The 56,606-nt window shown below is 54.1% G+C and carries 57 protein-coding genes and 1 tRNA gene (2 of these 58 cut by a window edge); 13 read left to right on the top strand and 45 right to left on the bottom strand.

Annotated features, from left to right (window positions below; genetic code table 11):
• The 18 genes from M3090_RS06640 to metK all read right to left on the bottom strand — a co-directional run.
• On the bottom strand, window positions 1-120 hold the 5' end (the start) of the coding sequence (locus M3090_RS06640; protein ID WP_249054712.1) for a DUF1573 domain-containing protein. 738 nt of this gene lie to the left of the window's left edge; only the first 120 of its 858 coding nucleotides appear in the window; it begins with the start codon at window positions 118-120; its stop codon lies beyond the left edge, outside the window.
• Between the two features lie 10 nt (window positions 121-130).
• The gene (locus tag M3090_RS06635) at window positions 131-1,237 is read right to left on the bottom strand and encodes a 6-bladed beta-propeller (RefSeq protein ID WP_249054711.1); all 1,107 of its coding nucleotides are present in this window, start codon (window positions 1,235-1,237) and stop codon (window positions 131-133) included.
• Between the two features lie 184 nt (window positions 1,238-1,421).
• A complete protein-coding gene (locus tag M3090_RS06630; protein ID WP_249054710.1) occupies window positions 1,422-1,649 on the bottom strand; it encodes an NVEALA domain-containing protein in 228 nt (75 codons plus the stop codon).
• 353 nt (window positions 1,650-2,002) lie between these two features.
• The gene (locus M3090_RS06625; RefSeq protein ID WP_410553183.1) at window positions 2,003-3,061 is read right to left on the bottom strand and encodes a BF3164 family lipoprotein; all 1,059 of its coding nucleotides are present in this window, start codon (window positions 3,059-3,061) and stop codon (window positions 2,003-2,005) included.
• Window positions 3,030-3,269, bottom strand: coding sequence for an NVEALA domain-containing protein (locus tag M3090_RS06620; protein WP_249054706.1), 240 nt, complete (start codon window positions 3,267-3,269; stop codon window positions 3,030-3,032). The genes M3090_RS06625 and M3090_RS06620 overlap by 32 nt, the downstream gene beginning before the upstream one ends.
• 125 nt (window positions 3,270-3,394) lie before the next feature.
• The gene (locus M3090_RS06615) at window positions 3,395-4,471 is read right to left on the bottom strand and encodes a hypothetical protein (RefSeq protein WP_249054705.1); all 1,077 of its coding nucleotides are present in this window, start codon (window positions 4,469-4,471) and stop codon (window positions 3,395-3,397) included.
• Between the two features lie 263 nt (window positions 4,472-4,734).
• Window positions 4,735-5,817, bottom strand: coding sequence for a BF3164 family lipoprotein (locus M3090_RS06610; protein WP_249054704.1), 1,083 nt, complete (start codon window positions 5,815-5,817; stop codon window positions 4,735-4,737).
• A gap of 476 nt (window positions 5,818-6,293) precedes the next feature.
• Window positions 6,294-8,918 carry a DNA mismatch repair protein MutS gene (gene mutS / locus M3090_RS06605; RefSeq protein WP_249054703.1) on the bottom strand — a complete coding sequence of 875 codons (2,625 nt, stop codon included), beginning with the start codon at window positions 8,916-8,918 and terminating at the stop codon, window positions 6,294-6,296.
• Window positions 8,919-9,359: 441 nt separating this feature from the next.
• Window positions 9,360-10,583, bottom strand: coding sequence for a hypothetical protein (locus M3090_RS06600; RefSeq protein WP_249054702.1), 1,224 nt, complete (start codon window positions 10,581-10,583; stop codon window positions 9,360-9,362).
• A 214-nt stretch (window positions 10,584-10,797) separates the two neighbouring features.
• A tRNA-Gln gene (locus M3090_RS06595) sits at window positions 10,798-10,868 on the bottom strand.
• A gap of 91 nt (window positions 10,869-10,959) precedes the next feature.
• The gene (gene tyrS, locus M3090_RS06590; protein WP_249054700.1) at window positions 10,960-12,252 is read right to left on the bottom strand and encodes a tyrosine--tRNA ligase; all 1,293 of its coding nucleotides are present in this window, start codon (window positions 12,250-12,252) and stop codon (window positions 10,960-10,962) included.
• Window positions 12,253-12,343: 91 nt separating this feature from the next.
• Window positions 12,344-12,982, bottom strand: a complete 639-nt coding sequence (locus M3090_RS06585; protein ID WP_249054698.1) for a TatD family hydrolase — start codon at window positions 12,980-12,982, stop codon at window positions 12,344-12,346.
• 29 nt (window positions 12,983-13,011) lie between these two features.
• Window positions 13,012-13,245, bottom strand: coding sequence for a membrane protein insertion efficiency factor YidD (yidD, locus tag M3090_RS06580; protein ID WP_249054696.1), 234 nt, complete (start codon window positions 13,243-13,245; stop codon window positions 13,012-13,014).
• On the bottom strand, window positions 13,239-13,667 hold the full coding sequence (rnpA, locus tag M3090_RS06575; RefSeq protein ID WP_249054695.1) for a ribonuclease P protein component: 429 nt from the start codon (window positions 13,665-13,667) through the stop codon (window positions 13,239-13,241). The genes yidD and rnpA overlap by 7 nt, the downstream gene beginning before the upstream one ends.
• A gap of 34 nt (window positions 13,668-13,701) precedes the next feature.
• The gene (locus tag M3090_RS06570) at window positions 13,702-14,454 is read right to left on the bottom strand and encodes a uroporphyrinogen-III synthase (RefSeq protein ID WP_249054693.1); all 753 of its coding nucleotides are present in this window, start codon (window positions 14,452-14,454) and stop codon (window positions 13,702-13,704) included.
• Between the two features lie 5 nt (window positions 14,455-14,459).
• Complete coding sequence (locus tag M3090_RS06565; protein WP_249054691.1) at window positions 14,460-15,194, bottom strand: DUF4271 domain-containing protein; 735 nt, start codon at window positions 15,192-15,194, stop codon at window positions 14,460-14,462.
• A complete protein-coding gene (locus tag M3090_RS06560) occupies window positions 15,191-15,778 on the bottom strand; it encodes a TIGR00730 family Rossman fold protein (protein WP_249054690.1) in 588 nt (195 codons plus the stop codon). The genes M3090_RS06565 and M3090_RS06560 overlap by 4 nt, the downstream gene beginning before the upstream one ends.
• Entirely contained in the window at window positions 15,775-17,067 is a 1,293-nt protein-coding gene (gene metK, locus M3090_RS06555; RefSeq protein ID WP_249054689.1) for a methionine adenosyltransferase, read from the bottom strand. Before metK ends, M3090_RS06560 begins: the two co-directional genes overlap by 4 nt.
• Before the next feature lie 533 nt (window positions 17,068-17,600).
• Between metK and M3090_RS06550 the strand changes: the two genes are divergently transcribed.
• On the top strand, window positions 17,601-18,524 hold the full coding sequence (locus M3090_RS06550) for a hypothetical protein (RefSeq protein ID WP_249054688.1): 924 nt from the start codon (window positions 17,601-17,603) through the stop codon (window positions 18,522-18,524).
• Between the two features lie 20 nt (window positions 18,525-18,544).
• Here M3090_RS06550 and folK read toward each other — a convergent pair whose 3' ends face one another.
• From folK to miaB, 8 genes are all read right to left on the bottom strand, one after another.
• Window positions 18,545-19,006, bottom strand: a complete 462-nt coding sequence (gene folK, locus M3090_RS06545; protein ID WP_249054687.1) for a 2-amino-4-hydroxy-6-hydroxymethyldihydropteridine diphosphokinase — start codon at window positions 19,004-19,006, stop codon at window positions 18,545-18,547.
• Window positions 19,003-20,061, bottom strand: a complete 1,059-nt coding sequence (gene queA / locus M3090_RS06540) for a tRNA preQ1(34) S-adenosylmethionine ribosyltransferase-isomerase QueA (protein WP_249054686.1) — start codon at window positions 20,059-20,061, stop codon at window positions 19,003-19,005. The genes folK and queA overlap by 4 nt, the downstream gene beginning before the upstream one ends.
• A 31-nt stretch (window positions 20,062-20,092) precedes the next feature.
• On the bottom strand, window positions 20,093-20,788 hold the full coding sequence (gene truB / locus M3090_RS06535) for a tRNA pseudouridine(55) synthase TruB (protein WP_249054684.1): 696 nt from the start codon (window positions 20,786-20,788) through the stop codon (window positions 20,093-20,095).
• Entirely contained in the window at window positions 20,788-21,639 is an 852-nt protein-coding gene (locus tag M3090_RS06530; RefSeq protein ID WP_249054682.1) for an undecaprenyl-diphosphate phosphatase, read from the bottom strand. The genes truB and M3090_RS06530 overlap by 1 nt, the downstream gene beginning before the upstream one ends.
• A 128-nt stretch (window positions 21,640-21,767) precedes the next feature.
• Window positions 21,768-22,004 carry a DUF3098 domain-containing protein gene (locus tag M3090_RS06525; protein ID WP_249054681.1) on the bottom strand — a complete coding sequence of 79 codons (237 nt, stop codon included), beginning with the start codon at window positions 22,002-22,004 and terminating at the stop codon, window positions 21,768-21,770.
• Between the two features lie 38 nt (window positions 22,005-22,042).
• On the bottom strand, window positions 22,043-22,927 hold the full coding sequence (locus M3090_RS06520) for a cell division protein FtsX (protein ID WP_249054680.1): 885 nt from the start codon (window positions 22,925-22,927) through the stop codon (window positions 22,043-22,045).
• A gap of 21 nt (window positions 22,928-22,948) precedes the next feature.
• Window positions 22,949-23,854: a class I SAM-dependent methyltransferase gene (locus M3090_RS06515; RefSeq protein ID WP_249054679.1), complete on the bottom strand. Its 906-nt coding sequence runs from the start codon at window positions 23,852-23,854 to the stop codon at window positions 22,949-22,951.
• A 138-nt stretch (window positions 23,855-23,992) separates the two neighbouring features.
• A complete protein-coding gene (gene miaB / locus M3090_RS06510) occupies window positions 23,993-25,369 on the bottom strand; it encodes a tRNA (N6-isopentenyl adenosine(37)-C2)-methylthiotransferase MiaB (protein WP_249054678.1) in 1,377 nt (458 codons plus the stop codon).
• 498 nt (window positions 25,370-25,867) lie between these two features.
• On the opposite strand from miaB, the gene M3090_RS06505 reads away from it, so the two are divergent.
• Both M3090_RS06505 and M3090_RS06500 read left to right on the top strand, forming a co-directional pair.
• A complete protein-coding gene (locus tag M3090_RS06505) occupies window positions 25,868-26,257 on the top strand; it encodes a hypothetical protein (RefSeq protein ID WP_249054676.1) in 390 nt (129 codons plus the stop codon).
• Window positions 26,258-26,305: 48 nt separating this feature from the next.
• Window positions 26,306-27,802, top strand: coding sequence for an acetyl-CoA hydrolase/transferase family protein (locus tag M3090_RS06500; protein ID WP_249054675.1), 1,497 nt, complete (start codon window positions 26,306-26,308; stop codon window positions 27,800-27,802).
• Between the two features lie 101 nt (window positions 27,803-27,903).
• Here the strand turns inward: M3090_RS06500 and dacB are convergent, their stop codons facing one another.
• The 3 genes from dacB to lpdA are packed head-to-tail and all read right to left on the bottom strand — an operon-like array spanning window position 27,904 to window position 31,155.
• Window positions 27,904-29,349: a D-alanyl-D-alanine carboxypeptidase/D-alanyl-D-alanine-endopeptidase gene (dacB, locus tag M3090_RS06495; protein ID WP_249054674.1), complete on the bottom strand. Its 1,446-nt coding sequence runs from the start codon at window positions 29,347-29,349 to the stop codon at window positions 27,904-27,906.
• Window positions 29,346-29,786 carry a DUF2007 domain-containing protein gene (locus M3090_RS06490; RefSeq protein ID WP_249054673.1) on the bottom strand — a complete coding sequence of 147 codons (441 nt, stop codon included), beginning with the start codon at window positions 29,784-29,786 and terminating at the stop codon, window positions 29,346-29,348. Before M3090_RS06490 ends, dacB begins: the two co-directional genes overlap by 4 nt.
• Window positions 29,787-29,796: 10 nt before the next feature.
• Window positions 29,797-31,155, bottom strand: a complete 1,359-nt coding sequence (gene lpdA / locus M3090_RS06485) for a dihydrolipoyl dehydrogenase (RefSeq protein WP_249054671.1) — start codon at window positions 31,153-31,155, stop codon at window positions 29,797-29,799.
• Window positions 31,156-31,374: 219 nt separating this feature from the next.
• On the opposite strand from lpdA, the gene M3090_RS06480 reads away from it, so the two are divergent.
• From M3090_RS06480 to M3090_RS06470, 3 genes are read left to right on the top strand one after another with little or no spacing between them, the layout of a single operon-like run.
• The gene (locus M3090_RS06480) at window positions 31,375-33,225 is read left to right on the top strand and encodes an ArnT family glycosyltransferase (protein ID WP_249054669.1); all 1,851 of its coding nucleotides are present in this window, start codon (window positions 31,375-31,377) and stop codon (window positions 33,223-33,225) included.
• Window positions 33,194-33,589, top strand: coding sequence for a GtrA family protein (locus M3090_RS06475; protein WP_249054668.1), 396 nt, complete (start codon window positions 33,194-33,196; stop codon window positions 33,587-33,589). Before M3090_RS06480 ends, M3090_RS06475 begins: the two co-directional genes overlap by 32 nt.
• Complete coding sequence (locus M3090_RS06470) at window positions 33,586-34,593, top strand: glycosyltransferase family 2 protein (RefSeq protein ID WP_249054666.1); 1,008 nt, start codon at window positions 33,586-33,588, stop codon at window positions 34,591-34,593. Before M3090_RS06475 ends, M3090_RS06470 begins: the two co-directional genes overlap by 4 nt.
• Here M3090_RS06470 and M3090_RS06465 read toward each other — a convergent pair.
• Window positions 34,494-34,904, bottom strand: a complete 411-nt coding sequence (locus tag M3090_RS06465) for a PH domain-containing protein (protein ID WP_249054665.1) — start codon at window positions 34,902-34,904, stop codon at window positions 34,494-34,496. The genes M3090_RS06470 and M3090_RS06465 overlap by 100 nt on opposite strands.
• A gap of 99 nt (window positions 34,905-35,003) precedes the next feature.
• Here M3090_RS06465 and nadB point away from each other — a divergent pair, with 99 nt between their 5' ends.
• Window positions 35,004-36,575 (top strand): L-aspartate oxidase, encoded by a 1,572-nt coding sequence (nadB, locus tag M3090_RS06460; RefSeq protein WP_249054663.1) that lies wholly within the window; start codon window positions 35,004-35,006, stop codon window positions 36,573-36,575.
• Complete coding sequence (locus M3090_RS06455) at window positions 36,562-37,935, top strand: MATE family efflux transporter (protein WP_249054661.1); 1,374 nt, start codon at window positions 36,562-36,564, stop codon at window positions 37,933-37,935. Before nadB ends, M3090_RS06455 begins: the two co-directional genes overlap by 14 nt.
• A 39-nt stretch (window positions 37,936-37,974) precedes the next feature.
• Here M3090_RS06455 and M3090_RS06450 read toward each other — a convergent pair whose 3' ends face one another.
• The 5 genes from M3090_RS06450 to rbr form a co-directional block, all read right to left on the bottom strand.
• Entirely contained in the window at window positions 37,975-38,742 is a 768-nt protein-coding gene (locus M3090_RS06450; protein ID WP_249054660.1) for a M48 family metallopeptidase, read from the bottom strand.
• Window positions 38,727-39,149: a DUF4870 domain-containing protein gene (locus M3090_RS06445; protein ID WP_249054659.1), complete on the bottom strand. Its 423-nt coding sequence runs from the start codon at window positions 39,147-39,149 to the stop codon at window positions 38,727-38,729. Before M3090_RS06445 ends, M3090_RS06450 begins: the two co-directional genes overlap by 16 nt.
• Complete coding sequence (locus tag M3090_RS06440; RefSeq protein WP_249054658.1) at window positions 39,146-39,544, bottom strand: DUF2752 domain-containing protein; 399 nt, start codon at window positions 39,542-39,544, stop codon at window positions 39,146-39,148. The genes M3090_RS06445 and M3090_RS06440 overlap by 4 nt, the downstream gene beginning before the upstream one ends.
• Window positions 39,545-39,554: 10 nt before the next feature.
• Entirely contained in the window at window positions 39,555-39,890 is a 336-nt protein-coding gene (locus M3090_RS06435) for a TM2 domain-containing protein (protein ID WP_249054657.1), read from the bottom strand.
• Window positions 39,891-40,204: 314 nt separating this feature from the next.
• Window positions 40,205-40,783 carry a rubrerythrin gene (rbr, locus tag M3090_RS06430; RefSeq protein WP_249054656.1) on the bottom strand — a complete coding sequence of 193 codons (579 nt, stop codon included), beginning with the start codon at window positions 40,781-40,783 and terminating at the stop codon, window positions 40,205-40,207.
• 178 nt (window positions 40,784-40,961) lie between these two features.
• On the opposite strand from rbr, the gene M3090_RS06425 reads away from it, so the two are divergent.
• Together M3090_RS06425 and M3090_RS06420 are read left to right on the top strand one after the other, a co-directional pair.
• Window positions 40,962-42,647, top strand: coding sequence for a SulP family inorganic anion transporter (locus M3090_RS06425; protein WP_249054655.1), 1,686 nt, complete (start codon window positions 40,962-40,964; stop codon window positions 42,645-42,647).
• 12 nt (window positions 42,648-42,659) lie between these two features.
• Window positions 42,660-43,565 (top strand): DNA/RNA non-specific endonuclease, encoded by a 906-nt coding sequence (locus tag M3090_RS06420; protein WP_249054654.1) that lies wholly within the window; start codon window positions 42,660-42,662, stop codon window positions 43,563-43,565.
• 85 nt (window positions 43,566-43,650) lie between these two features.
• Here the strand turns inward: M3090_RS06420 and M3090_RS06415 are convergent, their stop codons facing one another.
• Both M3090_RS06415 and M3090_RS06410 read right to left on the bottom strand, forming a co-directional pair.
• Window positions 43,651-44,424, bottom strand: a complete 774-nt coding sequence (locus M3090_RS06415) for a radical SAM protein (RefSeq protein WP_249054653.1) — start codon at window positions 44,422-44,424, stop codon at window positions 43,651-43,653.
• A gap of 59 nt (window positions 44,425-44,483) precedes the next feature.
• Window positions 44,484-46,499, bottom strand: coding sequence for a helix-hairpin-helix domain-containing protein (locus M3090_RS06410; protein WP_249054652.1), 2,016 nt, complete (start codon window positions 46,497-46,499; stop codon window positions 44,484-44,486).
• Window positions 46,500-46,645: 146 nt separating this feature from the next.
• Between M3090_RS06410 and M3090_RS06405 the strand changes: the two genes are divergently transcribed.
• On the top strand, window positions 46,646-46,789 hold the full coding sequence (locus M3090_RS06405) for a hypothetical protein (RefSeq protein WP_249054650.1): 144 nt from the start codon (window positions 46,646-46,648) through the stop codon (window positions 46,787-46,789).
• Between the two features lie 78 nt (window positions 46,790-46,867).
• On the opposite strand, the gene M3090_RS06400 is transcribed toward M3090_RS06405, so the two are convergent.
• Both M3090_RS06400 and fldA read right to left on the bottom strand, forming a co-directional pair.
• Window positions 46,868-47,218, bottom strand: coding sequence for a DUF2023 family protein (locus tag M3090_RS06400; protein ID WP_249054729.1), 351 nt, complete (start codon window positions 47,216-47,218; stop codon window positions 46,868-46,870).
• A gap of 31 nt (window positions 47,219-47,249) precedes the next feature.
• Window positions 47,250-47,756, bottom strand: coding sequence for a flavodoxin FldA (gene fldA, locus M3090_RS06395; protein ID WP_249054648.1), 507 nt, complete (start codon window positions 47,754-47,756; stop codon window positions 47,250-47,252).
• Between the two features lie 164 nt (window positions 47,757-47,920).
• Here fldA and M3090_RS06390 point away from each other — a divergent pair, with 164 nt between their 5' ends.
• On the top strand, window positions 47,921-48,547 hold the full coding sequence (locus M3090_RS06390; RefSeq protein WP_410553181.1) for a DUF4294 domain-containing protein: 627 nt from the start codon (window positions 47,921-47,923) through the stop codon (window positions 48,545-48,547).
• A 10-nt stretch (window positions 48,548-48,557) separates the two neighbouring features.
• Here M3090_RS06390 and M3090_RS06385 read toward each other — a convergent pair whose 3' ends face one another.
• On the bottom strand, window positions 48,558-49,520 hold the full coding sequence (locus M3090_RS06385; protein ID WP_249054647.1) for a YitT family protein: 963 nt from the start codon (window positions 49,518-49,520) through the stop codon (window positions 48,558-48,560).
• Between the two features lie 432 nt (window positions 49,521-49,952).
• Complete coding sequence (locus M3090_RS06380; RefSeq protein WP_249054645.1) at window positions 49,953-50,483, bottom strand: RNA methyltransferase; 531 nt, start codon at window positions 50,481-50,483, stop codon at window positions 49,953-49,955.
• 477 nt (window positions 50,484-50,960) lie between these two features.
• On the opposite strand from M3090_RS06380, the gene nadA reads away from it, so the two are divergent.
• A complete protein-coding gene (gene nadA / locus M3090_RS06375) occupies window positions 50,961-51,899 on the top strand; it encodes a quinolinate synthase NadA (RefSeq protein WP_249054644.1) in 939 nt (312 codons plus the stop codon).
• A 104-nt stretch (window positions 51,900-52,003) separates the two neighbouring features.
• On the opposite strand, the gene M3090_RS06370 is transcribed toward nadA, so the two are convergent.
• From M3090_RS06370 to M3090_RS06355, 4 genes are all read right to left on the bottom strand, one after another.
• On the bottom strand, window positions 52,004-52,585 hold the full coding sequence (locus M3090_RS06370; protein WP_249054643.1) for a non-canonical purine NTP diphosphatase: 582 nt from the start codon (window positions 52,583-52,585) through the stop codon (window positions 52,004-52,006).
• A gap of 146 nt (window positions 52,586-52,731) precedes the next feature.
• Window positions 52,732-53,634, bottom strand: coding sequence for a YitT family protein (locus tag M3090_RS06365; RefSeq protein WP_249054642.1), 903 nt, complete (start codon window positions 53,632-53,634; stop codon window positions 52,732-52,734).
• Window positions 53,635-53,638: 4 nt separating this feature from the next.
• The gene (gene leuS, locus M3090_RS06360; protein ID WP_249054640.1) at window positions 53,639-56,476 is read right to left on the bottom strand and encodes a leucine--tRNA ligase; all 2,838 of its coding nucleotides are present in this window, start codon (window positions 56,474-56,476) and stop codon (window positions 53,639-53,641) included.
• A 114-nt stretch (window positions 56,477-56,590) separates the two neighbouring features.
• Window positions 56,591-56,606, bottom strand: the final stretch of a protein-coding gene (locus M3090_RS06355; protein ID WP_249054639.1) for a glycoside hydrolase 43 family protein. Its footprint extends 2,084 nt past the window's final position; 16 of the gene's 2,100 nt are visible here — the last part of the coding sequence; its start codon lies beyond the right edge, outside the window; it ends in the stop codon at window positions 56,591-56,593.

Below are 56,606 nucleotides of genomic sequence, written 5' to 3'. Positions count from 1 at the left end.
AGGAAACAAAATCTCTTTCCCCAACCATTCTTGCAAAGTTCCTTTTATATCAGCAGGTTTATTATAGCAAGCAAGCAAACAAAACAAACAAAAAATAAGCCCGCACAATACTTTCCTCATAATAAGAAATTTAATCAATAAAATGGATTTGTAGAGCCAAATATTCAGTTTGAACATGGTTATTGACAGAATCCGGATACTCTTCATTTGGTTCATCGATATATGAAACTAACTTTCCCTCTGAATAGCCGCAACCAAAACGATTATCCATCGGCAAAATCTCATCTCCAAGATAACATACATTCGTTTGATAATCTAAAATAAAAAAACGTGTTCGACGATGTTCCCATAAAATACCTATCACATAACATCGAGTTACACCTAATATTTTTTGTATCATCACATAATGGTCATAATCATCTAATTGCCTCTCAATATCCACTTTAGCACTAACTGGCACATTTTCATCACCAAAATCAAATCGTATAATTTTCTTCAAATCCCCTTTATGCGAAAACAACAACACATCATTGTCTACAGTCTGATTATAAGAAATATAGTCTTTGCTTTTTCCAAATAAATAATCTGAAATCCAAAAATTCGGATCAAAATTATTATATTTAACTCCAGATCTCAAGATTCCTTGTTCATTATGAACTAAAGCAATTTTATCTCCACTCCCATCACCTTTGTTCCAAGAAGACAAGCCATATAATATAGAATCTCGATTTATGGCATACAGCACGTCTGCCTCGAAAGACAATTTAAATTCTGAAACCACCTTCAAAGAGTTATCAAATACCAACAATTTATCCAAGGTTCCATCTATAACATAAATATTGCCTTCCGAATCCATATCAAAATCAGCTAAATTAATGTATTCCATTGGTCCCTGTCCCCGACTTCCTATCATGGAAATGAAATGTCCTGTCGAATCATAAGCAGCTAATGCACGCATCCGACTATCCATCAGGATAATCTTATTATTGGCAAAAGACACTTCCGCCTTATTTATGCATCCTATGGATTCTTTATCCATTTCATCCCGCAAAAGGATATACTCCACATGATTCCAACCAGGAAACTCATTCAAGTTCTTTTTCATTACAGAAGAAAAGTCAACCATAAACACTGGTACATTGAGATCATCTTTTTCTACTTCTGACTGACATGCTGATAAAAAAAGCAAACACAATAAAAGATGGTAACCAAAAACAGACTCAATCTTATAGTTCATACCCCCAATTAAATATCTCATGAATGAAACTGTATCAAAACAGTTTTTCATTATCATTTGACCTGCCATTCTGAACGTAGTAAAGAGTCCTCTGTTTGCTTTCGTTACCAGAAGATACTTCCCATACGTTCAGCATGACAGAATGATAATCAAATTTCTGTTTTTTAGGACAGTTCTAATTTTATTAATTACATCCTAATAAATCTCTGCAAGGCATGCCATTCTGACAACGACAAATACCATTCATATCTTTAGGACCAGTACAAGATACACCGCTCTCACCAGCTGCCAAAGCTTCAACATTCGCCAAAGCAAATTCAGACATTGCACTTCCTGTTTGAGTTTCATAAATACCATATCCCGCAACTGCCGCAACCACAGCAACCATTGCAATTCTCATTATTTTCTTCATGTTTCTTACAGTTTAAATTATACAACTAAATTTCCGCCCGTATCTATCCTTTCAACGGACAGGCAACCGCATTGCCCGCTCAAAAAAAATCGCTATCTTTGCCGTTAACCTCCTTTTTTAAGGGTGATGGAGCACCCGGTGATTACTTGCTCCAACAAATAAAACGGCCGGGTGTCTCCTTTTCATCTTGTTTCGCTCTATTTCATTTCATAACCTTAAAACTCTGTTTAACTTTCTTCTTTTTTCTGTCATCCCGCACAGTCGAGGGATCTCACTATGCGCCTGAGAAGTATTAGGGAGATGTTTCGACTACGCTCAACATGACAAAAAACGATTTTTAACAATCTTCAAATTTAAAAACTGTATTTCCATATCGGCTCATCCCTATTCACATCCGTAGCCACGAAATAACCCTTCTCCTCGTCCACGGAAATGCCATAGATGTAATGGTCTAGCTCATACTTCACCAACGGCTCGCCCTTCAGACTGAACACATACAGATACTTTCCACCGTCCGGCAAGGGCTTGCCCTGCTGTACTTCCCGCGCAATGTCCCGAAACGAATGCCCGTGAAACACCGCATAGATGGCACTGTCGCCCACCTGCACGTCGCTGAAGCCCATGATGCCTGTCGGGATGCCATAACCTTCCGCGATGCGGAACTCCGGCTCGCCCATCGGCCCCCGGCGCACCACGTGTGTAGAGTCCCGCAGGTTCCACACCTCCAGCACCTCGCCCAACTGGGTGACGGCAGCCAGCACGCCGTTGCGCGGATTATAGTCCACAAAACTGCGCCATACCTGCGCCAAGGCCGGACGGGCATTTGCCAACGCCTCCTCGTTGTCAGAAGGAATCGTCCCCACCCTGCGCAGCAGCCGCCCCTGCCGGTCTACCCAACAGAAACGCCCCTCGCCCGAATAGTCGGGAATCAAGAAAGTGCTGTCATCCACCTGCACAAAGTCCAAGGCACGGAGTATGCCTTCCTCCAGCTTCACCCGCTTCCGCTGCACCAGCGAATCGCCGCCAGCCGCCTCTTGCCAGAAAGTCAACTCGGACTTATTGGCATCCAGCAACTGCAAGCATCCATCACTCCAACGGACATTATCGCCCGAAAGCGTCTCTCCCGGCCCATTGCCCCGGCGGCCCAAGGAAGCCACGTAATGGAAATCCGGATAGCTGAACACCTGCACAAAATGATCCGGCCCATGCAAATCGAGCACAGCCGCCCGATTGCCCACTATCCGCACCCGAAAGGGGTAACGGAATACGGCGGTATCCAAAGGCAAGGCAGAAGCCTGCAAAGACTGTTCCTGCGGAAAATCCGTATAAAAAGAACGGTCGGGAACAGCAGCCTGCTGCGCGCAAGACGCCAGCAAGAGACTAATCAAACAGGCTATAATACTGACGCACACAAGCAACCTTTTCCTTATTTTTCGGACAATCTATTGACCCTACACCAGCACAAAATATCACATTTGCATCTTCCCCGGCAGCCAAGGCCTCCACATTCTCCAACATCAAGACATTCATCTCAACCGACTGGCGGTTCCCTAATAAACTACAGATTATCACCATGACCGACAACGCGGCCAAAATCAGCATCTTTACTTTTTTCTTCATTTCGTGTTTGACTTTTTGTATTTACCGCGAAATTAGAAAAACGGCCATATCCAGCCAAATAACCGGACGAAAAATCCGGCTAATCAAAGGTTACCATTTTTTCACCCTTTGTACCAAACAGGTATTCAATCAGTTACAGAAATTCTATATCCCTCCTCCTCATGCTTGATTTGTATGCGGGCATCCTTCTCCCGAAGGACGGTGCGCAAGGTAGAAATGGCTCTTTTACGCCGGGAATCCAAGCCGAGAGACGATTCATGCCAACCCAAAGCCTCGTTGATGTCAGCATAAGACAAATACCCGCCGTGCAGCATGAAAGCACAAAACAACTTCAAGGGCTGGGGCTGGATGTCTACCTTATCTCCCTCACACATCAACTCCATGCTTTCTGCATGATATACTAATTTCCCGATACTCCGACAAAGTTCCTCCTTCTTGACAGGAAGAGAGACAGCAGATGATGTCAGCCTATACAAGAATAATCCGACGAAAAGAATGATTCCTATCAGTAGAAAAGCCAAAAAGGCTATCATTATCTGGTGATTACCCCAATCGACATATTCTTTCCAGCCCGCACAAGCATAGGCTGTCAATACCATCGTATAAAAATCGTCTACATAATAATCTCCAATTTTATTGGATAACCGGGCTATCGAGGCATCCCCAACGCTGTCTACCCGGACACTGTCTGTCCCCAAAGGCGTGTATCGAAGTACAAGATACGAAGAAACATCCGACTTAGGGATTTTCCTTTGCCAGTCTTTTTGCAATTCATCCAACGGAAACGTAAAGAGATCCATTAAAATATGAGCATATATCCCTGTAGTTCCTAAAGAATATAAGCCTTGCTTCTCCTTCAAAGAATCCACTTTAACATCAAAAACACCTTTTGCAGTATGTATAATCCGACCTTTATTAAAGCTTTCTCCTCCACTAAAATAAAAAGGAATACGCAAAGAGTCAAAACGCTCTGTTACGACTAACCTGCCGGCATCGCGCAAAGTTTCTTCCGCCTGTAGCCTGAACTTAGCCTTGCCCTCCCGGGCACTTTCATAAACAGCCACGGCAGTCCAAGCCGCCGACAGCACAAGCAGCAGGCATCCGGTACAAACCACGTATTTCTTTTTCACGACTAATTTCCCGGTCCATTTTTTTAGGCTTGCCAACCAAGCATATAACATAATTGGTGTTTGCTTCTCCATTTTAAGGATTCTTTTAGCACCTGTTCGAATTTCATTTCCGCTGTCATGCTGAACGCAGTGAAGAATCCCCAAGGTAACAAAAGTATTCAGGAGATGTTTCGACTACGCTCAACATGACAGAGACAGCGATTTTTAAACAAGTTGTTACTCTTATCGCGTGCAAAAATACAAAAATCCGACATAAATCCACGGGTATAAAAAAGGTAGCCCAAACCTCTCCCAGCCCATATAACGAACCACCCTCTCAGCACGGAAACCTTTCTTCAGGATGAGCCATAATCAAAAACCAGAATGGCATCTTCGTGCAAATCCAAATTAATCCCATAAATCAATTTCCGGGCTTCATCTACCACAATATCAGATACCGGTTCTTCCAAAAGAAAGCGCTTGACGGGCTTTCCATCCCAATGATAAAATTCTATCACAGAAGAATGTCGCTTATCCAACTCTCCCCAAGGAACACCGGCATATAGGGCATATACTCCCTCAGAGGTCGATGTCAGGGCTTCGTAATGCACCATGTTATGCTCCACATCGTATTCATACTTCCCACCAGAACGTGCATTGCCCAACAAATGAAAATCAGGAGCATCTGCAACACCCACGAAACTGTTCAATTTCAAACTGTCATTCTCTACCCTACCAAACTCCAACCGATTGATAAAGAAATAGGCCGTCGCAAAACAGTTCTGTGAAACAGAAAGCCAACAATCATCAAACTCCGTAGAATAAGCATCGCCCAACTCTTCCTTTAAACGAAACGTATTGGGCAACTCATCCAGCAGCAGATAATCATCCAAATCCCACAACTCACGAGCCGACAAACTGCTGCTGCTCCTTTTCAGCAGATACTGCCCGTCCGCCACATAATTGATTTCCCAAAAGAAACGCCCGTCAGTGACCGGATGCCGCACCTCATCCGACAAAACAGCCGCGGAATCTGTCAAAAGGAATGTGGCATACGCATCTGTTGCATGATCCCTAAACGCAAACCGATTGCCCGGCATATTCTCAATGACAACAGGCATCATATATTCATTCCTCCCATTTCCCCTATGCCCGAAAGAATAAAGGAAATCCAGCTCAGGACGAGAATATACATAAAAGAAATCGGTTGCATTGTCATACACATTATGCAACACCATATAATCGGCCGTCGCATAGATATGGCCAACCTTTATAATCTCCTGAAAATTCTTTAAAGAAGGACGAAGGGTCTGCGATACCGCAAAATCTTTCTCAACCGACACTTCTTGCCTGCAAGAGCACATGCACAAGACCAGGAAAAAAGATAACAGCAAATGCCAACCGCAGAAAAATCTGCCCCACTCAATCGTTGCTTTCATGATAAGTTACAATTTTTTTAAGTAGGTAAGTAACTGTTCATAATTAGTTTATACTATAAAGGAGAATGAGGTATCTGTCATTCTGAGCGTTGTTCTCCCCCGACAAACGGGGGAGCAAAGAGGGGGTTGAAGCGTAGTCGAAGAATCTCCCTAAGGTCTCTGCCCGTCTGGCAGCGCAAGAAGGAGATGTTTCGACTACGCTCAACATGACAGAGACAACGATTTTTAACCTCTCAATCTTCCGCAAAAATAAGCTTTAATTCCGGACGAGCCAACTGAAGTAAGCATTTTTTAACAGCATATCTTCCTCACGCCTCACCCGAAACCAACCCGGACCAAAGTCGTACCCGGTTCGTACCAAAGTCGTTCCAAATTCGTTCGAGGTTCGACGCTATAGAAACGAACATGGAACGACTTTGGTACGACCCGGTTGACAATTTTTTTCCTTTCAGATGGAGCGCAAGGGCAAAAGGCGGTTATCTGCCCCGCACGATGCGTTTGATGTCGTTTAGTTTGTTCAGGGCTTCCAGCGGCGTCAGGTTGTTGACGTCGAGGTTCAGGATTTCGTCGCGTATCTGGCAGAGGACGGGGTCTTCCAACTGGAAGAAGCTGAGCTGCATGCCGCCGGCCGAAGAGGCGCCCTCGGTGATGGTCTTCCCGCTGACGGTGCCCGTCTGGCGGTTCTCTTGCTCCAGTTGCTTCAAGATTTCGTCGGCCCGCCGCACGATGCTCTTGGGCATACCGGCCATCTTGGCCACATGTATGCCGAAGCTGTGTTCGCTGCCGCCGCGCTCCAGCTTGCGCAGGAAAATGACTTTGTTGTCCACCTCGCGGACGGCCACGTTGTAGTTCTTGATACGACAGAAGCTCTTCTCCATCTCGTTCAGTTCGTGGTAGTGCGTGGCGAAGAGCGTGCGTGCCCGGGCACGGGGATGCTCGTGGATATACTCCACGATGGCCCAGGCGATGGAGATGCCGTCGTAGGTGGACGTGCCGCGCCCCAGTTCGTCGAAGAGCACCAGGCTGCGGGGCGAGAGGTTGTTGAGGATATTGGCGGCCTCGTTCATCTCGACCATGAAAGTAGATTCGCCCACGGAGATGTTGTCGCTGGCCCCCACACGGGTGAAGATTTTGTCCACCAGGCCGATGTGCGCGCTCTCGGCAGGGACGAAGCTGCCTATCTGCGCCAGCAAGGTGATGAGAGCCGTCTGACGCAAAAGGGCCGACTTACCGGCCATGTTGGGGCCGGTGATGATGATGATTTGCTGCGACTCGGTGTCCAGCCGGACGTCGTTGGCCACGTAAGCCTCGCCGATGGGCAGTTGCTTTTCGATGACGGGATGGCGGCCCTGGTGTATCTCCAGGACATCATCGTCGGCTATGACGGGACGGATGTAGCGGTTTGCCTGCGCCACGGCGGCAAAGGACAAGAGGCAGTCCAGCCGTGCCAGTTGGGTGGCGTCTATCTGCATGGGAGGAATGTATTCGACGAGCGACTGTACCAGGTCGTTGAAGAGCTGCGCCTCGAGCACCAGGATTTTGTCTTCCGCACCCAGGATTTTTTCCTCGTATTCCTTCAGTTCCTGCGTGATGTAGCGTTCGGCATTGGCCAAGGTCTGCTTGCGTATCCACTCGGCCGGGACTTTGTCCTTGTGCGTGTTGCGCACCTCGATGTAGTAGCCGAAGACGTTGTTGTAGCCTATTTTCAGGCTGGGGATGCCGGTCTGTTCACTTTCGCGCTGCTGGATTTGCAGAAGATAGTCTTTGCCGGAGTAGGCGATGCGGCGCAGTTCGTCCAGTTCGGCGTTGAATCCGGAGCGGATGACACCGCCCTTGTTGACCAGCAGAGGCGGGTCGTTGTTCAGCTCGTGGTCGATGCGGTCGCGCACGGACTGGCACAGGTTAAGCTGCTCGCCCATGCGGTTGAGGCTGGCATTGTCTGCCTCGAGGCAGGCAGCCTTGATAGGTTCGATGGCCTGCAGGGCCACTTTCAGCGCCACCACTTCGCGCGGGGAAACGCGGCCGACCGCTACTTTGGAGAGGATGCGTTCGAGGTCGCCCACACGGTGCAACTGCTCTTCGATGAGCTGGCGGAAGTCGGGGTGTCGGAAGAAATACTCCACGGCATCCAGGCGTTCGTTGATGGGCTTGACTTCTTTCAGGGGAAAGACCAGCCAGCGTTTCAGCAGGCGGGCACCCATGGGGCTGATGGTGCGGTCGATGACGCTGAGCAGGCTGCTGCCTCCGTCGTTCATGGAATCCATCAGCTCGAGGCTGCGCACGGTGAACTTATCCAGGCGGACGTATTTGTCGGCCTCGATGCGGGACAGCGAAGTGATGTGGCCTATCTGCGTGTGTTGCGTCAGGATGAGGTATTGCAGGATGGCACCCGAGGCGATGATGCCGTTGGTGAGGTGTTCTACCCCAAATCCTTTGAGGTTTTTCACTTCGAAGTGCTTCAACAGCTTCTCGCGGGCGGTGGCTTCGGTGAAAACCCAGTCATCCAGTTCATAGGTGAAGAACTTGCTGCCGAAGTTCCCTTCGAACATCGGGCGCTTGCCCCGCTCGAACAGCACTTCCTTGGGGGCGAAGTTGTTCAGCAGCTTGTCCACATAGTCGGGCTTACCCTCCGAAGTCAGAAATTCACCGGTCGATATGTCCAGGAAAGCCACTCCGCAAATGTCGCCCTTGCCGAAGTGCACGGCTGCCAGGAAGTTGTTTTCCTTGTAGTTCAGCACATTGTCGTTGATAGAGACACCGGGGGTCACCAATTCAGTAATGCCTCGCTTCACCAGCTTCTTGGCCAGTTTGGGGTCTTCCAGTTGGTCGCAGATGGCTACACGCTTGCCGGCCCTGACCAGCTTGGGCAGGTAGGTGTCCAGGGCATGGTGCGGAAATCCGGCCATCTCGATGGTTTGCCCTCCTTTGCCGTTGTTGCGTTTGGTCAGGGTGATGCCCAGGATGTCGGCGGCCACTACGGCGTCGGTAGAATAGGTTTCGTAGAAATCCCCGCAACGAAAAAGCATGATGGCATCGGGATGCTTGGCCTTCAGGTCGAGAAACTGCTTCATCATGGGGGTGAGGACAATATCTGGATTCATGGACATGTTTCTTGTTTTTGATATTTCAGTTTGGTGCGACAAAGATACGGCTTTTTGCGGGAAAAGGAGACAAATGCAGGCGGGATACTTAGCAAGCTTAGAGCCTGCTTAAAATTCATTTTCCTTTCATCCCGAACACAGTCGAGGGATCTCACTACGCGCTTGAAAAGTATTAGGGAGATGTTTCGACTACGCTTCAACCCCCTCTTTGCTCCCCCGTTTGGCGGGGGAGAACAATGCTCAACATGACAGAGAGAGCGATTTTTAAACAGCTTCTTAACAAGTGGGAGCTTCTTGCTAATATATGTTATAAATCAAGAAGTTTCAGGAAGAAAATTTGCAGGTTCGGCAATTATGCGTACATTTGCAGTGTGTTTTTCATAGTATTAGATTTAAGGTTAACAAAGGTTGGGCTCAGCGGAGCCCTTTTTTTATGTCCGTTCAGAGGGTAGAAATGCGGTCGGCAAAGGTACGGCTGAAGCGCAGGGATTCTTCACGGCTGGTGCTGGAAATGGAAAAAAGCGAAATTTGATGGTCGGTCAGCACTTGCAGTTGGCAGACGTATCCATCTTCCTGCTTGCTACGGCCCAAATCGTACAGACGACATTCACCGTCTTCGAAAATACGTTCTTCCACCAGTATCCCTCCTTCTTCTTCCAGATAGCCCAGTTCACCGTCTTCGTAAGAATAAGCGAGCACAGTCACCTTGTGCCAGTCGTTCCCGGCACGGTCTTCATAACCGTGTGTGCCGTTTTTCTCGAAAAAAATGAACTGCCCCGGCAATCTGAACTCCAGGTTTCCCAACCGATAAATCAGTTCCCCCTTGCGGTAGCCGATAGGATAGTCTGTCTGTAGTTCCGGCAGTCCGGACAGGTCTATCGGCTCGCAGTCTGCACATTCACACAACTTCAGGTATTCTTCTTTCGGGAAAGGGAGGTGGGAATCAAGACGGGCAGCCTGTTCGAGATTGTCCAAGATAAAGGCATTGGTTTCCTTGTCTTCCGCGCTGCGCTCGGAAGGCATGAAGCAACAATCTTCCCACAAGGCGTTCAAGGCGGAATTACGGTAAAACAAGGCGTCGCGCTCTTCGTGGGGCCAGACGAAAAATTCGTCGGCAAAGCCCTCCAGACCACCCGGGTGTTTGAGGCGTGCCAGGAGGCTTGAGATGTTGAAAAAGCCCAGAGGGGTTATCAGCAGACCTTTCCTGTCGGAAGGCAGGTAGACTTCGTCATCCCAGCCCACGGCCAGCGAGAGGTATTCACCGTCTTTCTGCCGCCTGCACAGAGAAAGGATGCCTCGCAGCCAAGGCAGAAAATAGTTGTTGCGCAGGCTGCCAAAGTCATTATTGCCGTAAAAGCCGGTTTCGTCTTCTATGTGGAAATCATATCCGTTCAAGTCGGTAATCTCATCAGCCAGTTCCACGGCTTCTTTGTGGAAGCCGGGTCCGGCAGGGGTAGTACAGCAATGTCCCACAAGGGTTATTTCTCCGCTCTTCTCTTCTGTCCGGTAAGAGAAAGACATGTTGCCCAAACGGCATATTGATAACGAAAAACGATGATGCGTGTGGGTCAGCGTAAGCTGGTGGCGACGTGCTACGACTTTCAACAACTTGCCGAATGTGGCGGCACTGCTGCTTCTCGTCCTGATGGTCAAATTTATGTTCATGATTTTTCTGTTTAAGCCATTGTCAATCTTGTTCTTTGCGGCTTTCTGGTTCAACGGGAGAGACGCAACTTTTTTCTGCCAGTATATTGCCAACATTCTCGTCAAAGGTAATGAAAATAAAGAAGATTTAAAAGCAGAATACCAAAAAAAGAATAAAAATAAAAGAGACCTGCCTCCAAGCAGGTCTCTCCACACGATAACTAGTCTTTGAGAGTTGGACTACCAAGATTCGAACTTGGACAAACAGAACCAAAATCTGTTGTGCTACCATTACACCATAGTCCAAACACGGAGCTTTCTGTTAAAAAGCGGTGCAAAGATACGGGGTTGTTCGGAATCTTGCAAACTTTTTGCCGTTTTTTTGACGATTATCTCTTTATTTCGCAATAATCAGGTAATAGTTCTTCTTGCCGCGCTGTACCAACAGGTATTTATCATCCAGCAAATCGTTGGTGTTTATCATCTGGTCGAAAGCGGTAAGCTTCTCTTTGTTGAGCGATACGCCACCGCCTTGTACCAGCTTGCGCATCTCACCTTTGGAGGCAAATACAGGGGCGTTTTCCACAAAGAGGTCGACGGCTTTTACACCGGCAACCAAGGCATCACGCGATACTTCAAACTGCGGAACGCCTTCGAAAACGGACAACAGAGTGGCTTCGTCCAGCTTCTTCAGGGCTTCGGACGTGCCGCCACCAAACAGGATGTTGGAGGCCTCGACGGCTGCCTGGTAGTCTTCTTCGGAGTGTACCATGACTGTCACTTCTTGTGCCAGGCGTTTCTGGAGGACACGCAGGTGGGGCGCCTCGAGATGCTGGGCTGTCAGAGCCTCTATTTCGTCTTTGGGAAGGGCCGTGAATATCTTGATATACCTTGCTGCGTCTTCGTCGCTTACATTCAGCCAGAACTGGTAGAATTTGTAGGGGGAAGTGTAGCGGGGATCCAACCATACGTTGCCGCTCTCGGTTTTTCCGAATTTACCTCCGTCGGCCTTGGTGATGAGGGGACAGGTCAGGGCAAAAGCCTCTCCGCCATTGGTGCGACGTATGAGTTCGGCACCCGTAGTGATGTTGCCCCATTGGTCGCTACCGCCCATCTGGAGTTTGCAGCCTTTTGTCTCATACAGGTGCAGGAAGTCGTATCCCTGCAAGAGCTGGTAGGTAAATTCCGTAAAAGAAAGGCCGTCGCGTGCCTCGCCGTTGAGGCGCTTCTTCACGCTGTCTTTGGCCATCATGTAGTTGACAGTGATATGTTTGCCTACCTCGCGGGCAAAGTCCAAGAAAGTAAAATCTTTCATCCAGTCGTAATTGTTCACCAGCTCGGCGTGGTTAGGTGCGTCTGAATCAAAGTCCAAGAACTTGGACAGTTGCTTCTTCATGCCGGCAATGTTGCGCTGCAACACTTCTTCGGTCAGCAGGTTGCGTTCCTGTGATTTGCCGGATGGGTCGCCAATCATTCCTGTAGCCCCGCCGATGAGTGCCAAAGGCTTATGGCCGCAGCGCTGAAAATGACGCAGAATCATCACACTGCACAAATGACCGATGTGTAAAGAGTCGGCCGTCGGGTCGAAACCGATGTAAGCAGTAACTTGTTCCTTGGCCAGCAGTTCTTCTGTGCCGGGCATCATATCGTGGAGCATGCCACGCCATCTTAATTCTTCTACAAAATTCATCGAATGAGTAATTGTTTTTTAAATATTTAAATGATTAACGCTGCAAAAGTACGACTCTTTATCAGAAGAAACAACTCTTATGCCGGGTAAATTATGGTAAGAAGACAGATTGGACGTTGGCGCAGACTGCTTCGGACAAATCTTCTAACGGTATCCGGCGTATCCGGGCCACACGGGCATAGATATCAGCAATGGGCAAAGAGCTTTCATCTGTCTCCAGAAACAGGCGGGAAAGGGGTATGGCCATCAAGGCGGCTTCGTGGAAATGTTCGCCCAAAGAAAGATAAAACCCGTGGCGCAACAAGGTTTGAGCCAACTGGGCTTTGCCTCGGAAACCATGGATAACCCAAGGGACATGGGGAGAAAGGGATTTACGCAAGCGCAACAGTTCATCTACCGCTTTCACCAAATGAATGACCAGAGGCTTTCCCATTTCATCTGCCAGGCGGGCTTGCCGTTCGAAGACCGTTTCCTGAAGAGGAAGGGGAACAGCAGCCAATTTGTCCAGCCCTGCTTCGCCCACGGCCAAGACTTGCGGAAGGCATACGAGACGGGAGAGATGCTTCCAATCGGTTTCCGAAGGATATTCCGCAGACAATGCCCACGGATGGAAGCCGACGGAATAATGATGCCTCTCTTGAGGCACAAAGTGCTCCGGCGAACTGCTGACTATGCTGAATCCGGAAAGAGGAGCGGCGTGATGCGTATGTATGTCGGGAAAAGTAAGCATAAAGAACCAACGGGGTCGGGCGTAAGCTTTCAAGGCACCGGGTCATATCCCGAACCTCCCCAGGGATGGCAACGCAGCAAACGCCGTATGGCCAGATAAAGCCCTTTCAGTGGCCCGTGCTTTTTGATGGCTTCTACGGCATATTGCGAACAGGTGGGGGTGAAACGGCACGAGGGCGGTGTAAGAGGTGAAATGCACTTCTGGTAGAAATAGATGGGGAGTAACAGCAGAAAGGATACTGCACGGGACAAGCATTTCAGCATGGCTCGCCTCCTGTCTCTGCCGATGGAACGTCGTCGGACGACGGCTGCAAAGCTTCGGACATACGCTGCAAGGCCAGTTGCATACGGTCGGCAATGAGCGAGAAGTCGAAAAGGCGGTCGGACAAATAAATGAAAGCGACAGCCAGGCGGCAGTTGTTCTGTTGCACAGCCTCCAGCAAGGGTTGTTTGTTCAGGCGATAGGCTTCGCGGATGCGGCGTTTCATTACGTTACGCTTCACAGCCCGCTTGAAACGTCGTTTCGAAACGCTGACCAGAATAGAAACGGGGGCATCAAGTTCCTCGACAGGCATGTAGACTATCCGTAAAGGAAATAGAGAAAATGAGCGGGAACCACCCGCAAACATTTTCTCTATCACTTTCTTTCGGCTTAGCCGTTCAGTCTTGTGCAGGGTATTTGCCATACATCAGGGTTCTCCTCAACGGGAGAAAATATGCTTACTTGCCTTTGTTATTCTCTTTAATGAACATGTCGAGCGCGGCAGTCATCGAAGGCGCCTGTACGCTGGGAGCTTCCAGGTCGAGACGCAAACCTGCATCGCGCACGGCTTGGGCCGTAGTGCTGCCAAAAGTACCAATCTTGATGTCTTTCTGCTCAAAGTTCGGGAAATTTTTCTTCAACGAACTTACTCCTGCCGGGCTGAAGAAGACCAGCATGTCGTAGTCAAACTCTTCGTCGGGAGTGAAGTCGTTGCTCACCGTACGATACATCACTACTTCGGTGTGTTGGATTTTATTCTTGTCCAGCAAGTTCTTGATGTCATCCGAATGTACGTCTGACATAGGCACCAAATACTTCTCAGTCTTATGCTTCAAGATAGCGGGAAGCAGGTCGTCAAACTTACCGGTGCTGCCGAAGAAGATTTTACGCTTGCGGTATTGTACGTATTTCTGGATATAAAGAGCTATCGTTTCTGTCACGCAGAAGTATTTCATCGTCTCCGGTATCGTCACACGCAATTCCGTGCAAAGATGGAAAAAGTGGTCGATGGCATGACGTGAGGTAAAAACGATGGCGGTATAATCTAAAATAGAAACTTTCTGCTGTCTGAATTCTCTTGCCGTCAAGCTTTCTACCTTAATGAAAGGACGAAAATCAATCTTCACTCCATATTTCTCGGCTATGTCATAATAAGGAGATTTCTCGGAGGTCGGTTTGGGCTGCGACACAAGTACTTTCTTAATCTTCATTTATCCTAATATTTTACTATCAAGTGGTTGTTCAATTGTTCCAAGCCCCGATATAACAGCAGGCAGGGGATTATTTCCAGGGCGCAAAAGTACAAAATAACAAAGAAACAGCCATATAAATTGACGCAAAAAAGCTTTATCCACTTATATAATGTCAGTATTTTAAGAAAAAGGAACAATACAGCACCTGCAATTAGGATTATTTTAAAGGAGAGGACAAAGTAAACGGCTGACAGCACGACGAAAAAAAGAGCTAATCCCAAGTAATAAAGCAGCGTAGCATAGGATTCAACCCAGGCTGAAGTTTTCCCTTTGTCAAGAAAAATCCAACCGCAAAAGAGATAAGCCAACCATTTTACAAAAAAGAAGAGTGCAGCCAGCATTACATAGGTTCCTATCCATCTCCAAGTGGAGGAGACTGAGGAAAAGGAATATAAGGCTTGGTAGCAGACGAAGAGGTATAGCCCCGTCAGGATGCACGATTGGCCCAGCAGCAGAAGCTGGTAGGGGATGTCATTCCCGACCGAAGTTGAAAAGAGATCCGGGCGGTCGCGATTCAAGAGGAAATCTTTGCCCCGCTGCCATAAGAAACCTCGGCTGCGTGCCAAGACCCAGGCCGTAAGGAAAAAGCAGGCCAGAATAAGTCCTGTCACCCAAGGGTCACTTTGCAGCGTATAGGGTATCGGCATGGCGGGCAGAGCAGCCGGCAAGGTAGGATTGTTGATTGCCAGGCCGGTCATAAGGCTGCAAATTTATGAACGGAGGAATCCCATTGCGGAAGGGAATGAATCAGTTCGAGGGCTTCGTCGGGCGTAGAGGCTACGTGCCAGATGGAAGCGTGACGCAGGCCCATGAAATGTTCGTCGACAGCACGGCTGAACACCTGGAGCAAGGGGTCGTAGTAGCCGCGGGTGTTGAGCAAGACGATGGGATGAAGGTAGAGGCCCAACTGTTTCCACGTAATGGCTTCCAGCAGTTCTTCCAGCGTGCCGCAGCCGCCGGGCAGGGCGATGACGGCATCGGAGAGGGCGAGCATCGTACGCTTGCGTTCGTGCATGTCGGCCACGACACGCAGTTCGGTGAGGCCGGTGTGCTGCCATCCCCGTTCTACCATGAAACCGGGTATGACTCCGGTGACCTGGCCTCCGGCAGCCAGGGTGGCATCGCTCACGGCGGCCATGAGGCCCATGCGGCCGGCGCCATTGACCACGCGGATGCCGCGGCCGCCCAGCAAAGTGCCCAGGCGGCGCGCGTCGTCCGTGTAAGCGGGGTCTATCTTGGTGCTTGAGGCACAGTAGACGCAGACGGAGTGGATGGGGTTCATAGTCCGAAAGCTTCTTTGATGCGGTCTACGTAGTCCAGTTTCTCCCAAGTGAAGAGTTCCACCTCAACGTCTTTATTGCCTTCGTAGCGGCTGCGGAAGTGCTTCACGACGGTCTGCGGCTGGCGTCCCATGTGGCCGTAGGCAGCGGTTTCCTGGTAGATGGGGTTGCGCAGCTTGAGGCGGTCTTCGATGGCACGCGGGCGCAGGTCGAAGAGCTGGTCTATGCGGCGGGCGATTTCTCCGTCGGTCATGGGCACATGGCTACGGCCGTAGGTGTTGACGTAGATGCTGATGGGGCGTGCCACACCGATGGCATAGCTGAGCTGCACCAGTATTTCGTCGGCCACGCCGGCTGCCACGAGGTTCTTGGCAATGTGGCGGGCGGCATAGGCTGCCGAACGGTCTACTTTCGAGGGGTCTTTGCCGGAGAATGCGCCGCCGCCGTGGGCTCCTTTTCCGCCATAAGTGTCGACAATGATTTTGCGGCCTGTCAGTCCGGTGTCGCCGTGGGGGCCGCCAATGACGAATTTGCCGGTAGGGTTGACGTAGTACTTAATCTGGTCGTTGAACAAGGCCAGGACTTTCGGCGCGTGCAGGGAGTTGATGACGCGGGGCATGAGTGTGTGGATGACGTCGTAGCGGATGATGGCCAGCATCTCTTCGTCAGCGCGGAGTTGTGCCTCGGGCGTGTCGTCGGCCGGTTGGATGAAGTCGTCGTGCTGGGTCGAGACGACGATGGTGTCGATGCGCGCGGGAACGCCGTTGTCGTCGTACTCGATGGTCACCTGACTCTTCGCATCGGGGCGGAGGTATGTCATCTGCTTGCCTTCCCGCCGTATGTCGGCCAGGACTTGCAGAATCCGGTGAGCCAGGTCGAGGGAGAGAGGCATGTAGTTTTCCGTCTCGTTGGTGGCATAGCCGAACATCATGCCTTGGTCGCCTGCGCCCTGTTCCATCGGGTCTTGCCGTTCGACACCACGGTTGATGTCAGGGCTTTGCTCGTGTATGGCGCTCAGGACGCCGCACGAGTTACTCTCGAACATGTATTCGCCTTTGGTGTAGCCAATCTTTTTGATGACTTCGCGGGCGATGAGCGGCATGTCCACGTAGGCTTTGGTTTTCACTTCACCGGCCAGCACCACCTGTCCGGTGGTCACCAGCGTTTCGCAAGCTACTTTCGAATTGGGGTCGTAGGCCAGCAATTTGTCAAGCACAGCGTCCGATATTTGGTCGGCCACTTTGTCGGGGTGTCCTTCAGACACCGATTCGGATGTGAATAAGTATCCCATTTCCTTTAAGTTAAGAATTGAAAATTAAAAATTGAAACGGGGGACAGGCGAGAGTAGGATGCGGAGCGGGCCGCCCGGCGAAGGGGCGGTGCCTTTGCAGGCAGAAAAGGATGTGTTTTAGCATTTTTTTCCGTGGTTGCAAGCTACTCAAATCTTTCCACTGTTTCGTAATCGGGGGCAAAGGTACGAAGAAAATCGACAAGTGATGCAAAGATTACAGAGATTAACACAAGACTCGGAAGAAGCGGACTGAGAATGAACAGGTTGGCTCTTGTCCGGAAGAAGCGTGGCTCTTGCCCGGAAGAAGCGTGGCTCTTGCCCGGAAGAAGCGTGGCTCTTGTCCGGAGGAAGCAAACCTGCGTCGAAGAAGAAAAAAGCCGGCAGCGGATACTGTTATTTTGCGAAGCAATACGTATCTTTGCGAAAACTCGACAAGAAACGTCGAGACATGCCGCAACATCCACGCAAAGTATGGCAACGAAGCCGACGCAGGCCGTGGAGACTGGCATACCGGAACCCTAAAAACGAATGTCATGAAAGAATTGCCTTATAACATGCTGCCCCTGGCCGCCGAAACCGAAATGGCCCGCGACTGGACGCTGCTAAGCGAGAAATACTGGAAATTCAGAAAAAACTCGGCCACCCTGTGCCAGAACGCGAAAGAGTTTCCCACGTCGCGGCAGATGAAATTCATCTCACCGCGCACGGGACTGGAGTGGCACATGGTGAACACTTATCCGGAGCGCGACTCGAACTCGTCCTTCTACCTCTTCTACACACCCTACACCAACCCCCAGGGGAAGAAAGGCTGCTACACCATCAGCGAGGAAGATTGCGAACGGATAACGCCCCACTTCCTCGACCGTGTACGTACTCGCTTCCTGCACCCGCGCGGCATCTTCCCCAAAACACTGGACGAGACGATAGAGGCTTTCTGCCGACACTTGTCGAACGCAGGGAACTTCCTCTTCATCTCCCCCAAGACGCACGAAAAATACATCGTACTGAAGCACGGCATCGCCATCGTCGACGTGGCGGGCAACGGGATGAACACCTACATCACCTTCGTGACCTTCGAAATGCTGCTCCACTACCAGACGCCTTACAAACGGATTGTGGAGCGTTTCCTGGAGCTGTACAAAGAAAACCACAACCGGTGGGACATGGACCGCTTCACGAAAATCATCAACCAAGAAGGCCTTTGGCCCGGTGATGACGAGCTCTCGGAAATCAAGACCAAAGCCCTCCGCAAATTCACCCCTCCCCCCGGAGGCATCAGCCGCCTCCAGGGAATCCAAAACCGCAGATACGACCGAGCCATGCACGAAATAGGCGAAAGCGCCGCCCGCCAATGGACACCCACCCTGCAACGCCCGGGCACCACCGAATGGATAGCCCCGGACGAACTGCAAAAAGGAGTGGAAGAACTGATGAAACAACGAAGAAGAACAGAATAAAACCCGAAGCCGGCAACGCCTCACCGCCCCCCGTCTGCAGCAGGGAAAAGCCTCCGGACCACCTCCGGCGCAATCTCCGCCAGAGGCTTCATCACAAAATCACGCAGATGCATCAGCGGGTGAGGCAACGTCAGCTCCGGCCGCTCCATACGCACCAACCCGCCGGCCTCGTCGAAACACAGCAACAGGTCGACGTCTATCACACGGTCGGCATACACCCCGTCCACCGACTTGTGCCTCCGCCCCATCGCCCGCTCCACCTCTTGCGTCCGCCCCAGCACCTCAAGCGGCAAAAGAGCCGTCCGGACACACACCGCAGCGTTGAGAAACACATGCTCCGACGCAAACCCCCAAGGCTCCGTAGCATAAAAAGCGGACAGGGAAAGCACCTCCCCTACCCGCTCTTCCAACAGACGGACCGCCGTGCGCAGGTTAGCCTCCCTGTCGCCCAGGTTCGTCCCCAAACCGAGATAATAAATCATCTGTCAGTAATCAGCATGGCATCGCCATAGGTACCGAAACGATAGTCCTCTTTCAGAGCCACGTCGTAAGCGTTCATCACTTGCTCGTATCCTCCAAAAGCAGCGACAATCATCAATAGCGTGGAAAGCGGCATCTGGAAGTTAGCTACCATCGCATTGGCCACGGTGAAGTCATACGGCGGAAAGATGAACTTGTTCGTCCAACCCTCGTAAGACTTCAGATGTCCGTCGGTGCTGACCGTGCTCTCAATGGCACGCATCACCGTGGTCCCGACAGCGCACACCTGCTTGTTCAAGTCCTTGGCACGGTTCACAATCTTCACCGCCTCGTCCGTCACGAACATCTGCTCCGAATCCGTCTTATGCTTCGTCAGGTCCTCCACGTCAATCTCGCGGAAGTTTCCCAAGCCGGCATGCAGCGTGATAAAAGCAAACTCAATGCCCTTTATCTCCATACGCTTCATCAGCTCGCGGCTGAAGTGCAGGTTGGCCGTAGGAGCCGTCACAGCCCCCTCGTGGCGGGCAAAGATGGACTGGAAACGCTCGGCATCCTCCGGCTCGACAGGACGGTTGATGATGCTGTGCGGCAGCGGCGTCTCGCCCAACGCGTAAAGCGCCTTCTTAAACTCATCGTGCGGACCGTCATACAAGAAACGCAACGTGCGGCCGCGCGACGTAGTGTTGTCAATCACTTCCGCCACCATCGAATCGTCCTCGCCGAAATACAACTTGTTGCCGATGCGAATCTTGCGGGCAGGGTCCACCAACACGTCCCACAGGCGCAAATCCTCGTTCAACTCACGCAACAGGAAAACCTCGATACGCGCCCCCGTCTTCTCCTTGTTCCCATAAAGACGGGCGGGAAAGACTTTCGTATCGTTGAAGATAAAGACATCCTGGTCGTCAAAGTACTCCAAGATATCCTTGAACATACGGTGCTCTATCTCCCCCGTCTTGCGGTGAAGCACCATCAGACGCGACTCGTCCCTGTACTTCGTGGGATGCAGGGCAATTTTCTCTTCAGGCAGTTTGAACTTAAATTGAGACAGTTTCATATATCGTGTATTAATAATGTAGTTATCAAATTCAGTTTTCCAATCCGTCCACCCATTCACGAAAAGCCAACGGGTCCAGACAATCCTCCACCCGCACGTCGCCCACCCGCGTCCGGCGCAAAGCCGTCAGATGGGCACCACTGTGCAAAGCCTCGCCGATGTCGCGGGCCAACGCCCGAATATACGTACCTTTACTGCACACCACACGGATGGTCACCTCGGGCACATCCAAGCGGCAGTCCAGCAACTCTATCTCGTCAATGACCAACAACTTGGGGCGGAGATTCACCTGCTCGCCTCTCCGGGCCAGGTCATAAGCCCGCTCGCCGTTCACCATGCAGGCAGAAAAGGCAGGCGGCGTCTGCCAAATCTCACCCGTAAACTTCGGCAAAGTCTCCTCTATCAGCCCGCGCGTGATGTGCTCCGTAGGATAACAGGCATCCACCTCATGCTCCAAATCATAACTCGGCGTGGTAGCCCCCAGACGCAACGTAGCCACATACTCCTTCGTGTGGTACTGAAATTCCTCGATTCGCTTCGTAGCCTTGCCCGTACAGACTACCATCACACCCGTGGCCAGTGGGTCGAGCGTGCCGGCGTGTCCGACTTTCAGCTTCTTAATGCCCAAATGACGGCACAAGTGATAGCGCACATGCCCAACCACCTTGAACGACGTCCAGCCCAGCGGCTTGTCGAAATACAATATTTCCCCTTCCTGAAAGTCCATCACATTTCCAAAGTGTGGCCAGTCCACAACAGAGCAAGTATAACCACGCCCACGATGATGCGATACCAGCCGAAAGCTTTAAAACCATACTTCGTGACAAAGCTGATGAAGAACTTGATGGCCAACATCGCCACAACGAAAGCTACTAAATTACCAACAAACAAAGCAGGCAGATTGTTTACGATGATTCCCGTTCCTCCATCTAAAAAAAGCTTGGCCATCTTATAGCCCATAGCAGCAAACATCGTGGGCACAGCCAGGAAGAAGGAAAATTCGGCGGCCGCCTTGCGCGTCAGTTTCTGAGCCATACCGCCTACGATGGTAGCCATGGAACGCGACACGCCGGGTATCATGGAGATGCACTGGAAAAGCCCTATCCAGAAGGCACGCTTCTCGGTCAACTCCGTTTGCTCGCTACCTTTATTAAAGATGCGGTCGCAGAACAGCATGAACACGCCCCCTACAATCAGCATGACAGCCACCACCTCGACACTCTCCAGCATCGCGTCTATGAAGTCACTGCACAACAGTCCCAATACCGCGGCAGGAATAAAAGCCACCAGCAGCTTCCAATAGAAATCGTACTTGTGCAGAAACCTCCGCACTGCCCCCGCTCCGTCAGGAGCCGGCGTTCGGTTGAGGCGGAAGAACCGCTTCCAATAAAGCACTACCACCGAAAGAATGGCGCCAAACTGTATGATGAAAGTGAATGCCTTGACAAACTCTGTACTCTCTACGCCCAAAATGTTCTGCGTAATAATCATGTGTCCCGTCGACGATACGGGTAGGAACTCCGTCAGTCCTTCTACAATAGCAATAATAATCGTCTCCCAAATCGTTAGATCTCCCATTTTCCTTTTTTTATGGTAAATAATTATCTTGCCGGGACAGAACATATCCATCCCGCCTGTTTTTATGAACGAAGTCAACAACCCGGTTCGCAACAAGCGGCCGGGCTATCGGCAAACTCACGCCAGCCTCACTTTTCTCCCGTCCCTTTCGGTTTGCGCAGCACGGCATAGATGATGGACACAAACCCCAACAGGCAAACGAGAGGCGCCACCTTGATACGGCGCGCACTGAATATGTCTGGTTCGAAATGCGTGGGCGAAGAAGACGGTCCCGTCATCAGAACGAAACCAATAATCACCACGACCATGCCGACGGCCAACAAAACGAAGTTGACCTTGTCGAAAGCAAATTTTTCTCTATTCATATCTCATTCTTCTTTTTGATTACAAACGACACACAATGTCACACGGCGTACAGCGTACTGGCTTTCATGCGCAAATACTTATTGATGGAAAGCAGCGCGCACACGGTCGTGATGAGCACGCCCAACACCAACAGTACGCCCGACACCAGCAACAGCACCTCCGGCGTCACCACTTGCACCAATCCCGGCTCGCAGGTCACTACCCAGGCGGCTGCTCCCCAAAGCAATCCGTCAGCCATTACGGCGGCCAGGAAGCCAATCCAGAAATTGCGCCACAAGAAGGGCCGGCGAATGAAGCCCCAGCTCGCTCCGACCAGTTTCATTGTATGTATCAAGAAACGTTTGGAGTAAATAGTCAGTTTAATCGTATTGTTTATTAAAGCAAAGGAAATCAGCAGCAGCAAGGCAGCCAGCCCCAGCAGCCACAGGCTGATGCGTCCGATGTTGCGGTTCACGGCATCAATCAGTTCTTGCTGGTAGACAATGTCCTTGACAATGGCGTTCCGGCCGATGCGTTCCTTTATATATTCCAGACTATCGGTATTGGCATAGTCCGAACGAAGCTTGATTTCGATGGAAGCAGACAAGGGGTTATAGTCCACAAACTCTTGCGGGTCAGTTCCTGTTTCGTCGATGTATTCCCGCAACGCCTGTTCTTTCGATATATATTCCGTCTCCTTCACAAAGGGTTCTTTCGCCAGTGCATGTTGTAGATTCAGCACGTCGTGGTGCTGCAGATTATCGTCCAGCAAGAGAGAGAAGCTGATGTTCTCGCGCACGTAGACCGAGAGGTTGCGGGCTGCCAATACAGAAAAAAGTACTATGCCCAGCAGCAGCAGTACCAACGTAGTGCTGATGGATGCGGTGACAAACTGCATGTCGACCCCGGAGACCATTTTATTTCTATTCTTTCTTCCTGTCATTGCATCCGTTTTGTTCTTCGTTTAACAGGTACTGCGTCCTCTGAAGACGTAAATCATGGAGCTGCTTTGCTCCTTGCGTGCCAAAGCCTTGAACCATGCCGCTGTCCCCGTCATCAGGCCGCGCACGAAGGGCAGGCTGTGGTGCAGGTATTTTTCGGAAAGCATCGACACATAGAAGGCGTCAAAAGGCATGGGATAGTGTCCGGACAAGATAAAACCGTGTTTGGCACCCATGCGTTGCATGGTGTCCGGCGTGAAGTGCCACAGATGGCGCGGGACGTCGTAGGCTGCCCAATGGGCGCCGTACTTGCGTGCGTCGAACGACGAGCTGTTGGGGACGGCGATAATCAGCACGCCGCGCGGAGCCAGCAGCCGGCGCAGATGCGCCCATGTTTCGTTCAGGTGCTCCATGTGTTCCAGCACGTGCCACAGGGTGATGACGTTGTACTGCTGTCCGGGCAAGTCAGGCAAAACGTTTTCCGGCTGGATTCGCAGTCCGAAATGTTCTTCGGCAAAAGCCCTGGCTGCGACATTCTTCTCTACCGCTTCCACCTGCCAGCCGCGCCGTTGCATGGTATGGGCAAAGTATCCGGTTCCTGCCCCGATGTCCAGCAGGCGGCCGCCGTTGCAGTGTGCCTGGTCTTCCACCAGCCGTGCTTTGCGTCGCAACATGTAGGCGCGCACCCAGTGGTAGAGGGTATTCACCAGTCCCTTGCGGGTATCGGAATGTGAGATGTAGGCGGGAGTGTCGTAGTAGCGTCCTATTTCTGTCTCCGCAGGAAAGTCTTGGGTGAAAACGAATCCGCAGTCGTGGCAACGGTATAAACGGAATACCTCGCCCGAAACATAATGATCCACGCACGTCAAGGTGGGCTCGAGTTGCGTGCCTCCACACAGCGGACAGACATTTAAGGAGACTTTGTTCATGCAGCACTACAAAGAGAAAAGAGTGCGGCCTCTGCCTGTGCAAAGGCCGCATGTATCGCAAATTTGGTGCAAAGGAACAAATAAAATGCGACTTACCGGCCATCCGTTAAGGAGATTTAACAGGAAGACCGTTGGTTATCACGCAGTCACTTCTTCGCCTTTCAGCGTGGCCGAACTGGAAGCGGTGATGCGCACCTGTACCCGGTCGCCGATGTGGTGTGTGCCTCGGTCGAACACAACCACCCTGTTCTGCTCGGTGCGGCCAAACAGTTGGTCGCGGCTGCGTTTGGACACGCCCTCGACCAGCACTTCGTAAGTGCGACCCACGCAGCGGGCATTGGCCTCGGCGGAGAGGCGGTTCTGGAGGGCGATGATTTCGTTGAGGCGGCGGATTTTCACCTCTTCGGGCACGTCGTCGGGCAGGTGTTTGGAGGCATAGGTGCCGGGACGTTCGGAGTATTTGAACATGAAGGCCGAGTCGTAGCGGCACTCTTCCATGAGCGAGAGCGAAAGCTGATGGTCTTCCTCCGTCTCGCCGGGAAAGCCGCAGAAGATGTCGGTGCTGAGCCCGCAGTCGGGCACGATGCGGCGGATGGCCGCCACGCGCTCCAGGTACCAGTCGCGGTCGTACTTCCGGTTCATAAGGCGGAGGATGCGGCTGCTCCCGCTCTGCACGGGCAGGTGGATGTGGCGGCAGACGTTGGGTTCGTCGGCAATGACGTGCAGTGTCTCGTCGCTCATGTCTTTAGGGTGCGAAGTGGTGAAGCGCACGCGCATCGAGGGGACGGCGCGTGCCACGGTGCGCAGCAGGTGCGGGAAGGTGAGCACCGTGCCGTCGGCTTGCTCGAAACGGTAGGAGTTCACGTTCTGCCCCAGCAGGGTGACTTCTCGGTAGCCCTTCTCCGCCAGGTCGCGGGCTTCGCGCAGGATGCTTTCCACGTCGCGGCTGCGTTCGCGGCCTCGGGTGTAGGGGACGATGCAGTAGGTGCAAAAGTTGTTGCAGCCGCGCATGATGGACACGAAGCCCGACACGCGGTTGGCGCCCACGCGGCGGGGCACCACGTCGCGGTAGGTTTCGGTGGTAGACAGCTCGACGTTGATGGCTTTCTGTCCGGCCTCGGCTGCCGCCACCAGGTCGGGCAGGCTGAGGTAGGCGTCCGGCCCGGCCACTACGTCCACGCCGTGGTGTTCTATCAGCTCATCCTTCACGCGCTCGGCCATGCAGCCTACGACGCCTACGATGAGGCCCGGATGCCGCTTCTTGAGCGGGCGCAGCGCCTCGAGGCGGTTCAGGATTTTCTGCTCGGCGTTGTCGCGCACGGAGCAAGTGTTCAGAAACACAGCGTCGGCTTCTTCGGCCGAGGGGGCGGTGTCATAGCCCGCCATTTTCATCACGGAGGCAATCACTTCACTGTCGGCCACGTTCATCTGGCAGCCGTAGGTTTCGATGTACAACTTTTTGTCGCCTCCGTCGGTTGCGGATTTAAAGTCCGTTTCCTTCCTTTCTTTCTTCATATACAGTCACAATGTTGGTTTTTCGGTGCAAAGATACAGCTTCACGGGCATAATCGGGCGGTCTTGAATTAATTTGTGTTAACTCTACGCAGTTTTTCTTACGTTAATTTGGTATAACACGAGCAAATTCCGACCTTTGTCTGCTGAAAGAAACATTAGATTTTTTCATAGTTAAGGTTTAGGTTAAAAAGATGAAGGGGAGCTGTGAAGCTACCCTTTTTTCGTATCCGCCCCATCCGTTTTGTAAACCATTCAGACATAACCTCCTCTACCCCGCCCTGCCCACACCGCAGACGGCCATCGGCTCCTCCTCGACACGGGCGCGCCTCGTGTCCGGAAGAGGCGTGTCTCGTGTCCGGAAGGGCCACGCTTCGTGTTCGGGACGGGCGGACGCCTGCCGGCAGACTTCTGCGGCCAATTTTCAATTTTTAATTATCAATCCTTAATTTAACCGGAAATATTCCTTAACTTTGGGCGATTAATCAGTACTTTTGCCGTATGGAAGACTTTCTGAAATTCCTGCTCGTTGCCGCAGTCGTGGTAATCGGCATCGTCAGGCAAAGCCAAAAAGAAGCGAAAAAGAAGGCGGCACAACAACCGCCCCGCCCGCAGGCCGACACCGTGCCCCCCTTCCCCACCCCGGAGGAAGAAGACGGGACGTACGGCGGCTACATCCCCGTCGGCCCCGCCAGCAAGCCGGAGCCTGCCGTGCGGCCCAAGCCCGTGACGCGCCCCGAAGGCCTGCGCACCACCACGCAGCCAAAGGCTCCGGGCACCCCCACTCCCGGCACGCCGAACAACACGGATGCCGACGACTACCAACTGCGCTCGCCCGACGACGTGCGCCGAGCCATCGTCTGGAGCGAAATACTGAAACGGAAATACTGAGAAGCAACCGGAATATTCACATCAAAAGAAATTATACTGAACAAGACCATGACACTCAATTACATCTCAGCAGCCGAAGCTGCCAGCCTCATCAAGCATGGCTATAACATCGGACTCAGTGGATTCACACCCGCCGGAACGGCCAAAGCCGTCACCGCCGAACTGGCCAAGATTGCCGAAGCAGAACACGCCGCCGGACGGCCCTTCCAGATAGGCATCTTCACCGGAGCCTCGACAGGAGACTCATGCGACGGCGTACTGTCACGAGCCAAAGCCATCCGCTACCGCGCACCCTACACCACGAACACCGACTTCCGCAAGGCAGTAAACAACGGAGAAATCTCCTATAACGACATCCACCTCTCGCAAATGGCACAGGAACTGCGCTATGGCTTCATGGGCAAGGTCGACGTGGCCATCATCGAAGCCTGCGAAGTAACGGAAGACGGCAAGATATACCTGACCGCAGCCGGTGGCATCGCACCAACAGTCTGCCGCCTGGCCGACAAAATCATCGTCGAACTGAACGCTGCCCACAGCAAGGCCGCCATGGGGCTGCACGACGTCTACGAACCGCTCGACCCGCCCTGCCGCCGCGAGATTCCCATCTACAAACCCAGCGACCGCATCGGCAGCACCTACATCCAGGTCGACCCGAAGAAGATAGTAGGCGTGGTAGAAACCAACTGGCCCGACGAAGCCCGTTCGTTCGCCGCCTCCGACCCGCTGACAGACCAGATAGGACGAAACGTAGCCGACTTCCTCGTGGCCGACATGAAACGCGGCATCATACCCCCCACGTTCCTACCCCTCCAGTCGGGCGTGGGCAACATTGCCAACGCCGTCCTCAGCGCCCTGGGACATGAAAAGACCATCCCCGCCTTCGAGATGTACACCGAGGTAATCCAGAACTCCGTCATCGGACTCATACGGGAAGGACGCATCAAGTTCGGCAGCGCTTGCTCCCTGACCGTGACCAACGATTGCCTGCAAGGAATATACGACGACATGCACTTCTTCCGCGACAAACTCGTACTCCGGCCGTCCGAAATATCCAACAGCCCCGAAGTCGTGCGCCGGTTGGGCATCATCTCCATCAATACAGCCATCGAAGCAGACATCTACGGAAACGTCAACTCCACGCACATCGGCGGCACCCGGATGATGAACGGCATCGGCGGCAGCGGCGACTTCACGCGCAACGCCTACATATCCATCTTCACCTGTCCTTCGGTGGCGAAAGAGGGCCGCATCAGTGCCATCGTGCCTATGGTTTCTCATCACGACCATTCCGAGCATGACGTCAATGTCATCGTCACCGAACAGGGCGTGGCCGACCTGCGCGGCAAGAGTCCGAAAGAACGGGCGCAAGCCATCATCGAGCACTGCGTGCACCCGGACTACAAGAACATCCTCTGGGACTACCTCAAACTGACCGACGGCAAAGCACAGACTCCGCACGCCATCCAGGCGGCATTGGGCATGCACGCCGAACTGGCCAAGAGCGGCGACATGCGCAACACAGACTGGAGCCTATACGCCTAAAGGCATCGCTCCCGACCGTCGCACCTGCCGACGGACCGCACACACAAAAGCCCGCCCAAGCAAACCAAGCTTGGCGGGCTTTCACTTTATCTGATAAACGCTTACGGGCAATGCAGAATCAGTTCGTCACACAAGGCATCCTGCAATGCGCGTGCCCTACGGCCCGACAGCACATTCTGGTTCATGATGGCGAAAGCCACCCAATGGCCGTTCCTGGCTTGCAGGTAGCCGGCCAGGCAATTGATGCCCGTGTACGAGCCTGTCTTGGCATATACATGCTTGTACGAAGGAGTGCCGCGCCCCATGCGATGCTTCAGCGTGCCGTCTATGCCGCCCACAGGCAAAGCCTTGTAAAGTTTGCTGAACACCTCGGTATGCGCGTAGGCATAGCGCAGGAACGACACCAACAGTTCGGGCGAGAGATAGTCGTAGTGGGAGAGTCCGCATCCGTCGGCCACGCGATAGCGAGCGGGATTGTGCCCCAGAGCCTCCATCAATGCACGGATGGCCTTGATGCCGTCTTTGGCGCGGACAGGACGATGGCCCGTGTGATGCAGACCCAGACGGCAGAAGACGGCTTCCGCATTCAGGTTGTCGCTCTCCTTCAGCATCTCGTCCAGCACGCGCTGGGCGGAGGTTTCGTGCACAGCCAGCAGGGTACAGAGGCTGTCGCGCTGCAAGGGGGAGAAGCCGTAGAGGCTGTCCGGCGTTGCCCGTAGCGAGCGGATGCCCGCCGTCTGCAACCGTTCGGCGAAGGTGTGCATGAAGAAGTCTTGCGACGAATACAGGTTGATTGTACGCGTCTGCCGGGCAGTGACGTTGCCCGACACGAGAATCTCGTTGCTGTTCTCCATCCACGGGCGGGTGACGCGCAGGGGACCGGCCGAAGACGTGCGGGTGCGTGCCGTATTATATATAGTATAATAGGTAGAGGCGGGAAGGACCGTCACCGTGGCCGTATCGCCTGCCAATCCGGGGGCGACCGAAACCTGAACCACCCCTTTGTTCAACATCAGCGGCGACAGATAGGGTTGGAAGGAAGCGGGATTGTCGTCCCAAAGCCACCCGCTGCCCCAATAGAGCGAGTCTTTCATCGAAACATCGCCGAGGATTCGCCCCGTTACGACGGAGAACGACGCCCGACGCGCCGTGGCTGCCACCAGCGAATCGAGGTCTTCGTCATCCAGTTCGGGGTCGAATCCGCCGACCACGTAAAGGTCTCCGTGCAAAGTGTCGGCTGCTACTTGTCCCCGGCACCACACCTCTGTGCGGAACGGCTCGTCGAAACGGGGTTCGGACAGGGCGGCGATGGCAGTCACCAGCTTCATGGTCGAGGCGGGACGGGACAGGCGGTCGGCTCCGCAGGCGTAGAGCGGGCGGTTTGCCGTGAGGTCATACACAGCGATACCTGCCTCCGAGCCTTGCGGCAGACGGGCGGCAACAAGGGAGTCGAGGCGGGCGGCGAAGGCAGAATCAAGCTTCTCTTCCGCCCGCAAAGCGCCTGGCAAACATAGCAGGCAAAGACTAATTAACCAACTGCATTTCATACTTCTACCTCCTTCTCCAGCCGATGACTTCTGGACACGGGCTGCTCGAAGCGCGCACCACAGCGGCGGCAATGCCACTCCCAATGCGCAGTGCCCGGGGGAGTCATGGAAAACAAAGCCAGGACAGCGGCAAAAAAGGCTCTCAAACGCTTGCCCTTCTTCAAGCCGAAACGGATGTCTTCCGAACCGCAGACGGGGCAGAACCTCAGTTGTTCGCCCACCATCTGGTTCTGCTCCAGCAGGTCGAGGGCTTTCTGGTAGTCGGCTTCGTAGACCAGCACGTCGACGCCCGACAGGTTGCTGACGAAACCGCGCATGACGTTGGACGTGTTTTCATTGTGGATAATGGAAAGGATTCCCTCGTTGTCCAACGCTCCTTGTATGAGGTGGGCGCGAAAAGCGTCGTCGCACGTGATGAGTCTGAGCGTTCGTTCCATGGCTGCTTCTTTAGAGGATTCCTTCGGCACAGGCTTCTTTGAAAATCTCGCCCACGGTGGGATGGGGGAAGACCATGCGGGCCCAGGCGTCGGCCGTCAGTCCGAGCTGGATGGCCATGCCGCCCAGGGTGATGATTTCCGAAGCGGGATTGCCCAGGACGTGCACGCCCAAGACGGCATTGCCTTCGCCCAACAGCAGCTTGCACACGCCGTTGACGCCCTCGTTTTCGGCCACGAAACGGCCGGAGTAGGCCAGGGGCAGACGAACGGCGCGGTAGGAGACGCCACGGCGCTGGAGCGAATCTTCCGTCTCGCCCACGCCCGCAATCTCGGGGTTCGTATAGACTACACCGGGGATGGCGCGGTAGGACATCTCGTCGGCCTGTCCGGCCAGGTGGTGCACAGCCACTTCGGCCTCGCGCACGGCGGTGTGGGCCAGGAGCGACTGTCCCGTCAAGTCGCCGCAGGCATAGACGCCGGGCAGGGAGGTCTGCATGTGGGCATCGACGCGCAGGCATCCGCGCTCGGTCTTCTCCAGCGACAGGTTCTCCAGACCGAACCCTTGCATGACGGGACGGCGGCCCACGCTGAGCAGCACTCGTTCAGCTTCAATCACGGCAGGGCCGTCGGCATTTTCCACGGCGACGCGCACGCCTGTGGCATCGCCTTCCATGGAGACGACGCGGGTGGAGGTGAGGAAGCGCACGCCACGCTTGGCGTATTCGGCGCGGAGCAAGGCCGCAAGCTCACGGTCCATACCGCCCAGGATTTCGTCCATCATCTCGACCACAGTGACCGGTACGCCCAAACTACAGAAGAAGGCGGCAAACTCCATGCCGATGACTCCGCCGCCTACGACGACCAGCGAATGGGGGAGGGTCTTGCACTCCAGCGCGTCGCGGTGCGTCCAGTAGGGCACCGTGTCCACGCCGGGGATGGGAGGGATGAACGTCTCCGACCCGGTGCAGAGCAGCAGCTTGTCGCACTCATACACCTGTCCGTCGCACTGCACATGATGCTGGTCCACTACGGCAGCCTCGCCCGCCACGATGTGCACGCCGCCCGCCGTCAGGCGCGACTTGATGCCGAGCACCAGCTTGCGCACCACTTTCTGCTTGCGGGCGATGATTTTGGGCAGGTCGAACGACGTACCTGTCACACTCACGGCATATTTCTGCGCCCCACGCGCCGTGTCGAGCACCTTGGCCGAATAAAGCAACGTCTTGGTGGGAATACATCCTTCGTTCAGGCAGACGCCGCCCAGGGCACGCTTTTCGAACAACACTACACTGAATCCGGCCCGTGCGGCGGCCTCGGCGGCCGTGTATCCGGCAGGGCCGCCCCCGATGATGGCTACTTGGTAATCCATGATATGCTTCGTTTAAACAATTTGGCCGCAAGTTACGAAATAATTTTCGTCCGCACCCCCTGCCGGGAGGTGTTTTTACGCGGCATCGGCTCTTGCCCGCACGAAGCGCGCTTCTTCCGAACAACAGGCACGGCTCTTCCGAACAAGAGCCGACGCCACGGCAAAGAGAAGCCAAAAACAACAGGAAAGAAGGCCACAGTGCGAAAAAAAACGAAAAAAATGACACACGGTAAACGAATACTCTCTAACTTTGCGCAGTATCCCTATTATAAAGACTTTAAGCAGAATCCGAACCTCATGACACGCACGAAGTTTTTCTGGCTGCTGGCAGCCATCACCTTCCTGTCTCTCTTCCTCTTTCTGGGGCAGACCCCGTTCCACACCAAAGGCGAACCACGCGAAGCGGTGGTCGCCCTCTCCATGCTTCAACAAGACAACTGGACATTGCCCATCAACAACGGAGTGGACATGGCCTACAAGCCGCCTTTCTTCCATTGGTGCATCGCCGCCGTGTCCACAGTGGCGGGCGAAGTGAACGAATACACCTCGCGCTTCCCTTCGGCTTTCTGGCTGGCCGTCATGGTACTGGTGGGGTACGTGTTCTTCGCCAAGCGGCGCGGCGTCGAAGTGGCGTTCCTCATGGGACTCTTGACGCTGACCAACTTCGAGGTACACCGCGCAGGCTTGAACTGCCGCGTCGACATGGTCTTGTCCGCACTCATCGTCCTGGCCATCTACCAGCTCTACAAGTGGGGCGAACGCGGGCTGCGGGGCATCCCGTGGACAGGCATCCTGTGCATGAGCGGGGCGTTCCTCACCAAAGGTCCCGTGGGCGTGGCGCTACCCTGCCTGGTGGTAGCTGTCTTCCTGTGGATTCGCGGGCGGAACTTCTGGCGGCTGCTGGGTCTGTTCGCCGCCACCGCGCTGGCAGCGTGCATATTGCCCATGCTCTGGTACGTGGCAGCCTGGCGCCAGGGGGGCGACGAGTTTCTGACACTGGTACTGGAAGAAAACGTGTGGCGCTTCCTGGGCAAGATGAGCTACGAGTCGCACGAGAACCCGTGGTGGTACAACGTGATGACCGTCCTCGCCGGATGGACGCCTTACACGCTGCTGGGGCTGATGTCGCTCTTCGTGCTGAAGTATAACAAAAAGGTAAGCGGCGGTCTGAAATCCGCTTGGAAACGCTTGTGCGACTCCGTCCGCCGCATAGACGACGCGCGCCTGCTGTCCCTGCTGGCCACGGTGCTGATTTTCGTCTTCTACTGCATACCCAAGAGCAAACGGAGCGTCTACCTGCTCCCCATCTATCCGTTCATCGCCTTCTTCCTGGCCGAATACATCCTGTGGCTGTGCCGCAACCACCGCGCCGTGGTACGCGCCTTCGGCCACGTGCTCGCCGGGCTGTCCGTCATCCTGCTGGCCCTGTTTGCCGCCTTGCAAGCCGGACTGGTGCCCGACAGCATCTTCGGCACAGGCCGCCACGCAGCGCAGAACATCGCTTTCAAGCAGGCACTCGAAACGTTGCCCATCGGCCCGCTGGCCATCTTGGTACTGGCGGTACTGGTAATCGGCATTGTCATCTTCTGGCGCAACGTACGGCGGAACAATACACGGGCATTGCCCTACACAGTGACAGGGCTGGTGCTGGCCATCTTCTTCTCGCTGGACGGGCTGTTCCAGCCTGCCGTGCTCAGCGTGAAGTCGGACAAGCCCGTGGCCGAACACATTGCCACGCTGGTGCCGGCAGACGCAGGGCTTTACTCCTGCCATCCGGACTATCCGTCGTACAACATCCTGCACCCCTTCACACTGAATTTCTACCTCGACAACCGTATTGTGCCGTTCGGCGCCTTCTTCCCCACGGAGGGATACCTGGTGGCCGGCGACGGAGACATCGCAGCCTTCAAGCAACGCTACGGTAGCACTTACGACACGGAAGAAGTGTGGAACAGCGGTCACCGCAGTTGCGACTCGAAACAGACAATCTTGCTTTGCAAGTTCCATAAAAAACCGGACAACACTGTTACTTCCCCGGATGAGACTGCTTCGGAAAGACATCGGGAGTGAGTTTGTGCGCTTTGCCGTCGTCGGCGTAACGGCCACGGGCGTGCACTATGCTGTCTATTGGCTGTTGCAGCACGTGCTGAACGTCAACGTCGCCTATACGGCAGGCTATCTGGCGGGCTTCGTGCTCAACTTCTACCTGACGGCACGCTTCACGTTTCGCACCCGTCCGTCGTGGACGAAGCTGTTCGGCATGGGCGCCGCACATGCAGTGAACTACGGCCTGCACCTCGCGCTGCTCAACCTTTTCCTCTGGGCAGGGCTGAGCAACGAATGGGCACCGCTGCCTGTCTTTGCCATAGCCGTGCCGGTGAACTTCTTACTGGTAAGATTTGTTTTTAAACGAAAGGAGAAAGAACACGTATGAACTTAGCCATCATCGTACCCTGCTACAACGAAGAAGAGGTCCTGCCAGAGACCACCTCCCGCCTGACCGACGTCCTGAACCGCCTGCAACAGACAGAATTGATTAGCGAAGGCTGCATCCTCTACGTAGACGACGGAAGCCGCGACCGCACCTGGACGCTCATCGAGCAGTACGCAGCCGGCAATCCGCTGGTGCGCGGACTGAAACTATCTCGTAACGAAGGACATCAACGGGCCTTGTGGGCAGGACTGGAATGGGCTGCGGCACATGCCGATGCCGCCGTCAGCATCGACGCCGACCTGCAAGACGACGTAGAGGCCATCGTGCCGATGGTGGAATATTTCCGCAAAGGAATAGATGTGGTGTACGGTGTGCGCAAAGAGCGTGCTTCGGACACGTTCTTCAAACGCAACACTGCCTTGCTGTTCTACCGCCTGGTGAATGCCCTGGGCGGCCAAATCGTCTACAACCACGCCGACTTCCGCCTGTTGAGCCGCCGCGCCGTCCAAGCTCTCGTATCGTTTCCCGAACGCAACCTGTTCCTGCGCGGGCTGGTGCCGTTGGTGGGATACCCTTCGGCCATGGTGTGGTACGACCGCCACGAACGCTTCGCCGGGCAATCGAAATATCCGCTGAAGAAAATGCTGAGCTTCGCCATCGACGGCATCACCTCGTTCTCCACCCGCCCGCTGCGCTACATCACCTACTTGGGGCTGCTGTTCGTGCTCATCTCCATAGCCACCATTACCTACGCACTCTTCTCTTACATTAACCGTGACGTCATGCCCGGTTGGACATCGCTGCTCGTGTCTGTCTGGTTTGTCGGAGGCTCGGTGCTGCTGGCCTGCGGCATCATCGGTGAATACGTGGGGAAGATGTACAAGGAAGTGAAGCGCCGGCCGCACTATTTCGTCGAGAAAGAGGTAGGAGAGCGCTGCTCCAACACCCGGATGAACTCCTCTTCGTTGACAGGCGACAACGCATCAAACTTGCCGTCCGAATAACGCACCAGCACATAACGCACCAACGCACGCCCGGCAATCTGCATGGACGACGCACGCTCCACACCCACAATGTCCGACAAAGGCCGCTCGCGGCAACGACTGAAACGTCCCCGGTAGATACACAATGTTCCCTCGGAAGTCAGCGTATAAGTCGTGTGAATGAGACGTTCTATCAGAAAAACCAGCCACAAGCACCACACGGCAGCCAGCACAGGCCGCTTCTCCCAGAGACACCACACCGCCAAAAAAGCGACCAACAGCAGCAACAGACAGTGCCCGGGCAACAGCCGGGCGTGGAAAGTACGATTCATAAACGAAAGATTTTGTGCGCTAAGATACGCATTTTACACGCACAAAAGTACAAGAAAAGCGCTTAATCCTTAACTTTGCGCCGTAAATATATTAACATCATGGTCAGACAATTCGATTTCCTCGTCATCGGCTCTGGGATAGCCGGGATGAGCTTCGCGCTGAAAGTGGCGCACAAAGGTTCGGTGGCCCTTATCTGCAAAGCCGGAATGGAAGAAGCCAATACGTATTTCGCACAAGGCGGTATTGCCTCAGTAACCAACCTCGCAGTGGACAACTTCGAAAAACACATCGAAGACACCATGATTGCCGGTGACTGGATAAGCGACCGCGCTGCCGTAGAAAAAGTGGTGCGTAATGCTCCCGCACAAATACAAGAACTCATCCAATGGGGCGTGAACTTTGACAAGAAAGACGACGGAACCTTTGACCTGCATCGCGAAGGCGGGCATTCGGAGTTCCGCATCCTTCACCACCAAGACAATACGGGTGCGGAGATACAAACCAGCCTCATCGAAGCGGTCAAGCTTCATCCGAACATCACGGTCTTTACCAATCACTATGCAGTGGAGATTATCACCCAGCATCACCTTGGCATCATCGTAACACGATACACGCCCGGCATCAAATGCTACGGCGCCTATGTGCTGAACGAAGAAACCGGCGTAGTAGACACCTTCCTCTCGAAAGTCACGGTCATGGCCACCGGTGGCTGCGAGGCAGTCTACCTGCATACGACCAACCCGTTGGTAGCTACCGGCGACGGCATCGCCATGGTCTACCGGGCCAAAGGGGCAGTCAAAGACATGGAGTTTATACAGTTCCACCCGACGGCGCTTTATCATCCGGGCGACCGTCCATCGTTCCTTATCACAGAAGCCATGCGTGGCTATGGAGCCGTGCTCCGCACGCTTGACGGCAAGGAATTTATGCAGAAGTACGACCCGCGTCTTTCGCTTGCGCCACGCGACATTGTCGCAAGAGCCATCGACAGCGAGATGAAGCAGCGTGGCGAGGACCATGTCTACCTGGATGTAACACACAAAGACGCCGAGGAAACGAAGCGGCATTTCCCCAATATCTACCAGAAGTGCCTGAGCATCGGTGTCGACATCACCAAAGACTATATTCCTGTGGCGCCTGCCGCGCATTATTTGTGCGGAGGCATCAAAGTCGACCTGGACGGGCAGAGCTCGATACGCAGGCTGTATGCCATCGGTGAATGTTCGTGCACGGGACTGCACGGAGGCAACCGTCTGGCGAGCAACTCGCTTATCGAGGCAGTAGTCTATGCCGACGCAGCAGCCAAACACGCCTTGAGCGTGTTGGAACGTTACGACTTCAACACCGATATCCCGGAATGGAACGATGAGGGAACCATCAGCAATGAAGAGCGTGTGCTCATTACCCAGAGTATGAAAGAAGTGAACCAAATCATGGAATCGTACGTGGGCATCGTGCGAAGCAACGTCCGCCTGACTCGTGCATGGAACCGCCTGGACATCCTTTACGAAGAGACGGAACGCCTGTTCAAGAGTTGCAAGGCCACGCGCGAGTTGTGCGAACTGCGCAATATGATTAACGTGGGATACCTCATCACCAAACAAGCCATGGAACGTAAGGAGAGTCGCGGACTGCACTACACCATAGACTATCCGCATGCAGCCCGATAACCGAGTTTACGAAGAGCGACTGGGCACCGAACGGATGCTGCCGCTGGTCTTCAGGATGGCATTGCCTGCTGTGGTAGCCCAGTTCGTCAACTTGCTCTATGCCATTGTAGACCGCATTTACATCGGACACATCCCCGGCATAGGCACCGATGCGCTGGCTGGCGTAGGGGTCACCACTTCGATGATTGTGCTCATTTCTTCTTTCTCGGCCATCGTGAGCGGGGGAGGGGCACCGCTGGCTGCCATGGCACTGGGACATGGCGACCGTGAACGGGCGGGACGCATCTTGGGAAACGGATTCGTGATGCTGGTGGGCTTTACGGTGCTGACATCGGTGGTGGCATACATGTTCATGGAACCCATTTTGCTGCTGACCGGTGCGTCGGTGCACACATTGCCTTATGCGGTAGATTATCTGTCGGTGTATTTGTTAGGCACGCTTTTCGTTGAAGTGTCCGTGGGTCTGAATACGTTCATCAATGCCCAAGGACGGCCGGCCATCGGCATGTATTCGGTGCTGATAGGAGCTTTGCTCAATATCGCGCTGGATCCGGTATTCATTTTCGTGTTGGACATGGGGGTGCGCGGAGCGGCTATCGCCACGGTCGTCTCGCAGGCGTGCAGCGCAGCATGGGTAGTGGGATTTCTGTGTTCCCGCAAGGCTTCCCTGCGGTTGGAACGTGTATATTTAAAGCCCGACCGGCGCGTCATTCTTTCTGTCCTTGCCTTGGGCGTATCTCCATTCATCATGGCCAGCACGGAAAGCATGGTTGGCTTCGTACTGAACGGAAGCCTACAACGCTTTGGAGACATCTACGTCAGCGCACTGGCTATCCTGCAAAGTGCCATGCAGCTTGCCGCTGTGCCGCTGACGGGCTTTGCACAAGGTTTTGTGCCGATAGCCAGCTATAACTACGGGCATGGCGACAAGGCACGCGTGAGGCAATGTTTCCGGGTAGCGGTGACGGTGATGTTTTCCTTCAACCTGGTGCTGATGTTGCTGATGATACTTTTTCCTACTGTGGTGGCATCGGCCTTTACCACCGACCCCGCACTGCTGGCGACGGTTCGCCAGACAATGCCTGTTTTCCTGGCGGGCATGACCATCTTCGGATTGCAGCGGGCGTGCCAGAACATGTTCGTCGCGCTGGGTCAAGCCAAGATTTCGGTGTTCATCGCGCTGTTGCGCAAAGTCTTTCTGCTCATCCCGCTGGCGTTGGTACTGCCGCACGGGCTGGGTGTCATGGGCGTGTTTGCCGCCGAGGGCATCTCGGATGCCACGGCCGCCATCTGTTGCACGCTGTTGTTCGCCTGGCAATTTCCAAAGATTCTCGGAAAGCTGAAGACGGAAGGGCAATAAGCAGAAGGGCAGAGACTGAGGGAGAGCAGACGGTCGCTTTCAAAAGTCAAACTTGCCGGGGATTTCTGCCTGTTTTCCTTCGGCCGCCAGTTGGCGGATGCGGCGGGCGCGTTCGGCGGAACCGGGATGTGTGCTTATCCACTCGGCCAGGGCAGGCAGGTCTTCTTCGGCAGAAAGGCGGAGCAAGAAGTCGGCCAAGGCATTGGGGTCAATGCCGGCAGCCAGCAGGTAGTGCACCGCCAGTGCGTCCGCCTCGCTTTCCAGCGTCCGGTCGTAAGCAGTAGAGGTGAGCACGCGTGCGACTTCGCCCAGTGTCTCCGTGCCGCCAGAGCCAGACGTCATCACCACCAGGGCAGACAGCCCGATTTCTTTCACGAGTTTCTGCATCACGTGTCCCTGCGTCAAATGAGCCAGTTCGTGCGCCATGACGCCGGACAGCTCGTCTGCGTTGTGGCAAGAGTCGAGCAGGGCAGTGTTCACCACAAGGTGGTTGCCGGGGCAGGCGAAGGCGTTGACTTCTTCGTCTTCTACCAGGTGAAGGAAAATGGCAGAGCGGTCGATGTCGTTGGCGCGGCACAGGGCGTCCAGCAACGAGTCGACGGGGAGCACCCGTAGAGAATCGTCTACAAAGGCAGCGTCCGACGAATAGACATCCCACCACAGTTCGCCCAACTTATCTTCGACCACCGTTTCCTTCAGGCCGAACGTATTCAGCCAATCCACGCGCGAGAAAGCGAAAAGCACGGCGCCAAACACCAGGACAGACACGGCCGCCTGCTTCAACGTTTTGGTTATTTCGGTCTGCATAACAAGTCGGTCAGCGGGGCATAGACATACCAGTCTACTTGGCGGCCTTTGTTGACGGCTACCATGGTGTGGAACGTGGCGACGAAGTCTATCAGGTTGAACAAAACCACCGTAAAAAGGTAGGCGAAATAGAACGAGGAGAGCGGCTGAAGGTCGAGCAGGATGCGCACGCTCCACCAGAAAAGCACGCAATTGACGAGGAAGAGCGGCACCTGCGACACCAGCGCTTGCGTGCAATGCCAGCGCACGAAGTAAGTCTTGCGCCTGTTGGCCAGGTAGAAAATCAGCGTGGCAGCCAGGTTGACGATGGGGAAGGGGAGACCCACCATCACCACCAGCAGCGACATGAGGTAGCTTTGGGCAGCCGCCTCGCGCTCGTGTTCTTGGGGGACGTAGTAGTCTTTCATATTCCTTTATATATATTCCAAATCCAGTTGAGCAGCACCAGCACCGCCCCTGCGACGAACCACATCCGGCGCCGCAACGTCGTGTCTATCCGGCAGAAAAGAGCGTAGAGCGACGCACGACGCCGCACGGCATCGGCCAGCAACCCGACGGGCACCCCGACCAGCAGCACGGCCAGCACGATGCCATTGGGATTGATGAGGAAGGCTTGCGTCACATCGCCCTGCAACAACACCCGCAGCGCGCGCGTGGAACCGCATGCCGGACATGGCACACCCGTCAGCCAGCGGAAGAGGCACGGGCTGCCCGCCTCGGAAACTGCTCCCGAAAAAGCCACCCACGCATAACCCAAGGCACACAAGCCCGCCGCCAACAGGTAGAACGCCCGCCGCGTCATGGGTACTTGTTTATAACAACGCCTGGAGCTTCTGCATGTTGCGGTCGCGCGCCGTGCCCATGATGAGGAACCAGTCCACGATGCTCCAGATGCCGCAGCCGCCGCACGTGATGAGCTTGATGACGCCCAAGCCCATGTCGCCCACGAAGAAGCGGTCGATGCCCAGCGAACCACCGATGATGGAAATTATCAACGAAATGGTGGGATCCTTGAACTGCAGGGCCTGCAACATCGGCCATTTGGCATCGTCAGCTCCCAGCAGAAGCTCGCGGATAGCTCCGATTTGATAGTCATGGAAGAACTTGCCGTTCGCCATGATGAAGGAATCTACCTTTTGTGAATCCATAATATAAAAAGATTTAGTCCGTAAATACACGACAAAGATAACGAATCCCACTTAAACGCCGCATGAATCAGTCACTTTTTTACCAAGCGGACAAAAAAAAGCGCCCGCACCAAAGGCGGGCGCCTGCGACGGACAACGGCCGTGGTTCTTACGGACACGGGGCGCGGCTGTCCCGAACCGGAAGCAAGGCTCTTGCGGACACGAGCCACGGCCCGCAAAAGAATGGGGAAAACAGCATGGGAAACAAAGAAATGGGTGAGCCGCCACAAAAAAAATCTTCCGGCCCAACCAGTGGGCCGGAAGACCGGAACATGTTACCAATTCTCTTTCTTTACCTCGAAGTAAGCTTGCGGATGCAGGCAGGCCGGGCACGTCTGCGGAGCCTCCTTGCCCACGTAGATGTATCCGCAGTTGCGGCACTGCCACACCACTTCCTCGTCTTTGGCAAAGACCTTGCCCTGCTCGATGTTCTTCACGAAAGCGAGGTAGCGCTCTTCATGCCCTTTTTCAGCCGTGGCGATGTTGCGGTACATCAGCGCGATTTCGGGGAAGCCTTCGGCATCGGCCACATCGGCAAACTTGGGGTAATCCAGCGTCCACTCCTCGTTCTCGCCGGCTGCGGCAGCCCGCAGGTTCTCGAGCGTCGTTCCGATGACGCCCGCCGGATAACTGGCCGTGATTTCCACCATGCCGCCTTCCAGCCATTTGAACATGCGCTTGGCGTGCTCCTTCTCCTGCTCCGCCGTCTCCAGGAAGATGGCGGCTATCTGTTCGTAGCCCTCTTTCTTGGCCGCACTGGCGAAATACGTATAGCGCATCCGTGCCTGCGATTCTCCGGCAAACGATGTCAACAAGTTCTTCTCAGTCTGTGTTCCTTTGATACTTTTTCCCATAATCTGTTCGATGTTTTTTTAGTGAATAAATAATGTAGAAAGATTTCTCTTGCGTACAAAGTTAAGCTTTTGTCCGAAAGAAACCTTATGAAATAGAACAAAAAAAACGGCCGGATTGTTTTGCGACGGCCTATTTTAACTACCTTTGCAGTCCATTACATTAATTAAGGATTTGCTTATGAAAGCTTTCGAATTCAAACCGAAACTATTTGAAACACTGAAACACTACGACAAACAGACCTTTGTGTCCGACCTCATGGCCGGCATCATCGTGGGCATCGTGGCCCTCCCGCTCGCCATCGCCTTCGGCATCGCCTCGGGCGTATCTCCCGAAAAAGGCATCATCACGGCCATCATCGCCGGATTCCTCATCTCGCTGCTGGGCGGCAGCCGCGTGCAGATAGGCGGGCCGACGGGCGCATTCATCGTCATCGTCTACGGCGTCATCCAGCAATACGGCGAGGCGGGCCTTATCGCCGCCACGCTCATGGCCGGCGTCATCCTCGTCCTGCTGGGCGTCTTCCGCCTGGGCGCCGTTATCAAGTTCATCCCATACCCCATCATCGTGGGCTTCACCAGCGGCATCGCCCTCACCATCTTCACCACGCAGGTGGCCGACATCTTCGGACTGAAGTTCGGCGGCGAGCAGGTGCCGGGCGACTTCATCGGCAAATGGATGCTCTACTTCCGCCACTTCGACACGGTCAACTGGTGGAACACGGCCGTCAGCCTCGCCAGCATCGCTCTCATCATCCTCACCCCGCGCTTCTCCAAAAAGATACCCGGCTCGCTCGTGGCCATAGTCGTCGTGACGCTGGCAGTCTGGCTGCTCAAGACCCATGCGGGCATCACAGGCATCGACACCATAGGCGACCGCTTCAGCATCCGCGCTGAGCTGCCCGACGCTGCCATACCCGCCCTGGACTGGGAGGCAGTGAAAAACCTCTTCCCCGTCGCACTGACCATCGCCGTGCTGGGAGCCATCGAGTCGCTGCTCTCGGCCACCGTGGCCGACGGTGCCACAGGCGACCACCACAACTCGAACACCGAACTCATCGCACAAGGGGCAGCCAACATCGTGGCACCCCTCTTCGGCGGCATCCCGGCGACAGGAGCCATCGCCCGCACCATGGCCAACATCAATAACGGCGGGCGGACGCCCGTGGCCGGCATCATACACGCCGTCGTCCTGCTCCTTATCCTGCTGCTGCTCATGCCCCTGGCGCAATACATCCCGATGGGATGCCTGGCAGGCGTGCTGGCGGTGGTGGCCTACAACATGAGCGGATGGCGCACGTTCCGCGCCCTGCTGCGCAACCCCAAGGCCGATGTCACCGTGTTGTTCATCACCTTCTTCCTGACCGTCGTCTTTGACTTGACCGTCGCTATCGAAGCGGGACTCGTCATCGCCTGTGTCCTCTTCATGCACCGCGTCATGGAGACGACGGAAATCTCTGTCATTAAAGACGAAATCGACCCTAACAAGGACACCGGCGCCGATACGCACGAGGAGCACATCGTCATCCCGGAAGGAGTGGAAGTCTATGAGATAAACGGCCCCTACTTCTTTGGGATTGCCACCAAGTTCGAAGAAGTCATGGCGCGGCTGGGTGACCGGCCGAAGGTACGCGTCGTGCGGATGCGCAAAGTGCCCTTTATCGACTCGACGGGCATCCACAACCTGGAGAGCCTCTGCCGCATGTCGCAAAAGGAAAAGATAACCATCGTGCTCAGCGGCGTGAACGAGAAAGTGCACCAGGCTCTGCAAAAATCCGGCTTCTACGAACTGTTGGGCGAAGAAAACATCTGCCCGAACATCAACGTGGCACTAGACAGGGCCAACCAACTCATCAACCGCCCGTAAACCCTTACCGATATGGCCAGAAGAAAGAAACAAAAGAAATCGCGGGGACTGCTCTATACGCTCATCGCCGTCATCCTTGCCTGCCTGGGCTACGAGCCGCTGACGCGCGCCCTGCACGTCGACCCCGACCAAGGCCTGCCCGCCGTGGTCGAAGCATTGCGCCAACGCCTGCCGGAACCATCGGCCGAAACAACACAGACTACCTATGCCGACCTGACAGCCGACGGCGTGCTGCTGCCCGCACCGCTGAAATCTACCCCGGAAAAGATACTGGTACGCCGCGGTTACACCGTCTCTTACAACCTGGAACACAACCTGCCCAACTGGGTGGCCTGGGAACTGACGCCGGAAAAGCTCGTCGAACGCGAAAGCCGGACGGACAAATTCCTCCCGGACCCCGACCTGCCTGCGGACAAGGCCGTCACAACCGACGACTACAAGCGTTCGGGCTGGGACAGAGGACACATGTGTCCTGCGGCAGACAACCGTTGGCACTGGAGGGCGATGCAAGAGAGCTTCTTCATGACGAACATCTGTCCGCAGCACCATAACCTGAACCGTGGCGACTGGAAAGAACTGGAAGATGCGTGCCGCGACTGGGCACAGAAAGAAGGGAAAATATACATCGTGTGCGGACCCATCCTGTACCGGCAGAAACACCAAACCATCGGGCATGAACACCGCATCACCGTGCCTGAGGCATTCTTCAAGGTCGTGCTTTGTCCCAGCAGCACGCCGCCCAGGGCCATCGGCTTCATCTATAAGAACACGGCGGGCAACCATCCGCTGGACAGTTATGTCAACTCCGTAGACCAGGTGGAGCGCATCACGGGCATCGACTTCTTTCCCGCCCTGCCCGACGAGGTGGAAGACCGGGTAGAGGCGGAGTGCGACCTCAGCCTGTGGCCGATGGAATAAAAGTATGGCTGCGAGCTACAAGCTACAAGTGAGAATACGAACAGAATCATACTGACTTGTAGCTCGTAGCTCGCAGCCCGTATCTTCAGTAAGAAACGCTCACTTCGATGCCGGCGCGGCGCACCAAGTCGCCGATGCGGTCCAGCTCCTCGTGCGAGGCCTTGCACAGTTCGTGGTCTGGCGTCTCGCGGTCGATAGTATAAATCATCACGCTGCGCGGGGCAATCTCTTTCACCCGCTCCAACCAGGGCAGTACGTAGCGGTCGGACGTATTGTCCATGTCACGGCCCAGGTAGCCTCCTTTCAAGAACATGGTCTGCACGATGCACCGGCCACGGAAAGCCTTCATCCGCTCGATGATGGCCTCTACCGAGTAATGGCCCGTAGGACGGTCCAGTGTGCGGATATATTCCTCGTCCACCGTGTCCAGCTTCAGGATATTGTTGTCCACCCGCTCCAGCGCGTCGAAGACGGCGGGCTTGTGAATGAAAGTCGAGTTGCTCAAGACACTTACCTTTGCTTTCGGGAAATAGCGGTCGCGCAACGCCAGCGTGTCGTCGATGATTTCCGGGAAATGCGGGTGCGCCGTGGGTTCACCGTTGCCGGCAAAAGTCAGCACGTCGGGTGCCGGCCCGTTCTGCTGCATGTCCTGCAAGCGTGCTTCGAGGGCGGCACGCACTTCCTCGCGCGTGGGACGCGGCAACCGGGGGCGAAAATCTTCGTTAAAACCACACTCGCAGTAGATGCAGTTGAAAGTGCACAGCTTGCCGTCGGCCGGCATCAGGTTGATTCCCAAAGAAACTCCCAAACGGCGGGAATGTACAGGGCCGAAGATGGGAGACGGATAAATGACTGTCATAGTTCGGGATTTTTCCGGCAAAAGTAGGGGTTTTGTTCTTTAGAAACAACTATTCGGCTTCAGAACTTCACGCGCACCTGCAACTGCAAGTCTGTCTTCCGGTTGCTCCTTATCAAATCGTTGCCCGAACTTATCTCGTCCCTGTCCAAGTAGGACGTATGCCCCAGCTTGGCCAGGAGCATCAGCCACTTGAGCGGGTCGTAACGCAGATGCAGCGAGCAACGGAAGCCTTGTCCCGAAAAGGAAGGCGTGTAGAAGGTGTAAAGCAGGCTCCGCTCGTAGACGTAGACGCGCGAATCGTAGTCATCGGTGTCGAAATACGTGCCTTGCACCGAAAGCCTGAGCGGGAAGAAAGGCAGGGCACAGGAAACCGCCTGCGTGCACTGCCAGCCCGAAGCGGAGGAAATCCCCTGCTGGGTGAAGATGTTATGGTCGGCGGTGGTCTGGAAACGCCAGATGCCGGGCTCGCAGGTCAGGCGGAAGCGTGCGCGGTGGTGCAGGGTGGGGACGGTCACTTCGCCGCCCGTACCGGTCACGTCACGCTCGCGGCGCCTGAAGCGGTAGTTGGCGTACATGGACAATCCTTCGCGTGGGGTGTAGGTGGCCTGGAAACGCACATCCACGCCCTGCGAGGGCTTGCTGATGCGGTAGCGCCACCAGGGGAAGGAGAAGAAGTCGGCCGAAGCAAAGAAACGCCAACGGACCAAGGGCGCCACCTCGGCAGCCAGGTACCAGCCGTTCTCGTTCTGGGGCGTGCTGCCTTCGCCAAAGGAGTGGCCGAACCAGGCCCAATAGTCGTGGGCGTAGTAGCGGTGGACCAGCAGCACCCGATAGTCGGGCGAGAAGTCGTAGCTCAGGCGGTTGAGGAAGGCGCAGCCCTGTTTGCCCAGCGCGGCTTCGCCCGACAGGCCGAAACGACCCAGGCGGTAGCGGTAGTCCAGTCCCACATTATAAAAATGGTTGCCGCGCAGGTTGTATTTGGCATATTCACGCAGGCGGGGTTCGTAAGGGCGGTCGAAGAAGTAATAGATACCGGTCAGCCCCACCTGAAAGGGGTTGCCCCGGTAGGCGATGTTCCCCCCGGCCAGTTGCAGGACGGCGGCGTACATTTTTTCGACTTCGGACTGGGTACGGTGCAGACCCGATTCGTCGATGGAAACCAGCGCGCCGTCCTCGACTCGTCCGTCCAGCGTGCGGTGTGAATAAAAGGCGGAGACTTCCACGCGGCGGGCGGCCTGCACCGTCGCGGCCAGTCCGCGGAAATAGTCGTACTCGCCTGTCGAACCATGCTTGCGGATGCCCCGGCTGCGATGGTCGGACGTGGCCAGCGAGAACGATTTGCCCAGACCGAAACTGTTGCCCAGCACCAGGCCTTGCCCGAAGTCCAGGCGGTAGGTGCCCAGTGCCAGCGTCTTCAGGCGACCCAGGTTGTTCAGCAAGACGTAATAGGAATAATGGTCGTAGCCTTTCGCATCGTGCAAGGCGAAGAATGGCTCGCCGGCATCCTTTTCGGCGGCAAAGCCTGCCTGCACGTATTCGCCCCGGCGGAAGGCATAGCGCAGCGAGTGGTAGAGGGGAGTGCCGAGATAATCCTTCTCATAGCCCTTGCGGCGGTAGAAGGGCAGATCGAAGCGAGCCAGCATCTCATGCTTGCCGTAACGCCAGATGTCTTTCCACGAAGGGAAACCTTTGGGAGCATCCACGGACTTCACGCACACAAAAGGGTGCAGGAGTTCGGCAGTCCGGCGGTTCATCTCCGGCACCAGCATCAGCTCGTAGACGCTTTGCATCGGCCCGTGCAGGAAGACATAAGCCTGGATATTCTCCACTTGTTGGGCAGTGAGGAAGGGAAACTGTTCCAACTGTTCGCGGGTGGCGGTGTTCAAATCCAAAGGACTGTCGAGCAGGTAGGCAAGGTCTTGCAGCTCGTCTTCCCAAGTAGCGGGGTCGGTCTGCTCGGCCAGTTCCTCCAGGTTGTCTTCCAGAAGAAGCAGGCTTTGGGCATACGGCCGGAACGGAAGCAGCAAGAACAGGGTGAAGGCGAGGATTCGCTCGAGGTTTTCCATGGTTTTCATACGGTTCTGTTACGGCAGACGAAGGTAAGGAAAAGAATCGGATTAACGTCAAAAGGAGAAAGAAAATCGGCAAAATCCCGACAAGTAGACATCAACCGCCCGAAGGAAATGCTCTGACCCTGCGGAAAGCGCCCATACGAATCGGCATGAAAGAAAAACGCCTCTTCCAGAGCATCGTGGCCGTGACGAACAATAGCCGTGCCTACACCGAACAACAGCCGCGCCTACTCCGAACAGTAGCCATGCCCGTTACGGACACCCGGCCACAAGACCGCCAAACATCAGAATGACAAGCCAGAAGCGAAAACAAAAATTCCCCGGAAGCTGTCTCTGTCGGCTCCCGAGGAATCATCTGGTCAAGGCAGGTCTTAACTCCGCTCCTTGCGCGAACAATAGCGCTTACACTGGGCACAGATGTCGTATCCCAACATAGTGCCAAGGATGAAATCCTCCTCCGGAGTCAGTTGGTTCAAGGGACGCGTCACCATGCAGCGCACGGCATGGATGCACTCCGGCTTCCCGAAAAACAAGTTTATCTTCTTGCCGTCGATGGGCTGAATCAAGTAAGCTATGTTCTGTTTCTCCAAACGGGCGACGGCGAATGCCTCGTATTTGCGATTAACGGTATAAAGAACCATCTGGCGCACTCCCTTCTGAAACTCGTAAACATGGTTCAGAAAGACTTTCAGTTCTTCGGGCCGGATGCCGGAATGTTGCATGTCCATACGGGTCGGTGCTAAGAGTAAAGAATCAAAGACTGCTTTTGAGGCCGGCCACCCAGGCGTCGATACGCTGGTCGGTCTTATCGCTTTCGTTCACGTCGTCGAGAGCCAGCCCCACGAAGTGTCCGTCCGTAGCGGCGATGGACGAGGAGAAAGAATAGCCTTCGGTGCTGACATCGTTGCCGATGAACGTACAGCCAGTGTTCTTCAGATGCTCGTAGAGCACTCCGATAGCGTCGCAGAACGTGTCGCCATACGATTCAGAGTCGCCGCAACCAAACAGAGCCACGAGCTTTCCGCTCAAGTCTGCCGACTTCAGCGTCTTGACGCCGTCATACCAATCGTCCTGAAGGTCGCCGTCGCCCCAGGTAGAGCTGCCCAGGATGAGTACGTCATAATCCTTCACCTTGTCCACCGTCAGCTTGTCTGCACTGTACACATCAGCGGCGGGCACTCCCAGCTTACCGGCTATCCGGTTAGCCAGGTCCTCGCATGTTCCGGTACTGGAACCATAGAAAATACCAATCTTTTTCATTATCTTCTTCGTTAATAAATTGCTGATTGCAAAGTAAAAACATTCTCCCCGTCCGTGAAATACCTACTTTCTGCGATTTCTACGGGCGCCAATCCCTATTCCGGGCTAACTATTTGTGGGGAAAGAAAAAATAAAGTCGCGCGACAGAGACGTTATTCCGCAGAATGATGTACTTTTGTCCTACGATGCAAAAGTTTGTCTACATAGCACTGCTGGCTTTCCTGTTCTTGCTGACGGGAACAGATTGCCTGGCCCAAGAGGAAGGCGAACCTACGACGGCCTACCTGACGCCTACCTATATACATGAGGGCGACACGATACCCTACGTCGCCTTGCCTGCGGTGTATATCTTCAAACCGGTCACGTTCAAGAACAAACGTCAGGAGAGAAGGTATAACAAATTAGTACGGGACGTGAAGAAAGTCCTCCCGATAGCCAACGAAGTGAAGAACGCCGTCATCGAGACTTACGAATACATCATGACCCTGCCCGACGACAAAGCGCGCCAGCGACACCTGAAGGCGGTGGAGAAAAGCGTGAAGGAGCAATATACGCCCCGCATGAAGAAGTTGACCTTCTCGCAAGGCAAGCTGCTGATTAAGCTGGTAGACCGACAGACCAACTCCACCGGTTACGAACTGGTGAAGGCATTCCTCGGTCCTTTCCGCGCAGGGTTCTACCAGGCGTTTGCCGCCCTGTTCGGCGCCAGTCTGAAGAAAGAGTATGACCCGCAGGGGGAAGATGCACTGACGGAACAGGTGGTGCTGATGGTGGAAAACGGACAATTGTAATCCCGCCTTCTTATTCCGGCTGCAACTCGTTCTTCGAGGGCAACTGCTTCCAACCTTCGCCAAAGGTGTCGTAAGCGTCGGTGACGACCACGAAGGCGGAAGGGTCGGCTTCTTTTATCTTGGCCTTCAGGCCGGCCACTTCCTTATAGCTGACCACCAGAAAGAGCATTTCCTTATCTTCTTTCGTATAGAGGCCGCTGCTCTTAATGCAGGTAGCCGTGCGGTCCATTTCTTCGATGATGTACTGATGCAGGTCAGGCAGTTTCTTGTTGCTAATGACGAAGAGAAGCTTGTCGTTTTTCTCGCCGTTAATCACCCTGGCCAAAACACGCGAACAGATAAAGATGGCGATGAGCGAATAGAACGACAGGTGCCACGAGGGTTGACTGACGTCTTCGGCATTGCCCACCCCAAAACCAATGACCACGAGGCCGAAGCAGACAACCAGTCCGTCGACCAGCAGGATGGCGTTCGAGAAACGGATGTGCGCGTACTTCTGCAGAATCATCGCCACTATGTCCGTTCCGCCTGTCGTAGCCTGGTTGCGCACCACGATGCCCTGACCGATGCCGATGACCGCCGCACCGATAACGGTGGTCAGCATCAGATGGTCCGTCATGTCGAAGGCACCGCCCAACAGTTGCGACGGGTCAAGGGCATGCAAAGCTTCCTTCGTAGGGTAGGACAGGGCCGATATAACGTTCATGATAAGGGGAGTGGTCAGCGCGGCGGCTATGGTGCGGCCTCCCAGCTTAGCCCCCAGGAGCAAGACGGAAAGGATGAGCAGGGGAATGTCGAACATATAACCGAAGGTTCCCACCTGGATGGAAGGGAAAAGGTTGTGCAACACGATGCTGGCGCCATACACGCCGCCAGGAACGATGTTATACGGATTGATGAAAAACACGAAACCAGCCGCCATGATGGTGCAGCCTACAAAGATATTCACCCAAGAAAGTATCTGCTTTGTCATAGTACTTCATATTTATGCGGCAAATATACAAAAACTTTCTGAAACATCCGACAAAAACCAGTGCCTATCAAACAGTAGTTATTCACCGGCCGGTGTCAATAAACAGCCGCTGTCAATATCTTGTTAACAAACACTACGGCTGAAAGTTCATCATCCTTTAAAAGAAAGACTTATCCGGTTTAAAAGAAATGAACAGGCTGTTCATAAAGGCATCGTTCCACCCGCTTCTTCACCAACGGTAAAAAACATTATCAACACTACTGTGAAGAAAAGGAGAAAAACAAGTCTTGCCCGACGGCAATATCCCCGGTCCGGAAGAGGCACGCTTCGTACGAACAAGAAGCACGGCTCTTCCGAACAAGAGGCACGCTCCATACGGACAAGAAGCAATCAACCGACAGATGATTGCTAATCAAACAATTAACAAGGGTGTTAAAAATGAAGTTTCCGGAACAAGTCCCAGATGACGATGCCCGCCGTGACGGACACGTTGAGCGAATGTTTGGTGCCGAACTGCGGTATCTCGATGCAGCCGTCGCAGCGGTCAATCACTTCTTGCTGCACACCTTTCACCTCATTGCCCAGCACCACGGCATAGCGGCGGCCGCGCTCCAGCACTACGTCCTGCAACATTGTGCTGCCCTCGGCCTGCTCCACCGCCAAGACTGTGAAGCCTTCTTCGTGCAGGTTATTAACAGCTTTCACCGCGTTATCAACATATTTCCAATCGACTGTGAACTCAGCCCCCAACGCTGTCTTGTGCATCTCGGGATGAGGCGGAACAGCCGTAATGCCGCACAAATAAATGCACTCTACGCGGAAAGCGTCCGACGTGCGAAACACCGAACCGATGTTGTGCAAGGAACGCACGTTGTCCAACACCACGGCCAAGGGCAACTTCTCCGCCGCCTTAAACTCTTCCGCACTGATGCGGTTCAACTCTGTTATCTTAAGCTTACGCATATTCTTCAGCATTACGGCCGCAAAGATACTCCATTCTGTTCACATCTGTGTTAATAACCGGGGAAAACCTGTCAATACTGCGAGGAAAGATTTTAAAAGATTCCGCTTGCATATCTCATAACTACCGCCATACAAACACCCCTATGAACATTCCAAAAAAAAGAAACCCAAGTTTTGACAGCGTATTAAACAGATTTTTCCGCCGCCCAATGCAGCTTTATCCTTCGAAAGTTATTAACTTTGTCGGTTGTTGACAGGCAGTTAATAGCACCGGGACAAAGCCACTTTCCTGCTTCTTATCCAACACGTTGTACATACTGCACCGTGTTAGTAACAAAGGGAAAACAACATCCCCCCGACACAATAACTTCTTGCGCAAGAAAAAGCCCGACAAGTTATTTACCGAATTAACAGCCCATCATCATCAGCATAGAGATTTTCATTTAAAGAAATAAAAAGAAATAAATATAATGGATTATGACTGACATCAGAGAAGAAATCGAAAAACTGAAGCGAGAGAAAAACGCCGTCATCCTGGGACACTACTACCAGCGGGGCGAAGTGCAAGACCTGGCCGACTTCGTGGGCGACAGTCTGGCCCTGGCACAATGGGCCGCACGGACGGAAGCAGACATTATTGTGATGTGCGGCGTGCATTTCATGGGGGAGACTGCCAAGGTGCTCTGTCCCCAGAAGAAAGTCCTCGTGCCCGACCTGGCAGCCGGCTGCTCACTGGCCGACAGTTGTCCCGCCGACGCCTTCGAACGCTTCGTCCGCGAGCATCCGGGCTACACGGTCATCTCTTACGTCAACACCACGGCCGCCGTCAAGGCACTGACCGACGTCGTGGTCACCTCCACCAATGCCCGCCAGATTGTCGAAAGCTTCCCGCAGGACGAGAAAATCATCTTCGGCCCGGACCGTAACCTGGGTAACTACATCAACGCCGTCACAGGCCGCCAAATGCTGGTGTGGGACGGAGCGTGCCACGTCCATGAGCAGTTCTCGGTGGAAAAGATAGTTGAAACCAAACGCCTGCACCCCGACGCGCTTGTTCTGGCACACCCGGAGTGCAAAGGCTCGGTCTTGAAGCTGGCAGATGTCGTAGGCTCCACAGCCGCCTTGCTGAAGTATGCCGTCCGTCATCCCGAACATACCTACATCGTAGCCACCGAGGCAGGCATCCTGCACGAGATGCGCAAGCAATGTCCCCAGACTACCTTTATCCCCGCTCCTCCGTCGGACAGTACCTGTGCCTGCAACGAATGTAGCTACATGCGCCTCAATACACTGGAGAAACTGCGCGACTGCCTGCGCGACGAATCGCCCGAAATCACCGTCGACCCCGCCATCGCCGCACGTGCCGTCCGCCCTATTGAGCGGATGCTGGAGATTTCTGCCCGGCTGGGGCTGTAAACCCTAAGCCGGCTCCATAAAAAAGGCCTGGCGGCGTTTTAAAGCACCGTCAGGCCTTTTTCTTTATAAGTACGGAACGCGACTGTGACGCCCCGTTTTAAAGTTTATTGCAGCGTGTTGAGAAACTTGCAAAGCTTTTGCACTCCGATGGCACGGTGGCTTATCTTGTTCTTCAGCGCATCGCCCATCTCGGCAAAAGTCTGCGTGTAGCCGTCCGGCACAAAGATGGGGTCATAACCGAATCCCGACATACCGCGCCGCGTCTTGGTGATTTCTCCGTTCACGATGCCCTCGAAAAGATGCTCTTTCCCGTTCAGGATAAGGGCAAACACCGTGCGGAAACGCGCTTTCCGGTTCTCCACACCTTCCAATTCCAGCAACAGCTTGCGCATGTTGGCCTCCGAATTGTGCGCTTCGCCGGCATAACGGGCCGAATACACACCGGGTGCTCCTCCCAATGCCTCCACTTCCAGTCCCGTGTCGTCGGCAAAACAGTCCTTATGATATTTCTCGTAGATAAACCTTGCTTTCTGCAAAGCGTTCCCCTCCAACGTGTCAGATGTCTCGGGAATGTCGGTCACGCAACCGATATCTTTCAAGCTGAAGATTTCAATCTTTTTTCCTATGATAGCTTCTACTTCCTCCAGCTTGTGGATGTTGTTGGTGGCAAATACAAACTTTTTCATATGTAGACGATGTTTTCAGTTAATGTGCTATTGGTAAACCTTAATCTATACGAGGGCATCAGTTCGTTGCCATATAACAGCCTGCGGACGACGGTCACTTCTGTCATGCCATTTCAGAGGTGATGTCATTTCGCATCCGCCCCTGTTCATTTGGCTTTCAGCCGGTCGAAACCTTCGCCATAGACACCGATGACCGAGCTTTGAGACACAAATGCATTGGGGTCTACCTCTTTCACCAGTTGGAAGATTTCATTGGACTGACGCTTGTAAGCCAGTACCACCAATACTTTGACATGATTCTGGCTATACCAGCCAGTACCATCCAATACCGTCACACCGCGGTGCGTCTCGCGGGTGATGCGGTCGGCTATTTCTTCGTATTTATGGCTGAAAATAAGAAACTGCACCGACTGGCGGGCACTGTTTACAATGTAATCAATAACGAAACCCATGACAAACAGCGTCACAAAGCCGAAAATAACGCGCCGCCAATCGTGGAACACAAAGTAGCAGGAACTGATGATAAGACAGTCTACCAGCATCACCATGCGCCCCAGGGCTACATCTTTATACTTATGCACTACGGCAGCAATAATGTCCGTGCCGCCCGTACTGCCTCCGCAATTGAACGCTATGCCCAATCCTGCGCCACACATTACCGACCCAATCAGGCACGCCATGGTGTCTTGTCCCGGGCCCAGCAGCAGCGGGAAGGTGCCGTCCGGATTCTTCACCAGCCATTGGGTGAACTCCAGCATCAGCGTCAGCACGATGATGGCATACGTGGTCTTAATGCTGAACTTTGGTCCCAAGACTTTAATGGCCAGTGTCATCAGTACCGCATTAATCAGGAAATACGTGTATTGGATGGGGAAACCGGTCGAATAATAAATGATGGCTCCGATACCGGTAGTTCCACCTGTCGTGATCTGATATGGAATCATGAACACTGCCCAGGCCAACGCATAACTGAAGAGACCCAGGGCTATGAAAAGATAGTCCCGGCTCTCTCGTAAAATTTCGGCTCTTGTTGGTTTCTTTAAGCGCATAGGTTTATTTTAATACGATGTTGATTATCTTCTTCGGCACGACAATCACCTTGACCACCTGCTTGCCTTCCATCCACTTGGCAGAGCGTTCGTCGGCCAGGACGGCGGCTTGTATGTCATCGGCCTGTGCGTCGGCAGGGAAGGTCTGGTTGAAACGTGCCTTTCCGTTGAAGGAGACGGTGTAGTTCACTGTGTTTTCCACCAGATATTCTTCGTTCCAGGCAGGCCATTGGGCATCACATACCGAACCTTGTCCACCCAGTTGCTCCCACAGTTCTTCGCAGACATGCGGGGCAAAAGGCGCCAGGGTAACGACCAGCGGCATCAGTACTTTGCGCTTGCTGCATTTCAAGGCTGCCAATTCGTTGACGCATATCATGAAGGCGCTGACGGACGTATTGTAGGAGAAGGCTTCGATGTCACCCGTCACTTTCTTGATGAGTTTGTGCAGGGACTTCAGTTCTTCCGGCGTAGCCTCTCCGTCTGTCACTTGCCAATTGCCCGTGCGGTCATAGAAGAGTGACCAGAATTTCTTCAGGAAGCGGTGCACGCCGTCAATGCCGTTCGTGTCCCAAGGCTTGGATTGCTCTACGGGACCGAGGAACATCTCATACATGCGGAGTGTGTCGGCACCATATTTCTCGACAATCATGTCGGGATTCACTACGTTGTACATGGATTTCGACATCTTTTCCACCGCCCATCCGCAGATATATTTGCCGTCTTCCAGGATAAACTCGGCCGTATTATACTCCGGACGCCAGGCTTTGAAGGCTTCGATGTCCAATACGTCGTTCTGCACGATGTTCACATCCACATGGAGTGGGGTAGTGTCGTACTGTTCTTTCAATCCCAGAGATACGAAGGTATTGGTGTCCTTGATGCGGTAAACGAAGTTGCTTCGTCCTTGAATCATGCCTTGGTTCACCAGCTTCTGGAAGGGTTCTTCCACTACCGAAATGCCCAAGTCGTGCAGGAACTTGTTCCAGAAACGCGAGTAAATCAAGTGTCCCGTAGCGTGTTCCGTGCCCCCTACGTAGAGGTCTACGTTGCGCCAGTATTCGTCCACCTTCTTGTCCACCAGAGCCTGATTGTTGTGCGGGTCCATGTAGCGCAGGTAGTAGGCGCTGGAGCCTGCAAAGCCCGGCATGGTGTTCAGTTCGAGGGGGAAGATGGTCGTGTTGTCTATCTTTTCGTTTTCGACCACGCAATTGTTCACTGTGTCCCAAGCCCACTTGGTGGCATGTCCCAGAGGAGGTTCGCCCGTTTCTGTGGGTTGGAATTTGCTCACTTCGGGCAATTCCAACGGAAGGCAGCTTTCGGGAATCATGTAGGGCATCCCGTCTTTGTAATACACGGGGAACGGTTCGCCCCAATAACGCTGACGGCTGAAGATGGCGTCGCGCAGACGGTAGTTCACCTTCACGCGTCCCAGGTTATGGTCTTTCACATATTTCTTGGTGGCGGCAATGGCTTCTTTGATAGTCAATCCGTTCAGGTTCAAGTCGCAGTAGGGCGTGGCATCCTTGCGGGGTGAGTTGCATACAATACCTTCTTTGGCATCGAAGCTCTCTTCACTTACATCGCATCCTTCCACCAACGGACGGATTTCCAATCCGAAATGTTTGGCGAAAGCATAGTCGCGGCTGTCGTGCGCAGGCACGGCCATGATGGCTCCCGTGCCATATCCGGCCAGCACATAGTCGCTTATCCAGATGGGCACTGCTTCGCCCGTGAAAGGATTGATGGCATACGAACCGGAGAAGACGCCCGTCACACTCCGGTCGCTGATGCGTTCACGTTCTGTGCGTTTCTTTGTGCGGTCCAGGTAAGCGTCCACTTCGACTTTCTGTGCTTCAGTGGTCAGTTGGGACACCAGTTCGCTTTCCGGAGCCAATACCATGAAAGTGACCCCGAACATCGTGTCGGCGCGGGTGGTAAATATCGTGAATTCCAAATCGCTGTCTTTCACCTTGAAGCGCACTTCCGTGCCTTCGCTCCGGCCTATCCAGTTGCGTTGGGTCTCTTTCAACGAATCGGTCCACTGGATGGTTTCCAATCCGTCCAGCAGGCGTTGCGCGTAGGCCGATACGCGCAGGCACCATTGCTTCATCTTCTTTTGTACCACCGGGTAGCCTCCGCGTTCCGACACGCCGTCCACCACCTCGTCGTTGGCTAGCACCGTGCCCAATTGCGGGCACCAGTTCACCATCGTTTCGCCCAAGTAGGCGATGCGATAGTTCATCAGCGTCTCCTGCTTCTCCTTCTCGCTCTTCGCCTTCCATTCGTCGGCCGTGAAGCAAAGTTCTTCGGAGCAAGCCACATCGAGGCCTTTTGTGCCCGTCTTCCCGAACCTTTCCGTCAGCTCGTCTATGGGGCGTGCCTGTTGCTTGTCGTTGTCGTAGTAGCTGTTGAACATTTTTTGGAAAGCCCATTGTGTCCAGTGATAATATTGCGGGTCGCAGGTGCGGATTTCGCGGCTCCAGTCGAACGAGAAGCCTATCTTGTCTAACTGTTCGCGGTAGCGGTTGATATTGTTGACGGTTGTAATTGCAGGGTGTTGTCCGGTTTGGATGGCATACTGTTCGGCGGGCAATCCGTAAGCGTCATACCCCATCGGGTTGAGCACGTTGAACCCGCAGAGCCGTTTATATCTGGCGTAGATGTCCGACGCGATGTATCCTAACGGATGTCCCACGTGCAGCCCCGCTCCGCTGGGGTAGGGGAACATGTTGAGCACATAATACTTCGGTTTGCTCTCGTCTTCCTTCACGCGGTAGGTCTGGTTGTCCACCCACCGCTGTTGCCATTTTTTCTCGATATCCCTGAAATTATATTCCATGTCGTCTTGTAGTAATAGGGTTAAATACTTGGTTGGTTGTCATAAACGGTGCAAATTTACGGGTTTATTTCCAGATTTAATGCGACAGGTGCGAAAAAACGCTGCTGAAAGGGCTCAGTAAGGGGCTTGT

It is taken from the genome of Bacteroides sp. ET71, from assembly GCF_023336905.1.
Lineage (GTDB): Bacteria > Bacteroidota > Bacteroidia > Bacteroidales > Bacteroidaceae > Bacteroides.
Note: the sequence above shows the minus strand (reverse complement) of the source record. Positions and strands in the feature narration are given on the sequence as shown.

Excerpts from the sequence above, each read along its gene's own strand:
- M3090_RS06440 (WP_249054658.1), bottom strand. The coding sequence starts at position 39,544 with ATGACGCGGCGGGCGTTCTACCTGTTGGCGGCGGGCTTGTGTGCCTTG.
- M3090_RS06530 (WP_249054682.1), bottom strand. The coding sequence starts at position 21,639 with ATGGGAGATCTAACGATTTGGGAGACGATTATTATTGCTATTGTAGAA.
- nadA (WP_249054644.1), top strand. The coding sequence starts at position 50,961 with ATGACTGACATCAGAGAAGAAATCGAAAAACTGAAGCGAGAGAAAAAC.
- yidD (WP_249054696.1), bottom strand. The coding sequence starts at position 13,245 with ATGCTGAAATGCTTGTCCCGTGCAGTATCCTTTCTGCTGTTACTCCCC.
- M3090_RS06520 (WP_249054680.1), bottom strand. The coding sequence starts at position 22,927 with ATGACAGGAAGAAAGAATAGAAATAAAATGGTCTCCGGGGTCGACATG.
- miaB (WP_249054678.1), bottom strand. The coding sequence starts at position 25,369 with ATGAAGAAAGAAAGGAAGGAAACGGACTTTAAATCCGCAACCGACGGA.
- M3090_RS06425 (WP_249054655.1), top strand. The coding sequence starts at position 40,962 with ATGAAAGCTTTCGAATTCAAACCGAAACTATTTGAAACACTGAAACAC.
- M3090_RS06525 (WP_249054681.1), bottom strand. The coding sequence starts at position 22,004 with ATGAATAGAGAAAAATTTGCTTTCGACAAGGTCAACTTCGTTTTGTTG.
- rnpA (WP_249054695.1), bottom strand. The coding sequence starts at position 13,667 with ATGGCAAATACCCTGCACAAGACTGAACGGCTAAGCCGAAAGAAAGTG.
- M3090_RS06365 (WP_249054642.1), bottom strand. The coding sequence starts at position 53,634 with ATGCGCTTAAAGAAACCAACAAGAGCCGAAATTTTACGAGAGAGCCGG.
- queA (WP_249054686.1), bottom strand. The coding sequence starts at position 20,061 with ATGAAACTGTCTCAATTTAAGTTCAAACTGCCTGAAGAGAAAATTGCC.
- M3090_RS06570 (WP_249054693.1), bottom strand. The coding sequence starts at position 14,454 with ATGAAGATTAAGAAAGTACTTGTGTCGCAGCCCAAACCGACCTCCGAG.
- M3090_RS06475 (WP_249054668.1), top strand. The coding sequence starts at position 33,194 with ATGAGACTGCTTCGGAAAGACATCGGGAGTGAGTTTGTGCGCTTTGCC.
- M3090_RS06550 (WP_249054688.1), top strand. The coding sequence starts at position 17,601 with ATGAAAGAATTGCCTTATAACATGCTGCCCCTGGCCGCCGAAACCGAA.
- M3090_RS06455 (WP_249054661.1), top strand. The coding sequence starts at position 36,562 with ATGCAGCCCGATAACCGAGTTTACGAAGAGCGACTGGGCACCGAACGG.
- dacB (WP_249054674.1), bottom strand. The coding sequence starts at position 29,349 with ATGAAATGCAGTTGGTTAATTAGTCTTTGCCTGCTATGTTTGCCAGGC.
- truB (WP_249054684.1), bottom strand. The coding sequence starts at position 20,788 with ATGGACTTTCAGGAAGGGGAAATATTGTATTTCGACAAGCCGCTGGGC.
- M3090_RS06635 (WP_249054711.1), bottom strand. The coding sequence starts at position 1,237 with ATGAACTATAAGATTGAGTCTGTTTTTGGTTACCATCTTTTATTGTGT.
- mutS (WP_249054703.1), bottom strand. The coding sequence starts at position 8,918 with ATGAATCCAGATATTGTCCTCACCCCCATGATGAAGCAGTTTCTCGAC.
- M3090_RS06490 (WP_249054673.1), bottom strand. The coding sequence starts at position 29,786 with ATGGAACGAACGCTCAGACTCATCACGTGCGACGACGCTTTTCGCGCC.
- M3090_RS06405 (WP_249054650.1), top strand. The coding sequence starts at position 46,646 with ATGAAAGAAAAACGCCTCTTCCAGAGCATCGTGGCCGTGACGAACAAT.
- M3090_RS06380 (WP_249054645.1), bottom strand. The coding sequence starts at position 50,483 with ATGCGTAAGCTTAAGATAACAGAGTTGAACCGCATCAGTGCGGAAGAG.
- M3090_RS06385 (WP_249054647.1), bottom strand. The coding sequence starts at position 49,520 with ATGACAAAGCAGATACTTTCTTGGGTGAATATCTTTGTAGGCTGCACC.
- M3090_RS06390 (WP_410553181.1), top strand. The coding sequence starts at position 47,921 with ATGATGTACTTTTGTCCTACGATGCAAAAGTTTGTCTACATAGCACTG.
- metK (WP_249054689.1), bottom strand. The coding sequence starts at position 17,067 with ATGGGATACTTATTCACATCCGAATCGGTGTCTGAAGGACACCCCGAC.
- M3090_RS06630 (WP_249054710.1), bottom strand. The coding sequence starts at position 1,649 with ATGAAGAAAATAATGAGAATTGCAATGGTTGCTGTGGTTGCGGCAGTT.
- M3090_RS06610 (WP_249054704.1), bottom strand. The coding sequence starts at position 5,817 with ATGAAAGCAACGATTGAGTGGGGCAGATTTTTCTGCGGTTGGCATTTG.
- M3090_RS06600 (WP_249054702.1), bottom strand. The coding sequence starts at position 10,583 with ATGAACATAAATTTGACCATCAGGACGAGAAGCAGCAGTGCCGCCACA.
- leuS (WP_249054640.1), bottom strand. The coding sequence starts at position 56,476 with ATGGAATATAATTTCAGGGATATCGAGAAAAAATGGCAACAGCGGTGG.
- M3090_RS06585 (WP_249054698.1), bottom strand. The coding sequence starts at position 12,982 with ATGCTTACTTTTCCCGACATACATACGCATCACGCCGCTCCTCTTTCC.
- lpdA (WP_249054671.1), bottom strand. The coding sequence starts at position 31,155 with ATGGATTACCAAGTAGCCATCATCGGGGGCGGCCCTGCCGGATACACG.
- M3090_RS06420 (WP_249054654.1), top strand. The coding sequence starts at position 42,660 with ATGGCCAGAAGAAAGAAACAAAAGAAATCGCGGGGACTGCTCTATACG.
- M3090_RS06435 (WP_249054657.1), bottom strand. The coding sequence starts at position 39,890 with ATGGATTCACAAAAGGTAGATTCCTTCATCATGGCGAACGGCAAGTTC.
- M3090_RS06505 (WP_249054676.1), top strand. The coding sequence starts at position 25,868 with ATGGAAGACTTTCTGAAATTCCTGCTCGTTGCCGCAGTCGTGGTAATC.
- M3090_RS06450 (WP_249054660.1), bottom strand. The coding sequence starts at position 38,742 with ATGCAGACCGAAATAACCAAAACGTTGAAGCAGGCGGCCGTGTCTGTC.
- fldA (WP_249054648.1), bottom strand. The coding sequence starts at position 47,756 with ATGAAAAAGATTGGTATTTTCTATGGTTCCAGTACCGGAACATGCGAG.
- M3090_RS06410 (WP_249054652.1), bottom strand. The coding sequence starts at position 46,499 with ATGAAAACCATGGAAAACCTCGAGCGAATCCTCGCCTTCACCCTGTTC.
- M3090_RS06480 (WP_249054669.1), top strand. The coding sequence starts at position 31,375 with ATGACACACGGTAAACGAATACTCTCTAACTTTGCGCAGTATCCCTAT.
- M3090_RS06500 (WP_249054675.1), top strand. The coding sequence starts at position 26,306 with ATGACACTCAATTACATCTCAGCAGCCGAAGCTGCCAGCCTCATCAAG.
- nadB (WP_249054663.1), top strand. The coding sequence starts at position 35,004 with ATGGTCAGACAATTCGATTTCCTCGTCATCGGCTCTGGGATAGCCGGG.
- folK (WP_249054687.1), bottom strand. The coding sequence starts at position 19,006 with ATGATTTATTATCTCGGTTTGGGGACGAACCTGGGCGACAGGGAGGCT.
- M3090_RS06515 (WP_249054679.1), bottom strand. The coding sequence starts at position 23,854 with ATGAACAAAGTCTCCTTAAATGTCTGTCCGCTGTGTGGAGGCACGCAA.
- M3090_RS06620 (WP_249054706.1), bottom strand. The coding sequence starts at position 3,269 with ATGAAGAAAAAAGTAAAGATGCTGATTTTGGCCGCGTTGTCGGTCATG.
- M3090_RS06465 (WP_249054665.1), bottom strand. The coding sequence starts at position 34,904 with ATGAATCGTACTTTCCACGCCCGGCTGTTGCCCGGGCACTGTCTGTTG.
- M3090_RS06445 (WP_249054659.1), bottom strand. The coding sequence starts at position 39,149 with ATGAAAGACTACTACGTCCCCCAAGAACACGAGCGCGAGGCGGCTGCC.
- M3090_RS06560 (WP_249054690.1), bottom strand. The coding sequence starts at position 15,778 with ATGAACCCCATCCACTCCGTCTGCGTCTACTGTGCCTCAAGCACCAAG.
- M3090_RS06415 (WP_249054653.1), bottom strand. The coding sequence starts at position 44,424 with ATGACAGTCATTTATCCGTCTCCCATCTTCGGCCCTGTACATTCCCGC.
- M3090_RS06565 (WP_249054691.1), bottom strand. The coding sequence starts at position 15,194 with ATGACCGGCCTGGCAATCAACAATCCTACCTTGCCGGCTGCTCTGCCC.
- M3090_RS06615 (WP_249054705.1), bottom strand. The coding sequence starts at position 4,471 with ATGGAGAAGCAAACACCAATTATGTTATATGCTTGGTTGGCAAGCCTA.
- tyrS (WP_249054700.1), bottom strand. The coding sequence starts at position 12,252 with ATGAATTTTGTAGAAGAATTAAGATGGCGTGGCATGCTCCACGATATG.
- rbr (WP_249054656.1), bottom strand. The coding sequence starts at position 40,783 with ATGGGAAAAAGTATCAAAGGAACACAGACTGAGAAGAACTTGTTGACA.
- M3090_RS06470 (WP_249054666.1), top strand. The coding sequence starts at position 33,586 with ATGAACTTAGCCATCATCGTACCCTGCTACAACGAAGAAGAGGTCCTG.
- M3090_RS06400 (WP_249054729.1), bottom strand. The coding sequence starts at position 47,218 with ATGCAACATTCCGGCATCCGGCCCGAAGAACTGAAAGTCTTTCTGAAC.
- M3090_RS06370 (WP_249054643.1), bottom strand. The coding sequence starts at position 52,585 with ATGAAAAAGTTTGTATTTGCCACCAACAACATCCACAAGCTGGAGGAA.